This is a genomic window from Pseudomonas tremae (assembly GCF_001401155.1).
Lineage (GTDB): Bacteria > Pseudomonadota > Gammaproteobacteria > Pseudomonadales > Pseudomonadaceae > Aquipseudomonas > Aquipseudomonas tremae.
In genome coordinates this window covers 1-55881 of record NZ_LJRO01000446.1, presented here as the reverse complement: position 1 = coordinate 55881, position 55881 = coordinate 1, and the positions used below count along the sequence as shown (strand labels likewise).

The 55881-nt window shown below is 58.1% G+C and carries 59 protein-coding genes; 22 read left to right on the top strand and 37 right to left on the bottom strand.

The features are described 5' to 3' along the window. The 5 genes from pheS to thrS all read right to left on the bottom strand — a co-directional run bounded on the left by pheS (position 1) and on the right by thrS (position 4235). The gene (gene pheS, locus ALO43_RS24075; RefSeq protein WP_054998183.1) at positions 1–1017 is read right to left on the bottom strand and encodes a phenylalanine--tRNA ligase subunit alpha; all 1017 of its coding nucleotides are present in this window, start codon (positions 1015–1017) and stop codon (positions 1–3) included. A 103-nt stretch (positions 1018–1120) separates the two neighbouring features. After that, positions 1121–1477 (bottom strand): 50S ribosomal protein L20, encoded by a 357-nt coding sequence (gene rplT / locus ALO43_RS24070; protein WP_002553161.1) that lies wholly within the window; start codon positions 1475–1477, stop codon positions 1121–1123. A gap of 29 nt (positions 1478–1506) precedes the next feature. Next, positions 1507–1701: a 50S ribosomal protein L35 gene (gene rpmI / locus ALO43_RS24065; protein ID WP_002553160.1), complete on the bottom strand. Its 195-nt coding sequence runs from the start codon at positions 1699–1701 to the stop codon at positions 1507–1509. 60 nt (positions 1702–1761) lie between these two features. Continuing rightward, positions 1762–2313, bottom strand: a complete 552-nt coding sequence (gene infC / locus ALO43_RS24060) for a translation initiation factor IF-3 (RefSeq protein WP_170855886.1) — start codon at positions 2311–2313, stop codon at positions 1762–1764. Continuing rightward, positions 2313–4235, bottom strand: a complete 1923-nt coding sequence (thrS, locus tag ALO43_RS24055) for a threonine--tRNA ligase (RefSeq protein WP_024690497.1) — start codon at positions 4233–4235, stop codon at positions 2313–2315. Before thrS ends, infC begins: the two co-directional genes overlap by 1 nt. A 366-nt stretch (positions 4236–4601) precedes the next feature. Here thrS and ALO43_RS24045 point away from each other — a divergent pair, with 366 nt between their 5' ends. Both ALO43_RS24045 and ALO43_RS24040 read left to right on the top strand, forming a co-directional pair. Further along, complete coding sequence (locus ALO43_RS24045; protein WP_005893458.1) at positions 4602–4907, top strand: hypothetical protein; 306 nt, start codon at positions 4602–4604, stop codon at positions 4905–4907. 295 nt (positions 4908–5202) lie between these two features. Beyond that, on the top strand, positions 5203–5415 hold the full coding sequence (locus ALO43_RS24040) for a cold-shock protein (RefSeq protein ID WP_002553156.1): 213 nt from the start codon (positions 5203–5205) through the stop codon (positions 5413–5415). A 65-nt stretch (positions 5416–5480) separates the two neighbouring features. Here the strand turns inward: ALO43_RS24040 and ALO43_RS24035 are convergent, their stop codons facing one another. Next, the gene (locus ALO43_RS24035) at positions 5481–5816 is read right to left on the bottom strand and encodes an I78 family peptidase inhibitor (RefSeq protein ID WP_005893460.1); all 336 of its coding nucleotides are present in this window, start codon (positions 5814–5816) and stop codon (positions 5481–5483) included. A gap of 309 nt (positions 5817–6125) precedes the next feature. Between ALO43_RS24035 and ALO43_RS29570 the strand changes: the two genes are divergently transcribed. Further along, a complete protein-coding gene (locus ALO43_RS29570; protein WP_005893462.1) occupies positions 6126–6320 on the top strand; it encodes a hypothetical protein in 195 nt (64 codons plus the stop codon). Between the two features lie 23 nt (positions 6321–6343). Here the strand turns inward: ALO43_RS29570 and ALO43_RS24030 are convergent, their stop codons facing one another. From ALO43_RS24030 to ALO43_RS23995, 8 genes are all read right to left on the bottom strand, one after another. Then, entirely contained in the window at positions 6344–7369 is a 1026-nt protein-coding gene (locus tag ALO43_RS24030; protein ID WP_005893465.1) for a nucleoside hydrolase, read from the bottom strand. A 23-nt stretch (positions 7370–7392) separates the two neighbouring features. Beyond that, on the bottom strand, positions 7393–7797 hold the full coding sequence (rbsD, locus tag ALO43_RS24025; protein ID WP_005893469.1) for a D-ribose pyranase: 405 nt from the start codon (positions 7795–7797) through the stop codon (positions 7393–7395). Then, complete coding sequence (rbsK, locus tag ALO43_RS24020) at positions 7794–8714, bottom strand: ribokinase (RefSeq protein WP_024690499.1); 921 nt, start codon at positions 8712–8714, stop codon at positions 7794–7796. The genes rbsD and rbsK overlap by 4 nt, the downstream gene beginning before the upstream one ends. A gap of 30 nt (positions 8715–8744) precedes the next feature. Beyond that, positions 8745–9761 (bottom strand): LacI family DNA-binding transcriptional regulator, encoded by a 1017-nt coding sequence (locus ALO43_RS24015; RefSeq protein ID WP_005893473.1) that lies wholly within the window; start codon positions 9759–9761, stop codon positions 8745–8747. A gap of 1 nt (position 9762) precedes the next feature. Next, positions 9763–10755, bottom strand: a complete 993-nt coding sequence (locus ALO43_RS24010; RefSeq protein ID WP_024669837.1) for an ABC transporter permease — start codon at positions 10753–10755, stop codon at positions 9763–9765. Continuing rightward, entirely contained in the window at positions 10752–12305 is a 1554-nt protein-coding gene (locus tag ALO43_RS24005; protein ID WP_053480134.1) for a sugar ABC transporter ATP-binding protein, read from the bottom strand. The genes ALO43_RS24010 and ALO43_RS24005 overlap by 4 nt, the downstream gene beginning before the upstream one ends. A 57-nt stretch (positions 12306–12362) precedes the next feature. Next, a complete protein-coding gene (locus tag ALO43_RS24000; protein WP_371906488.1) occupies positions 12363–13283 on the bottom strand; it encodes a sugar ABC transporter substrate-binding protein in 921 nt (306 codons plus the stop codon). Between the two features lie 242 nt (positions 13284–13525). After that, positions 13526–13750: a YgdI/YgdR family lipoprotein gene (locus tag ALO43_RS23995; RefSeq protein ID WP_005893482.1), complete on the bottom strand. Its 225-nt coding sequence runs from the start codon at positions 13748–13750 to the stop codon at positions 13526–13528. A gap of 189 nt (positions 13751–13939) precedes the next feature. Between ALO43_RS23995 and ALO43_RS23990 the strand changes: the two genes are divergently transcribed. The 3 genes from ALO43_RS23990 (at position 13940) to ALO43_RS23980 (ending at position 15315) form a co-directional block, all read left to right on the top strand. Continuing rightward, entirely contained in the window at positions 13940–14140 is a 201-nt protein-coding gene (locus tag ALO43_RS23990) for a DUF1654 domain-containing protein (protein ID WP_005893485.1), read from the top strand. A 4-nt stretch (positions 14141–14144) separates the two neighbouring features. Further along, positions 14145–14846, top strand: a complete 702-nt coding sequence (locus tag ALO43_RS23985; protein WP_024690502.1) for an endonuclease — start codon at positions 14145–14147, stop codon at positions 14844–14846. 232 nt (positions 14847–15078) lie between these two features. Beyond that, positions 15079–15315: a DUF6555 family protein gene (locus ALO43_RS23980; RefSeq protein WP_005893490.1), complete on the top strand. Its 237-nt coding sequence runs from the start codon at positions 15079–15081 to the stop codon at positions 15313–15315. A 74-nt stretch (positions 15316–15389) separates the two neighbouring features. On the opposite strand, the gene map is transcribed toward ALO43_RS23980, so the two are convergent. The 4 genes from map to ALO43_RS23960 all read right to left on the bottom strand — a co-directional run bounded on the left by map (position 15390) and on the right by ALO43_RS23960 (position 17854). Continuing rightward, the gene (gene map, locus ALO43_RS23975; protein WP_024690504.1) at positions 15390–16181 is read right to left on the bottom strand and encodes a type I methionyl aminopeptidase; all 792 of its coding nucleotides are present in this window, start codon (positions 16179–16181) and stop codon (positions 15390–15392) included. Next, positions 16178–16435 carry a ParD-like family protein gene (locus ALO43_RS23970; RefSeq protein ID WP_005893494.1) on the bottom strand — a complete coding sequence of 86 codons (258 nt, stop codon included), beginning with the start codon at positions 16433–16435 and terminating at the stop codon, positions 16178–16180. The genes map and ALO43_RS23970 overlap by 4 nt, the downstream gene beginning before the upstream one ends. 87 nt (positions 16436–16522) lie before the next feature. Continuing rightward, entirely contained in the window at positions 16523–16720 is a 198-nt protein-coding gene (locus ALO43_RS23965) for a hypothetical protein (RefSeq protein ID WP_005893496.1), read from the bottom strand. 102 nt (positions 16721–16822) lie between these two features. Beyond that, complete coding sequence (locus ALO43_RS23960) at positions 16823–17854, bottom strand: Ldh family oxidoreductase (protein ID WP_024669834.1); 1032 nt, start codon at positions 17852–17854, stop codon at positions 16823–16825. A gap of 218 nt (positions 17855–18072) precedes the next feature. Here ALO43_RS23960 and ALO43_RS23955 point away from each other — a divergent pair, with 218 nt between their 5' ends. Both ALO43_RS23955 and ALO43_RS23950 read left to right on the top strand, forming a co-directional pair. Then, positions 18073–19113 carry a FecR family protein gene (locus ALO43_RS23955; RefSeq protein WP_024690506.1) on the top strand — a complete coding sequence of 347 codons (1041 nt, stop codon included), beginning with the start codon at positions 18073–18075 and terminating at the stop codon, positions 19111–19113. 209 nt (positions 19114–19322) lie between these two features. After that, positions 19323–19718 carry a hypothetical protein gene (locus ALO43_RS23950; RefSeq protein WP_005893502.1) on the top strand — a complete coding sequence of 132 codons (396 nt, stop codon included), beginning with the start codon at positions 19323–19325 and terminating at the stop codon, positions 19716–19718. Between the two features lie 37 nt (positions 19719–19755). Here the strand turns inward: ALO43_RS23950 and ALO43_RS23945 are convergent, their stop codons facing one another. Further along, on the bottom strand, positions 19756–19944 hold the full coding sequence (locus ALO43_RS23945; RefSeq protein ID WP_003366968.1) for a hypothetical protein: 189 nt from the start codon (positions 19942–19944) through the stop codon (positions 19756–19758). Between the two features lie 255 nt (positions 19945–20199). On the opposite strand from ALO43_RS23945, the gene ALO43_RS23940 reads away from it, so the two are divergent. After that, a complete protein-coding gene (locus tag ALO43_RS23940) occupies positions 20200–22008 on the top strand; it encodes a monovalent cation:proton antiporter-2 (CPA2) family protein (protein ID WP_024669832.1) in 1809 nt (602 codons plus the stop codon). A gap of 41 nt (positions 22009–22049) precedes the next feature. Here the strand turns inward: ALO43_RS23940 and ALO43_RS23935 are convergent, their stop codons facing one another. The 3 genes from ALO43_RS23935 to moaB form a co-directional block, all read right to left on the bottom strand. Continuing rightward, positions 22050–22976 (bottom strand): glycosyltransferase family 2 protein, encoded by a 927-nt coding sequence (locus ALO43_RS23935; protein ID WP_005893507.1) that lies wholly within the window; start codon positions 22974–22976, stop codon positions 22050–22052. An 88-nt stretch (positions 22977–23064) separates the two neighbouring features. Further along, complete coding sequence (locus ALO43_RS23930; protein WP_053932239.1) at positions 23065–24276, bottom strand: molybdopterin molybdotransferase MoeA; 1212 nt, start codon at positions 24274–24276, stop codon at positions 23065–23067. 6 nt (positions 24277–24282) lie between these two features. Continuing rightward, positions 24283–24822, bottom strand: a complete 540-nt coding sequence (moaB, locus tag ALO43_RS23925) for a molybdenum cofactor biosynthesis protein B (protein ID WP_005893511.1) — start codon at positions 24820–24822, stop codon at positions 24283–24285. A gap of 75 nt (positions 24823–24897) precedes the next feature. Here moaB and mobA point away from each other — a divergent pair, with 75 nt between their 5' ends. Both mobA and ALO43_RS23915 read left to right on the top strand, forming a co-directional pair. Next, a complete protein-coding gene (gene mobA / locus ALO43_RS23920; RefSeq protein ID WP_024690508.1) occupies positions 24898–25497 on the top strand; it encodes a molybdenum cofactor guanylyltransferase MobA in 600 nt (199 codons plus the stop codon). 101 nt (positions 25498–25598) lie between these two features. Beyond that, positions 25599–25820, top strand: coding sequence for a YgdI/YgdR family lipoprotein (locus ALO43_RS23915; RefSeq protein ID WP_005893516.1), 222 nt, complete (start codon positions 25599–25601; stop codon positions 25818–25820). Between the two features lie 77 nt (positions 25821–25897). Here the strand turns inward: ALO43_RS23915 and ALO43_RS23910 are convergent, their stop codons facing one another. Then, the gene (locus ALO43_RS23910) at positions 25898–26788 is read right to left on the bottom strand and encodes a pseudouridine synthase (RefSeq protein ID WP_024690509.1); all 891 of its coding nucleotides are present in this window, start codon (positions 26786–26788) and stop codon (positions 25898–25900) included. Between the two features lie 182 nt (positions 26789–26970). Here ALO43_RS23910 and ALO43_RS23905 point away from each other — a divergent pair, with 182 nt between their 5' ends. Beyond that, the gene (locus tag ALO43_RS23905) at positions 26971–27825 is read left to right on the top strand and encodes a shikimate dehydrogenase (protein WP_054998182.1); all 855 of its coding nucleotides are present in this window, start codon (positions 26971–26973) and stop codon (positions 27823–27825) included. Positions 27826–27828: 3 nt separating this feature from the next. On the opposite strand, the gene ALO43_RS23900 is transcribed toward ALO43_RS23905, so the two are convergent. Together ALO43_RS23900 and quiC are read right to left on the bottom strand one after the other, a co-directional pair. Further along, entirely contained in the window at positions 27829–28500 is a 672-nt protein-coding gene (locus ALO43_RS23900; RefSeq protein ID WP_024690510.1) for a TetR/AcrR family transcriptional regulator, read from the bottom strand. Positions 28501–28603: 103 nt separating this feature from the next. Next, positions 28604–30511: a 3-dehydroshikimate dehydratase QuiC gene (gene quiC / locus ALO43_RS23895; protein WP_024690511.1), complete on the bottom strand. Its 1908-nt coding sequence runs from the start codon at positions 30509–30511 to the stop codon at positions 28604–28606. Positions 30512–31130: 619 nt separating this feature from the next. On the opposite strand from quiC, the gene ALO43_RS23890 reads away from it, so the two are divergent. Then, positions 31131–32459, top strand: a complete 1329-nt coding sequence (locus ALO43_RS23890; protein ID WP_024669828.1) for an MFS transporter — start codon at positions 31131–31133, stop codon at positions 32457–32459. A gap of 507 nt (positions 32460–32966) precedes the next feature. On the opposite strand, the gene ALO43_RS23885 is transcribed toward ALO43_RS23890, so the two are convergent. Next, complete coding sequence (locus tag ALO43_RS23885) at positions 32967–33854, bottom strand: DMT family transporter (RefSeq protein ID WP_054998181.1); 888 nt, start codon at positions 33852–33854, stop codon at positions 32967–32969. A gap of 249 nt (positions 33855–34103) precedes the next feature. Here ALO43_RS23885 and ALO43_RS23880 point away from each other — a divergent pair, with 249 nt between their 5' ends. After that, positions 34104–35360: an OprD family porin gene (locus ALO43_RS23880; RefSeq protein ID WP_054998180.1), complete on the top strand. Its 1257-nt coding sequence runs from the start codon at positions 34104–34106 to the stop codon at positions 35358–35360. Positions 35361–35415: 55 nt separating this feature from the next. Here ALO43_RS23880 and pcaC read toward each other — a convergent pair whose 3' ends face one another. The 8 genes from pcaC to ALO43_RS23840 all read right to left on the bottom strand — a co-directional run bounded on the left by pcaC (position 35416) and on the right by ALO43_RS23840 (position 42411). After that, the gene (gene pcaC / locus ALO43_RS23875; protein ID WP_024690513.1) at positions 35416–35817 is read right to left on the bottom strand and encodes a 4-carboxymuconolactone decarboxylase; all 402 of its coding nucleotides are present in this window, start codon (positions 35815–35817) and stop codon (positions 35416–35418) included. Beyond that, positions 35814–37175 (bottom strand): 3-carboxy-cis,cis-muconate cycloisomerase, encoded by a 1362-nt coding sequence (locus ALO43_RS23870; RefSeq protein ID WP_024690514.1) that lies wholly within the window; start codon positions 37173–37175, stop codon positions 35814–35816. The genes pcaC and ALO43_RS23870 overlap by 4 nt, the downstream gene beginning before the upstream one ends. 24 nt (positions 37176–37199) lie before the next feature. Next, positions 37200–38549, bottom strand: coding sequence for a 4-hydroxybenzoate transporter PcaK (locus tag ALO43_RS23865; RefSeq protein ID WP_054998179.1), 1350 nt, complete (start codon positions 38547–38549; stop codon positions 37200–37202). Between the two features lie 68 nt (positions 38550–38617). Then, positions 38618–39220, bottom strand: a complete 603-nt coding sequence (pcaG, locus tag ALO43_RS23860) for a protocatechuate 3,4-dioxygenase subunit alpha (protein ID WP_024669822.1) — start codon at positions 39218–39220, stop codon at positions 38618–38620. An 11-nt stretch (positions 39221–39231) separates the two neighbouring features. After that, positions 39232–39951 carry a protocatechuate 3,4-dioxygenase subunit beta gene (gene pcaH / locus ALO43_RS23855; protein WP_053932231.1) on the bottom strand — a complete coding sequence of 240 codons (720 nt, stop codon included), beginning with the start codon at positions 39949–39951 and terminating at the stop codon, positions 39232–39234. Positions 39952–40078: 127 nt separating this feature from the next. Beyond that, positions 40079–41008, bottom strand: a complete 930-nt coding sequence (gene pcaQ / locus ALO43_RS23850; protein ID WP_054998178.1) for a pca operon transcription factor PcaQ — start codon at positions 41006–41008, stop codon at positions 40079–40081. Positions 41009–41038: 30 nt separating this feature from the next. Beyond that, positions 41039–41281 (bottom strand): glutaredoxin family protein, encoded by a 243-nt coding sequence (locus tag ALO43_RS23845; RefSeq protein ID WP_005893544.1) that lies wholly within the window; start codon positions 41279–41281, stop codon positions 41039–41041. A 59-nt stretch (positions 41282–41340) separates the two neighbouring features. Beyond that, on the bottom strand, positions 41341–42411 hold the full coding sequence (locus tag ALO43_RS23840) for an acyltransferase family protein (protein ID WP_054998177.1): 1071 nt from the start codon (positions 42409–42411) through the stop codon (positions 41341–41343). 231 nt (positions 42412–42642) lie between these two features. On the opposite strand from ALO43_RS23840, the gene ALO43_RS23835 reads away from it, so the two are divergent. The 7 genes from ALO43_RS23835 to ALO43_RS23805 all read left to right on the top strand — a co-directional run bounded on the left by ALO43_RS23835 (position 42643) and on the right by ALO43_RS23805 (position 50460). Next, complete coding sequence (locus ALO43_RS23835) at positions 42643–42957, top strand: ElaB/YgaM/YqjD family protein (protein WP_005893547.1); 315 nt, start codon at positions 42643–42645, stop codon at positions 42955–42957. Positions 42958–42961: 4 nt separating this feature from the next. After that, positions 42962–43354 carry a phage holin family protein gene (locus ALO43_RS23830; RefSeq protein WP_005893548.1) on the top strand — a complete coding sequence of 131 codons (393 nt, stop codon included), beginning with the start codon at positions 42962–42964 and terminating at the stop codon, positions 43352–43354. After that, positions 43351–43707: a hypothetical protein gene (locus tag ALO43_RS23825; protein ID WP_002553116.1), complete on the top strand. Its 357-nt coding sequence runs from the start codon at positions 43351–43353 to the stop codon at positions 43705–43707. Before ALO43_RS23830 ends, ALO43_RS23825 begins: the two co-directional genes overlap by 4 nt. A 185-nt stretch (positions 43708–43892) precedes the next feature. Next, a complete protein-coding gene (locus ALO43_RS23820) occupies positions 43893–45218 on the top strand; it encodes a deoxyguanosinetriphosphate triphosphohydrolase (RefSeq protein ID WP_005893550.1) in 1326 nt (441 codons plus the stop codon). Between the two features lie 256 nt (positions 45219–45474). Further along, on the top strand, positions 45475–45867 hold the full coding sequence (locus ALO43_RS23815) for a response regulator (protein WP_005893552.1): 393 nt from the start codon (positions 45475–45477) through the stop codon (positions 45865–45867). A gap of 337 nt (positions 45868–46204) precedes the next feature. After that, the gene (locus ALO43_RS23810; protein WP_005893554.1) at positions 46205–46831 is read left to right on the top strand and encodes a response regulator transcription factor; all 627 of its coding nucleotides are present in this window, start codon (positions 46205–46207) and stop codon (positions 46829–46831) included. An 8-nt stretch (positions 46832–46839) separates the two neighbouring features. Beyond that, positions 46840–50460, top strand: a complete 3621-nt coding sequence (locus ALO43_RS23805) for a transporter substrate-binding domain-containing protein (RefSeq protein ID WP_054998176.1) — start codon at positions 46840–46842, stop codon at positions 50458–50460. An 80-nt stretch (positions 50461–50540) separates the two neighbouring features. On the opposite strand, the gene ALO43_RS23800 is transcribed toward ALO43_RS23805, so the two are convergent. Further along, a complete protein-coding gene (locus ALO43_RS23800) occupies positions 50541–50885 on the bottom strand; it encodes a YggL family protein (RefSeq protein ID WP_005732557.1) in 345 nt (114 codons plus the stop codon). A 322-nt stretch (positions 50886–51207) separates the two neighbouring features. On the opposite strand from ALO43_RS23800, the gene dacB reads away from it, so the two are divergent. Beyond that, a complete protein-coding gene (gene dacB, locus ALO43_RS23795) occupies positions 51208–52674 on the top strand; it encodes a D-alanyl-D-alanine carboxypeptidase/D-alanyl-D-alanine endopeptidase (RefSeq protein ID WP_005897518.1) in 1467 nt (488 codons plus the stop codon). Between the two features lie 85 nt (positions 52675–52759). Here the strand turns inward: dacB and ALO43_RS23790 are convergent, their stop codons facing one another. Both ALO43_RS23790 and ALO43_RS23785 read right to left on the bottom strand, forming a co-directional pair. Beyond that, the gene (locus ALO43_RS23790) at positions 52760–55150 is read right to left on the bottom strand and encodes a sensor domain-containing diguanylate cyclase (protein WP_054998175.1); all 2391 of its coding nucleotides are present in this window, start codon (positions 55148–55150) and stop codon (positions 52760–52762) included. Positions 55151–55361: 211 nt separating this feature from the next. After that, on the bottom strand, positions 55362–55881 hold a 520-nt coding region (locus tag ALO43_RS23785), incomplete at its 5' end, for a class I SAM-dependent methyltransferase (protein ID WP_174518521.1).

Sequence of the window (55881 nt, the reverse complement as noted above, 5' to 3'; positions counted from 1 at the left end):
TTAGCGAAATTGCGCGAGGAACCGCAGATCGTTGTCGAAGAACAGGCGCAAATCATTGACGCCGTAACGCAGCATGGCCAGACGCTCTACACCCATGCCGAACGCGAAACCCTGAAACTCTTCAGGGTCGATGCCGGACATGCGCAGGACGTTGGGGTGAACCATGCCGCAGCCCATGACTTCCAGCCAGCCGGTATGTTTGCAGACACGGCAGCCTTTGCCACTGCACATCACGCATTCCATATCCACTTCTGCCGAAGGCTCGGTGAACGGGAAATACGAAGGACGGAAGCGCACGGCCAGTTCTTTTTCGAAGAACACCCGCAGAAACTCTTCGATGGTGCCTTTCAGGTCAGCAAAATTGATGTCGCGATCAACCAGCAGACCTTCGATCTGGTGGAACATCGGCGAGTGGGTAATATCGGAGTCGCTGCGGTACACACGGCCAGGGCAGACAATGCGGATCGGCGGCTGCTGCGATTCCATGGTGCGGACCTGTACCGGCGAGGTATGGGTGCGCAACAGCATGTTCGCATTGAAATAGAAGGTGTCATGCATCGACCGGGCCGGGTGATGGCCAGGGATGTTGAGCGCCTCGAAGTTGTGGTAGTCGTCTTCGACTTCCGGGCCTTCGGCAATGCCGTAGCCAATGTGTGTGAAGAACTGCTCGATGCGTTCCAGAGTACGGGTGATCGGGTGCAGACCACCGGAGGTCTGACCACGGCCCGGCAGGGTCACGTCGATGCATTCGGCGGCGAGTCTGGCAGTAAGGTCTGCCTGCTCGAACGACGCCTTGCGCGCATTGAGGACCTCTGTGACACGCTCCTTGGCAACGTTGATCAGCGCGCCGACTTGCGGACGCTCTTCAGCGGGCAGGTTCCCCAAGGTCTTCATCACCTGAGTCAACTCGCCTTTCTTGCCGAGGTAGTGAACCCGGATTTGCTCCAGGGCATTGATATCTTCGGCGCCTTGCACAGCCTCAAGAGCTTGAGCGACCAGCGCGTCCAGGTTTTCCATGTACAGACTCCAGATACAAAATAGGGGAAGAGCTTTAGGCTCTTCCCCTATTTATGACGTTTAACACCAACCCCGGAGACCGGAACCAGTGATTGTCGGGGACTTAGGCCAAAGTGGCTTTAGCTTTCTCGACAATCGCAGCAAACGCCGCTTTTTCGTTCACTGCCAGATCAGCCAGAACCTTACGGTCGATCTCGATGGACGCTTTTTTCAGGCCGGCAATGAAACGGCTGTAGGACAGACCGTTAACACGAGCACCAGCATTGATACGAGCGATCCACAGAGCGCGGAACTGACGTTTTTTCTGACGACGGTCACGGTAGGCGTATTGGCCTGCCTTGATTACCGCTTGCTTGGCAACACGGAATACGCGTGAACGCGCGCCGTAGTAGCCTTTTGCAAGTTTCAGAATTTTTTTGTGACGCTTACGGGCAATGACGCCACGCTTTACACGAGCCATGAGTTACTTCCTCTATATCTTGATCAAAATTAACGAAGGCGCAGCATGCGCTCGACTTTTGCCACGTCAGACGGATGCAGCAAGCTGCTACCGCGCAGTTGACGCTTACGCTTTGTCGACATTTTGGTCAGGATGTGGCTCTTGAAAGCGTGTTTGTGCTTGATGCCGTTAGCAGTTTTCAAAAACCGCTTAGCTGCACCACTTTTAGTCTTCATCTTTGGCATGTTCGGATACTCCGCATTCAGTTGATAAATATAACCGCAAGGCCTGCCGTGCCCTGGTGGTTATTTCTTCTTTTTCGGGGCGATGACCATGATCAGCTGGCGTCCTTCCATCTTAGGATGCTGTTCGACGGAACCGTATTCGAGCAAGTCACCTTCAACCCGCTTCAACAGCTCCATACCCAGCTCCTGGTGGGCCATCTCACGACCGCGGAATCTTAACGATACCTTGGCCCTGTCCCCGTCACTCAGGAAACGTACCAGGTTGCGTAGTTTTACCTGGTAATCCCCTTCCTCCGTCCCTGGACGAAACTTGATTTCTTTAACCTGGATCTGCTTCTGGTTTTTCTTCGCTGCAGCAACCTGCTTCTTCTTCTCGAAGATCGATTTGCCGTAATCCATCACACGGCAGACCGGAGGAAGTGCGTCGGCAGAAATCTCTACCAGATCCAGCTTCGCCTCTTCGGCTATACGAAGCGCTTCATCAATCGAGACGATGCCAATCTGCTCGCCGTCAGCGCCAATTAAACGAACCTCGCGGGCCGAGATATTTTCATTGATCGGGGCCTTGGGTGCAGCTCGTTTATCTTGTCTCATTTCACGCTTAATAATAATTACTCCGTATCTTGGCGACCACGCCGGGAAACCGCTTGTGCGAGAAATTCAGCGAATTGGGCGATCGGCATCGAACCAAGGTCAGCGCCTTCACGTGTACGCACAGCGACAGTTTGCATTTCAACCTCCCGATCTCCAATCACGAGGAGATAAGGAACCTTGAGCAAAGTATGCTCACGGATTTTAAAGCCGATCTTTTCATTTCTCAAGTCGGACTTGGCACGAAACCCGCTTTCGGCCAGAGTTTTTTCCACTTCAAGGGCAAAATCGGCCTGTTTGTCAGTGATATTCATGATCACTGCCTGCGTCGGCGCCAGCCACGCCGGAAACGCGCCTTCATAATGCTCGATCAGAATACCGATGAAACGCTCGAAGGAACCGAGAATCGCACGGTGCAACATGACCGGATTCTTGCGACTGTTGTCTTCGGAAACGTATTCGGCGTTCAGGCGGATTGGCAGATTGAAGTCCAGCTGCAGCGTGCCGCACTGCCAAACCCGACCAAGGCAGTCCTTGAGTGAAAACTCGATTTTCGGACCGTAGAACGCGCCTTCACCAGGCTGCAGATCGTAAGGCAGGCCAGCGCTGTCAAGCGCAGAGGCCAAAGCCGACTCGGCACGATCCCACAATTCGTCGGAACCCACACGCTTTTCAGGACGGGTGGATAGCTTGAGTTCGATGTCCTTGAAGCCAAAATCGGCATAGACATCGAGCGTCAGCTTGATGAATGCGGCGGACTCGGCCTGCATCTGATCTTCGGTGCAGAAGATATGCGCGTCGTCCTGAGTGAACCCGCGCACACGCATGATGCCGTGCAGGGCACCCGACGGCTCGTTACGGTGACAGGCACCGAACTCGGCCAGGCGCATCGGCAGCTCGCGGTAGCTCTTCAGGCCCTGATTGAACACCTGCACGTGGCAAGGGCAGTTCATCGGCTTGATGGCGTAATCGCGGTTTTCGGACTCGGTAGTGAACATGTTGTCGGCGTAGTTGGCCCAGTGCCCTGATTTTTCCCAGAGCGAGCGATCGACCACTTGCGGAGTCTTGATCTCGAGGTAACCATTCTCACGCTGCACCTTACGCATGTACTGCTCAAGCACCTGATACAGGGTCCAGCCCTGCGGATGCCAGAAGACCATGCCCGGCGCTTCTTCCTGGGTATGGAACAGGCCAAGACGCTTGCCGATCTTGCGATGGTCGCGCTTTTCGGCTTCTTCAATGCGCAGGATGTAGGCAGCCAGTTGCTTCTTGTCTGCCCAGGCGGTGCCGTAGATACGCTGCAATTGCTCATTCTTGGCATCGCCGCGCCAGTAGGCACCGGACAGCTTGGTCAGCTTGAAGGATTTCAGGAAGCGCGTATTCGGCACGTGCGGACCGCGGCACATGTCGACGTATTCTTCGTGGTAATACAAGCCCATCGCCTGCTCGTTCGGCATGTCTTCGACCAGGCGCAGCTTGTAGTCTTCGTGACGGGCGGTAAATACCTCGATCACTTCGGCGCGCGGCGTGACTTTCTTGATGACGTCGTAATCTTTCTCGATCAGCTGCTGCATGCGCTGCTCGATCGCCGCCATGTCATCAGGCGTGAACGGGCGCTCATAGGCGATATCGTAATAAAAGCCGTCATCGATCACCGGGCCGATGACCATTTTTGCAGTCGGATACAACTGCTTGACCGCATGCCCGACCAGGTGGGCGCAAGAGTGACGGATGATTTCCAGTCCTTCCTGATCCTTGGGGGTGATGATCTGCAGGCTGGCATCGTTTTCGATCAGGTCGCAGGCATCGACGAGCTTACCGTCGACTTTACCGGCAACGGTGGCCTTGGCCAGCCCTGCGCCGATTGAAAGCGCGACATCGGCTACGGAAACCGCATGATCGAATGAACGTTGACTGCCGTCGGGAAGAGTAATAGTTGGCATGGCGCCTCCTCTCCTAGTGGTGACCCCTACCAAAGGTCACGTGGGTTGGGATGAGCCAGTACGTGATTCGGTGGTATGCCTGCCTCACAGTGGCAGGAGCCTTGCGGCCAACCTTGAACCGAACCAGATGACTGGAATGTACGAAAAAACCTGCGTGCCGCACTGGAAAACCATCAGCCTGAAGACCGCTGACTAAGGAGCACTTGAAAATAACAGGACGCGCATCCTAACACAGCCGGAGAGCTGCCGATGCACATCAGCGTAAATCAGGCGTAAATAACAGGTGACCTGAACTGGTGGGGCTGACAGACGTCAGAAGTCATCTAAACCTATGCACGTTTTTGTCCAGCAAAAAAGGAGAACACCATGAAGCTTTCATATCTGACATCCCTCCTCGCCCTGAGCGCGGCCTTTGGCTCAGTGAGCGCCCACGCAGAAATGGACGGTGCAACACGCAACACTTTCACCACAGAGTGTGTGGCGTCTGCCAAGCAACAGAAGCTGGATGACAAGACCGCCAAAGCCCACTGCGAATGCGCAGCGAAGCAGATCGACAGCCATTTTACCGACAAGGAGATCGCCTCGCTCAGTGATACAAAAGCTGCAGTACCTGCCGCGCTGACTGCAAAACTGCAGAAACTGGTCACCGAAAACTGCACCGGAACAAAATAATCGCTTTTTTTGGCCGGGGCGAAATCGACACTTCCAGTGCTTGCGACCCTGAACCCCGGCTTGGCTTAAAGCCTTTTAAATCAGGCCTTTGACGCACCAGGAATACGCAAGCCAGGGGCTCGGAGAGGGCTCCATCAGGCCCCATTCAGAGTATGAAGAGCTTAATGTGAGTGACCTTTGACTAAAGTGCTCGACAGAGTAGCTGTTTTTTTGCTCATTTCGACTATGATAGGGCCGTGTGCCCAGTTGGCCTGAGCAGCACGCTTATTGAAAATTATGTTTCTGGAGATACACCATGTCTAATCGCCAAACCGGCACCGTAAAATGGTTCAACGATGAAAAAGGCTTCGGCTTTATCACTCCACAGGGTGGCGGTGACGACCTGTTCGTACACTTCAAAGCGATCGAAAGCGACGGTTTCAAAAGCCTGAAAGAAGGTCAGACCGTTTCTTTTGTTGCTGCTAAGGGCCAGAAAGGCATGCAAGCAGAACAAGTCCGCGTTGACTGATTCACCCTACGCAAAAAAACCCCGTCACTGACGGGGTTTTTTATGCGCGCCAGTAAAGCATCGCCTCAGCCGCAATTAATGCGTGTCACCTTTCCCGCAGCATCGGTATTGACGTTCACCCGTTCGGATCGGTATTCCAGCGTGACCATGTCGTCAGGCCCGAGAATGCGTGCATCCTGCGACCCGGTACGAGCGCGCACTTGCGACAGAAGGTCGATAGAAGCCTGCTTGCCGATGGCGAACTGCCCAGACTCTGCGTCACAGCGGCCCGGTATAGCGGTGCTGGCTGGCGCTGGCGCCTTGGCGGACGCTTCGGCACTCGGCGCGGATGTCGTACTGCTGCACCCTGCCAGCACTGACGCCAATACGACAAAACACAATGTTGCGAATTTCCGGGGCATACACCCTCCTCTGCCAATAAACATTTCCAGACCTGGTCCGACCGCATTCAAACGCGTTGGTTGCACACCGTATCCCGCAGGCCATCAGTAAGCGGTTGATCTGGCAAGGTCATGAGTCTGCCTTGGCATCACGCCAGGTGCGCGATCAAATCGTCACAAAACGTTTACCCGGCCCGTTATTGATCAGGACTATGAGCGTTATATGTAAGTAGGAGTGTCAAAACGCGTCTGGAATGGTTTACTGCCAGTGACGCAAGCGCCGGGAAGCGCACAGCGTCATGCGGGACCTTTCACTGGAGATAAGACACCATGACAGCCATATCCATAGACGCGGACATAAAAGCCAAGTGGCCTCAAGGCCAATGCTCGCACAGCCCGGGAAACCCGGAAGAGTTGATGATCATTGCAGTCGATCTGCTGATCAAGGAACTGGGCACCGAGGGTGCCCGCGCCTTTGTCACTCAGGTATTGAGCCGGTACGGGGCAGCGAAACTGCCTGCCTGATACCGATCATCAAGACGGCATGATCACTTCAATCGCGCCAGACGCTCGGTCAGCAGATCGAAGAAGCCCTGAGCGTCGCCATTTTCGACCCAGAACACATTCTGCGGCTGCTTGAGGGTGCCGTACCAGTCAGCGACGGTCTGACCGAAGCCGATGCCTTCGCGCGTATCTATCGCGACATTGATTTGCCGACCGGTAAACAGCTCAGGCTTGAGCAACCAGGCAATGACACTGGCGTCGTGAACCGGGCCACCGGGCAACCCATAGTGTTCCATGTCCAGCTTCACGTATTCATTGAGAATCCCGTCCACCAGCTTGCCGGCGTTGTTGTTCAACGCGGCGATCTGCTTGAGTCGTTGTTCGCTGGTGAGGATCTTGTGGGTCACGTCCAGCGGCACGTAAGTCAGCTTCACGCCACTGACCAGAACGATCTGCGCGGCATGCGGGTCAGCGAACAGATTGAATTCGGCAGCCGGGGTAATATTACCCCCATTGAAATGCGCACCGCCCATGACCACCACTTCCTTGATGCCCTGAGTAATCTCGGGAGCCTGCACCAATGCCAGCGCAAGGTTGGTCTGCGGACCGAGCATGGCGATGGTGATGCTGTGTGGCTTGGCCTTGCTCAGCGTGCGGATCAGGTAGTCGACCGCATTGCCTTCGGCCAGGCCCTTGGCGGGCTCATGGATAGGCACGCCTGGCAGACCTTCCTGGCCGTGGATATTCTCGGCATAGATCGGCGTGCGCACCAATGGCTTGGGCGCTCCGGCATACACAGGCACTTCCTCACGCCCGGCCCACTCGCGCGCCAGCCTGGCATTGCGTGATGTCTTGTCCAGCCGCACGTTGCCGGCCACGGTCGTGATGGCCATCACGTTCAGCTCTTGCGGAGAAGCCAGCGCCAGTAGCAGCGCGACGACATCGTCCGCGCCCGGGTCGGTATCGATGATCAGGTCACGCTTTTCTGCTGCCTGCACAGCAGCGGTACTCAGGATGGACAACAGCAATGCTCCCCGAATTAACTGCCTGGAAAACTGTATCAACTTCATATGAAACTCCCTTTCTTGAATAGTTAAAACACCACTCCGGACACCAGCGCCAGATTACTGTACGGCTGACACTCTCCAGTGCGAATGATCGCCTTGGCTGTGCGGCTCAAGGCTTTCAGGTCTTCATGACTGATCCAGCGTTGCTGACCCAGTTGATCATCTAGGTTGAGGCTTTCGATGATCTGCAGGGCAGGCGGCTTGATCTCGGCCATTTCACTGGCCAGAACATGGCTTTCGACCTGCATTTCGCTCAGCACGACATCCAGCACACTGACGAAATCCGGCACACCACGGGTGAGCGCCAGGTCAATCAGCTCGACACCCGGCGGCACCGGCATTCCGGCGTCTACAATCATCAGGATGTCGCCATGCCCCAGTGAAGCGATCACACGGGACAAGGCAATATTGAGTAGCGGTGTTTTTTTCATAACGACATGAATTCCTTTACTTCCCCTAACGTCGGGATGGACGGCTGTGCACCCGCTCGGGTGACAGAGATGGCAGCCGCCGCCTGGCCAAACAGAATGGCCTGCGACTCACTCTGCCCGGCTGCCAGCGCGGCTGCGAAACCGCCGACAAAGGTATCACCTGCGGCGGTGGTGTCCACGGCCTGCACGCGACGTGCGTCAATATGCTGCACACCGTCGGCGCTAGCGAACAACGTTCCACGCTCGCCAAGGGTAATGATGACGTTGCGCGCACCGGCCGCCAGCATCGTCGCGGCAGCTTTTTCGGCAGCTGCGGGCGAATCGACCGTCACGCCGGTAAGGGTCTGCGCTTCGCTTTCGTTGGGGATCAGATAATCGATCAGCCCGTACCAGTTCTCGGGCAGCGGCTCACTGGCGGGCGCTGGATTGAGAATCACGGTCTTGCCCAGTGCGTGAGCACGGGTCAGGGTATGGAAAACGGTTTCGGTCGGCACTTCCAGCTGGCAGATAACAATCTCGGAACCTGCCAGAAGTGCGTCGAAACGCTCGATCAGCGCAGGCGTCAGGCGGCCGTTGCCGCCTGCCACGATCACAATTGCATTCTGACTGTTGGCGTCGACTACGATTGAAGCGATCCCGGTAGAGACGCCTTCCACGACCGTAACGGCCTGGCAGTCAATGCTCTCGGCCAGCAACGCGGCACGCAGGTGCTCTCCATAGGCGTCGGCTCCCACGCAACCGATCATTGCCACACCGGCACCCAGGCGCGCAGCCGCAACGGCCTGATTGGCCCCTTTGCCGCCGGGCACAGTATCGAACGTTTCCCCGCTGAGTGTTTCGCCGGGGCGCGGCAGGCGTTGGGCGCGGATCACCAGATCCATGTTCAGACTGCCCACTATCACTATTTTTGCTTGCATGGCTTATTTACTCATTACTGGGCGTGCGCATCATTCATGGGACGGCGCGCTTGGCGGCGCCGTGGACTCACGCACTACAAGACAAGGCTTTACAAGTCGTTTCTCGACAGCTGCGCCGGGCGGAGCGGCGATTCTGCATAACAGCATCTCGGCTGCGGTTTCACCCAACTGCATGATCGACTGCCCCACGGTGGTCAGCGCCGGATAGACGTAACGACTCATCTGAATATCATCGAAACCGATTACCGACAGGTCCTGAGGCACACGAATCGAACGCTCGGCGGCAGCACGCAGCACACCGATGGCGATGACGTCGTTGCCGGCAAAGATGGCTGTCGGCGCATGTCCGGTCAAAAGCCGGACCGCCGCTTCGTGGCCGGCCGAACTGGTGAACTCGCTGTGTACTGCCCAACCCTCACAGACTTCCAGAGAGGCCTGCTGCATGGCCCGCCGATAACCTGCCAGGCGCATTCCAGCGACCATGCTTTCGCCAGGGCCGCCGATGCAGGCAATATGCCGATGCCCAAGGTCCAGCAAATGCCGGGTCGCCAGATAAGCGCCCTGCTCGTGATCGATGCGCACCATGTCGGCATCGATGCCTTCAAGTTCGCGGTCGACGATCACCAGTGGAGTCCGTACATCGGTCAGGCCAGAAGTAATACTGGCATCACCTGCCACTGACGAGACAATCAGACCGTCCACTCGCTTTTCCAGGAGCACGCGCAAGTAACTGCGTTGTTTTTCCGGGTTGTCATCGGAGTTGCAGAGGATCACGCAAAAGCCGTTGCGCTCGCAATAATCCTCTATACCCCTGGCCAGCTCGGCAAAATACGGATTCATTCCGTTAGGAATCAGCAGGCCGATGGTGGACGTGGTCTTGGCCTTCAACGACCGCGCAACCGCACTGGGAACGTAGCCCAGTTGCGCGATGGCGGCCTCGACCTTGAGCCGGACTGGCTCGCTCACCGGCCGGGTCTTGTTCACCACGTGAGAAACCGTGGTGTACGAGATCCCTGCCAGCGCCGCTACATCCTTGATGGTGGCCATATCATCCCTGGCGCCGTGCCCGGTGGCTGCGGTAGGTGTCCAGCACCACAGCGATCACGATGACCGCTCCGGTGATGATGCGCTTGGTCGGTTCGGTCGCCCCGATCTGCGCCAGGCCTGCAGCCAGCACCGAGATGATCAGCACGCCGAAGAACGTGCTGATGATCGAACCACGACCGCCCATCAAACTGGTGCCACCGATCACCACGGCAGCGATGACTTGCAGTTCAAGGCCGACGCCGGCATTCGGGTCTGCTGCTTCCAGTCGCGATATCTGAAACAGCGCCGCCACACCGGCCAGCATGCCCATCAGCGAAAACACCAGAATCTTGTAGGGTTTGGGATTGATGCCTGCCAGACGCACCGCTTCTTCATTGGTGCCGATACCGATCAGGTAGCGACCAAAAACCGTGCGGGTCAGCACTGCCTGAGCAATGAAGATGACCAACAGCGCAATGATGAACGACGGGGCGATACCGAAAGCAATCGGATCGGACAACCATGCGAATGAATCGCCGATATAGGCCGTGCGTGAATTGGTCATCTGGTAAGCCGCACCGCGGGCCATTTCCAGCACGCCAAGGGACACGATGAACGAAGGAATACGCCACGCCACGGTGATAGAACCAGTGATCGTGCCAGCCAGGGTCGCGCAGGCAATGCCCAGCAGTGCAGCCGGAAACACGCTCCAGCCCCACCCCAGGATAGCCACACTGACCGCCGATGCAGCCAGCGCCAGTACCGAGCCGACCGACAGGTCGATGCCACCGATGATCAAGATCAGTGTCATGCCGACAGACAGCACCATCAGGTCAGGGATCTGATTGGCCAGCATGCTGAACGTCTGATACGACAGGAAGTGATCGCTGAGAATGGAAAACAGCACAATCATGACCAGCAGTGCGCCAGCCAGACCTATATAGGTTCCAAGGCCGAAATAATTGCCGCCGCGGCGGGCCGGCACTGTCAGCGTCGGGGAAGGCGTATTTTTCATGAGTCGTTCCTGGGCGCTGCATCATTGAGCAGCGCATCACGTTTCTGATAACCGGCAAAGGCAGCGGCAAGCAATTGGTCCTGGGTCCAGCTATCACGTTCGAACGTGTCGATCATGCGGCCGGCCGACAATACGCCGATACGGTCGCAGATCAGCATCAGTTCGCGCAGATCGCTGGACACCACTACCAGCGCCCTGCCCTGACGGGTCAATTCAGCGAGTAGTGCGTAAATATCGAACTTGGCGCCGATATCGATGCCGCGGGTCGGTTCATCGAACAGCATTACCGGGCAATCACGCTCCAGCCAGCGACCGATCACGACCTTCTGCTGATTACCACCCGACAGCTCGGACACCAGTTGGGTCGGGCTTGAACTGCGAATGCGCATGGCCGCGACTTGTCGCTGTGCCAGCTTCAGCTCTTCATCAGCATTCACCAGGCCTGCACGAGAGATGGAGTGCATGTTGCCCAAGGCGATGTTGGCGCTGATGGATTGCGACATCAGCAGGCCTTCGCTCTTGCGGTCCTCGGTGATCAGGGCAATGCCGTGCTCGACGGCATCAGATGGCGAGCGAATGGCGACCTTTTGCAACGGCTGGCCGACTTCGATTGCACCGCTGTCGGCAACGTCAGCGCCATAGATCAGACGCAGCAGTTCGGTTCGCCCGGCACCGATCAGCCCGGAAATACCGAAAATCTCACCGCGTCGCACGTCGAACGATACATCTTCGACTTTGCCGACACGGCTGAGCCCCTTGACCGACAGCGCCACTTCGCCAATCTGCCGAGCCCCCATGTCGATGTGTTCGCCCAGCTCGCGGCCAACCATCAAAGTGACCAGTTGTTCACTGTTGTAGCGAGCGATGGGCTCGACGCACACCAGTTTTCCGTCACGCAGCACTGCAATGCGCTGGGAAACCCTGGCGAGCTCTTCGAGGCGGTGGGAGATATAGATAATCGAGACACCGCGAGCCTGCAGACGCGTGATCTGCTCAAAGAGCATCTCTACCTCACGCGAGGTGAGCATGGCAGTGGGTTCGTCAAGGATCAGAACGTGGCAGTCGCCGATCAGGTTGCGGGCAATTTCAACCATCTGCTGATGGCCGATACCCAGCTCACCCACCAGCGTATCGGGATCAATTGCGTCCAGCCCTACCTGGGCCATTGCCTTGATCGCGTTTTCGCGCAGGCGCTTGCGGTCGATCCAGCCAGCGCGGCGCGGCAGATTATCAAGAAACAGGTTTTCGGCAACGGTCAGGGTCGGCAGCAGGTTCAACTCCTGCATGACCATCCGCACACCAAGTTTTTCTGCCTGGGTGCGATTCGTCGGTGCGTAAGGCTGCCCTTGATACTCCATGTGCCCGGTGGTCGGCGCAACCAGCCCACCGATGATTTTCGACAAGGTGCTTTTACCGGCACCGTTTTCCCCGGTCAGGGCCAACACTTCACCCCGCATGAGCGTCAGGTCGACGTCACCGAGTACGGGTTGCGCGTAGGTTTTACCGATGCCACTGACCGAAAGAACAGCTGTCTGAGCAGACGCTGACATACATTTCTCCCGGCGCCCGCCTGTTCAGGGACGGACGCCTTTTTTACGCGGCGTGGATCAAGGTTGGGTAACGAGTTCTACAGGCGTTTCTATAACGCCTTTCTCGTTGGTGTCGACCTTCTCGCCCTTGACCAGTTTGAGCGCAGCTTCGATGCCGAAGACAGCCTGCTTGGCGGCAAACTGATCAGCCGTGGCCAGAATACGACCATCCTTGAGCATCGGCTTGATTGCATTGATGTTGTCGTAGCCCACAACCATGACCTTGCCAGCCTTGCCTGCCGCACGCACGGCAGAGACCGCACCCAACGCCATGCTGTCGTTGCCGGCCAGCAAAGCCTTCAGGTTCGGGTATTCGTTAAGCATCGCAGAGGCGACCGCGTTGCCCTTGTCGATTTCCCAGTTGCCGGACTGCGTGGACACTACTTTCATTTGCGCCTTATCCATGGCGTCCTTGAACCCGGCGGTACGCTGCTGGGCGTTGGTGGTGGTCGACACGCCTTCGATGATGCCCACCTCATCGCCCGCGGTCAGTTTTTTAGCCAGGTAATCGCCTACCAGCTCAGCACCCTTGCGGTTGTCAGGCCCTACGAACGGGATTTGCAGCTGCTTGCTTTTGAGCACGTCAGGGTCGAGCTGGTTGTCGATGTTGACGACTTTGATACCGGTATCCGTGGCTTTCTTGAGCACTGGGACCAGTGCCTTGGAGTCGGCAGGCGCGATCACCAGTGCATCAACCCTGGAAACAATCATCTGTTCGACGATGCGGATCTGGGCAGAAGTATCGGACTCGTCCTTGATCCCGTTGGAGACCAGATCGAATTCGTTGGCGTGTTCTTTCTGGTAGGCCTTTGCGCCGTCTTCCATGGTCAGGAAAAATTCGTTAGCCAGTGATTTCATCACCAGCGCGACCTTGGGTTTTTCCGGGGTCTGGGCAAATGCAGCAGAGAGGGGCATTACCGCCGTAACGGCAGCAAACATGGCGACAGCGAGAAGGCGTCCAGCGAATGGCAGCTTCATGAGTTCATCTCCGATCTTGTGATTATTTTTCGGGCGAACGACGCAGGGCCGACGCCAGGCATCGACACGCAAACGTTTGCGAGGAGCGAACTATGAAAAAAGCCGCAGACTTTGTCAATCCACTGGAAATGAAATCTGTCTGACTGATCGCGCCTCGTGCCGAACGAGAGCGATCAGCCTTACTGTATGCCTGACAGGCTCAATCAGTTTTCTGGCCTGACCGTAGCGACGTCGTCAGCCTTTATACGGATTGTCTTGCCGGAAATGTCCTCGAACTCATAAAAACCGTCCCGCGTCTTGGTTTTGGGCATGTCTTTGGTCACATACTGCGTACCGTTCTGCAGTGTGACGACAGAGGGTGTGGAGCACCCTGCCAACACCAAGGCTGCCGCAGCCAGCAGCGGGAATGTGAGTGACTTGATATTCATGCGTAATTCCTCATGTTTTATGAAATGTTCTCAAGACGAGCAGTGTGCCACTTCAGGCACTTTATCTTACATAGGAGTTGCGAAAGATCCGACACTGAAATACTGTATGCCCGTACAGCAACTTCAGGGACTTTTTCCGTGGCAAGACAAACCGCAGCGACCCCCTCCACTCCCGGCCCCTACGAGCGCATGGGTATACGGGTACAGAAGATCATCAACTCGCCGACTGCGCAAAAATCCAGGGCCGCCCTGCTTTTTCGTCAGCCTGACGAGTCGGAAGACGACTGGGCGCAGATCCTTGAAGAAATAGCCGAAAACGATAATGTCACCCTCGCCTGGCGCGATGATGGTGGCGTACAGATATTCTGGACATTGCCGAAGGAAGATTGACGGCATGACGTTTAGATTCTCTACCCTGTTTTGCACCACCCTGCTCATCAGTGCTTCATTCACAGCCCAGGCCGACGCCCCGCGCACCTTCAGCGAAGCAAAAAAAGTCGCCTGGGGCCTGTACGCTCCGCAATCGACCGAGTTTTATTGTGGTTGCAAATACTCGGGCAAGCGGGTTGACCTCGCCGGCTGTGGCTATGTTCCGCGCAAGAGCGCCAAGCGCGCCAGCCGAATTGAATGGGAGCATATCGTGCCTGCCTGGCAGATCGGCCACCTTCGTCAATGCTGGCAAAACGGCGGACGCAAGAATTGCACAAAAAATGACGCTGTCTACAAACGTGCCGAAGCCGATCTGCACAACCTGGTGCCCAGCATTGGCGAAGTAAACGGCGACCGTAGCAACTTCAGTTTTGGCTGGGTTCCCGAGAAAAAGGGTCAGTATGGCTCATGCCTGACCCAAGTGGATTTCAAGGCCAAAAAGGTCATGCCCAGGCCGTCGATACGCGGCATGATCGCTCGCACCTATTTCTACATGAGCAAGCAATATAACCTGCGCTTGTCTCGTCAGGATCGACAGCTGTATGAGGCCTGGGACAAGACCTATCCTCCTCAGGTATGGGAGCGTCAACGCAACCAGCAAGTTGCCTGTGTCATGGGACGCGGTAACGACTTTGTCGGGCCGGTTGATTTGAAGTCATGTAAATAGGCGAAATGCTGGCTAACCACGCCCATAAAGATGATCCCGAGCGCCAAGACAATTCATTTGAATAGGCGCTCGGGCCACTCATCGGACAACTGTTAACTTGAACATTGAGCTCGACGCTTTTCGTCCTAAGCTACAAGAGCGTGGTGTTCGGCTGAAAGAGTTTTCTCATTCTGGCTATGCCATCGACAGTTCCATCCAATATGGCGCAACACCTACCTTCAGGCAGCGAACGATGATTCATCAAATGGAATTTGAAATCCATTACCAGTTTAATGGAGAGCCACGATCCTTCCTGCATCAGACAAGGCAACTCTGTCAAAATGACGCACTGCATTGTGCGACGCTGCATGCGGGCGTCGGGACGGTCAGTGGCAATATATCTGCAGGCCCGTTGCGCATTGCCACCTTGCAAGCCGAAAGCCTCGGCATCACGCAAGTGCGCTGGAAGAGGTCGACGCTGGAGTATTGATCACTTCTGCCATCCAAAAATAATGGCCTTAAAAGGCCATTATTCATGCGTGCAACTTGACGCCTCCAAGCAGGCTAGATGGCAGGGTAATCGCCCGTCCCGTCAGGCCAGGGTGTCAGCAATTCAAAACCGTTAGAGGTCACTGCGACCATGTGCTCCCACTGCGCAGACAGCGAAAGATCGCTGGTGAGAACGGTCCAGCCGTCCGCCAGCGTTTTGGTGCCTGCCTTGCCGGCATTGATCATTGGCTCGATGGTGAACACCATGCCCTCTTTCAGTCTCAAACCTTTGCCCTGAGTGCCGTAATGCAGAATCTGCGGCTCTTCGTGGTACTTGCGGCCAATGCCATGCCCGCAATATTCGCGAACCACGCTGAAGCCTTCACGGTGTGCGACGCTCTGGATGGCATAACCGATGTCCCCCAGCGTTGCACCTGGACGAACCGCGTGAATACCCGCGCGGGTCGCCTCATAGGTCGTTTCGACGAGACGCTTTGCCAGAGGGCTGACCTCACCCACCAGATACATGCGGCTGGTATCGCCGTACCAGCCGTCCTTGATGACTGCGACGTCGATATTGACGATGTCGCCATCCTTCAGAATATCCTTGGCCGAGGGTATGCCGTGACAGACCACAGCATTGGGTGAGATGCAGGTGGTTTTGGTGAAGCCGTGATAGCCAACATTCGCAGGGATCACTTTCAGCTCTTTGACGATGTACCCGTTGCAGATGTCATCGAGCGCTTCAGTGCTGACACCCGCCTTGACGTAAGGCGTGATCATCGCAAGTACATCAGCCGCCAGCCTTCCGGCTATACGCAACTGCACGAGGTCCTGTTCGGTCTTGATGCCGATAGCATTGCTCATGAGGCTGCCTTGGAACGGCGCGAGTCGGAGAGCTCTGAAACATTGAAGGCAGAAGTCGTCAATACAGTGTCACCTGTGTTTTCGATGCGAATCAGCATCTGGCAGATTTCGCTGTAATCGAGTGCGGGATGCAGTTCAGCGAGCATGCCGATACGCATCCAGTGCTCCGCCTGCGCATTGATGGAGCGGCTGAGCGCGACACTGGCAGAGCGCAGATTGGCGTGCATGTGTTCAGAAATTTTTACCAGACCCATGTTTCACCTCACATTGAATATATGAATCATATACGCTTCATATACTCATGATCAACACGGGACTTGCCGCGACCGAAAACTGACAACCTATTCCATTGTACCAATCTGCCGATAATCGGACCCGGAACGGGCAGCTGCGATGGCGATCGAAACCTCGGGCTCGTAGGCATTGAACTGGCGCAACGCAGCTGCCAGCCTCAGGAAATCTTCTCGCTGCATTTCGTTCATTGCAGAGAGCGTGCGATGGGGTTGGGCAACCTGGCTTTGTACTGAGTCAAGGGACATGACAGACCTCATTCGTTCTTTACTGTTCATGCATACAGTATTTAGATAAGCGCCCTTGCACAAGACTCATCGCGACGAATGGTCAGCGAATATGTAACTCGCTCACTTGCCTGCCAGCCCTTGCAACCGTTCGAGATCAGCCTGGCTAGCAGGAATTCCCTGGGCCATGGAGCGTGCCCGCTCAAGGTAACGTCGATCACCCGGTAGACGCTCTTGCCCTGCCCCATGAAGCTGTCGCACCAACTCTTCGCTGCGCTCGGCAAAGTGCTGACCGCTGCCTTTGTCGGGGTCAATGACGATAAGCAGCTGGCCTGTCCAGGGTGTTTGCGCACCGGGATGCGCCGACCAGTCGAATTCGAACGAGAAGTTGCCACCCGTAAGCCCTGCCGCCAGCAGCTCGACCATCATCGACAGCGCAGACCCCTTGTGCCCGCCAAAAGGTAAAAGCGCACCGCCATCGAGAATGGCGCGAGGGTCGCGGGTGGCTAATCCGGCGTGATCGACCCCCATCCCTTCGGGCAGCAATCGCCCCTCACGAGCGGCTATCTGCACATCGCCGTGGGCAATGGCGCTGGTTGCCAGGTCAAAGACGATCGGATTGCCACCGGCACGCGGCGCCGCGAAGGCAATAGGGTTGGTGCCGAACAAGGGTTGACGCGCAGCGTGAGGCACGACACAGGTCATGCTGTTGACCATGCTCAAGGCAACCAGATTTTGCTCGGCAAAATGCTCGACATCCGGCCACAACGCCGCGAAATGGTGAGAGTTGCGAATTGCCAGGATTGCAATTCCGGCATTGCGCGCCTTATCGATCAGCAGCGATCTGGCCGCCGCCAGCGCCGGCTGGGCAAAGCCATTGCCGGCGTCGACCCTCACGAAAGCGGTCGCCACATCCTCGACAACCGGTACGGCCTTGCCGTCCACCCAGCCGCTGGCCAGCGAAGACAGGTAGCCGGGGATTCGAAAGATGCCGTGGCTGTGCGAGCCATCGCGCTGGGCACTTGCGCAGTTTTCAGCAAGCACTTGCGCCACCTGCGCCGATGTTCCGTGCGCCAGAAAGATGCGACGCAACAGGTCCGTCAGTTGCAAAAACGAGACAGTTGAAGCGGGCTCGTCGGTTGTCATCGCTTGCATCTGTAGCTCCCGGCAAAGGCATTGAGGTGAGGTTCATATGACCGGAGAGTAGCGCTGACGATGCAGCACGGCCACTCCAATGCCCCAGCAGACAGTGCATGAGAGCCGCTTGCATTCACACGGAAATACATCGTGTGTAGATGAGTAATGGCCAGTGAATGTTCTCTCTCCATGAAATCCGAGGGTAGAATGCGCCAACGGTAACGGCCGGAGCGCCCATGAGCGACCCTCTCTTCAGCAAGGCAGAACACGATGCGATCACCGATGCGGCGGCGCATTGGTGCATGCGGCTGCACGCTGATGACTGCACGGACGCAGAACGAAAAGCCTTTGATCAGTGGCTGGTAGCGCATCCTTTGCATGCGGTCGAGTATCGGGCGATGAACGAGGTCTGGGACATTACCGGACAGATCGAGCCGCTCAACCCTGCGCCGATTGCCTCGATCGGGTCGGCGCAGGCTGGCCAGCCGGTTTCACGCTCCAGGCAACACCGCAAGCAACGCTGGACGCAGCGTGCAGCTGCGGCGGCAGTCATTGCACTGGCTGTGCCGGTTGCCAGTTACGTAGGCTGGTATCAGGGATGGTTGCCGGACAGCTATGAATCCTACAACGCCAGTGCCGCCACGCGCTTGGTGGTCCTCGCTGACGGCAGCCGCGCAGAGCTGAATCTGGGCACCGAACTCACCTATGCCAATTACCGCAATCGACGCGCCGTGACGCTGAAGAGTGGCGAGGCGTTTTTCGAAGTAAGCCACGACACCACACACCCGTTTGTGGTCGATGCCGGTCAAGGCAGCATCGAGGTCACAGGAACACGCTTCAATGTATGGATGTATCAGGATCAAGTACGCGTCACGCTGGTCGAGGGCTCGGTTCAGGTCAACAGCGACCGCACGCACCCGGCTTCCAGCCATCATCTCGATCCTGGCATGCAGGCAAGCTACAAGGCGGGAGACGATACGCCTCTGATCAGCCAGACGCCTGCACAGGATGCGGGCCTGGCATGGCGCAATGGCAAGCTTATATTCAACGACCTGCCCCTCAGTCAGGCGCTGCCTCTGATCAACCGTTATCTGCAAACGCCTATTCTGCTGGCAGACAGCGCCACAGGGGCCATGCGTCTGGGCGGCAGCTACAACACCGACGACCTGTCGAACTTGCTAAGTTCTTTGCCCAAAGTGCTGCCGGTCTATGTGACCCGCAACCAAAACGGCAATCCGGTGCTCAACCGCCGTGTGTTCGACGCCCCGAAGGGCTGATCTCAGGCAGAGCCTCCCAACGTTCTCTGAACAACCGGATGAATCGCCTGCGTGGCCCGCCAGTCTTCATCTAACCTGACCCCACCAAACGACGCAGCATGTAGGCGGACGTCTGCGCAGAAACTTTTTCATCCGAAAACTGAGGTTTTGCCGTGCTCGTTCGTCTTAGTAACTGAGATTGTTTAAAAGGCCTGAAAAGGAGTTTGTGGATGTTCAATCGCCAAGGAATCACTACTCGCACCCTGCTGCGGCAAACAGCGCTGGCTGCGCAGTCACAGTCACAGTCACCTGCCCTGGAGGCCGAACGGCCCGGCAATGAGCACATCCGGACCTTGCTGAAAAGCTTCGGCCTGCGCACCAGCCTGATCAGGCTCAAGGTGCTGGATGCGCTTCTGGTGTCGAGCGAAGAAGGTCAGCCGCTGGGGGTACGGGGTGTACACAGCCAGTTATTGAGACTTGATGTACCGCTCTCGTTTCTAAGTGTGCGCGAGGTGCTGAAGCGCTTGTGCGACGAAGGCGTGATCAACCTCAATGATGACAAGACCTACAGCCTGCATCCTCGCGCCAGGGAATGGCTGGGCGAAGCGAAGGATTCCGGGCGATAAACGGGGCTGCCCTGCCCCTGATCGCTTGCCACAGAACCTAACGCTTTACCTTGCGACGCATGATCCCATTGAGGATCACGACCAGTACCGCCACGCTGATTGCGATGTACTGAAAGGTCTTTTCGGTGATAGCACCGGTGTTCTGCAGATGCGACAAGCCAAGCATGATCGCCAGAACGCCAAGGGCGATCAGAATCGAGTAAATCAAACGCTGTTTGTTGGTCATAACAGTTTCCTTGAAGCTCATGAACGGGCAGTTGGCGCCGCTTGTTTGCGCGCATAGCTTACGCCGATGCACGACGAATCGCATCGCCCGCCGTCCCTGCCTCCTCTCTTGCACCCGATCCTGCGCCTTCCTGTCCTTCTTTCATCAACGGCATTGATTACTGTCATGCTGCGATGAGCATTGCCGTGTAAAACTCACATGGTTTAATACCGCCCTGTTTCAACACTGTGTCCAATCATTACCAAGGAGTTTTACATGCCGCATGAAGGCAGCCTGCTACAGGCCGCAGTGGTGTTTCTGCTCGCGGCGGTGCTGACCGTGCCGCTTGCCAAGCGCCTGAAGCTGGGCGCGGTCATCGGCTATCTGTTCGCGGGCGTGATCATCGGCCCGTCGGTGCTGGGGCTGATCGGCGACACCGAGAGCGTCAGTCACATCTCCGAACTCGGCGTGGTGTTGCTGTTGTTCATCATTGGCCTGGAGCTTTCGCCCAAGCGTTTGTGGGTCATGCGCAAATCAGTGTTCGGCGTCGGTATGGCGCAGGTGCTGCTGACCGGTCTGGTAATCGGCGGAGTCGCCCTGTATGGCTTCGGCCAGCCGCTGAATACAGCGATTGTGCTGGGCCTGGGCCTCGCCCTGTCGTCCACCGCATTCGGTCTGCAAAGCCTGGCCGAGCGCAAGCAACTGAACAGCCCGCACGGTCGCATGGCGTTTGCCATTCTGCTGTTTCAGGACATTGCCGCGATCCCGCTGATCGCGATGGTGCCGTTTCTGGCCGGGGCCGATCATGCAATGGACACTGGCGAAAGCATCAATCATGGCCTGCGCGTGCTGGGCAGCATCGCCATTGTGGTGATCGGTGGGCGTTACCTGCTGCGCCCGGTGTTTCGCATTGTCGCCAAGACCAGGATTCAGGAGGTCTCTACTGCCACTGCCTTGCTGGTGGTGATGGGCACGGCATGGCTGATGGAGCTGGTGGGTGTTTCCATGGCCCTGGGTGCATTTCTCGCAGGCCTGTTGCTGGCCGATTCCGAATACCGGCACGAGCTGGAAGCGCAGATCGAACCGTTCAAGGGCCTACTGCTGGGCCTGTTCTTCATCAGCGTCGGCATGGGAGCCAACATCGGCTTGTTGCTCAGTTCGCCTTTGGCAGTGCTGGGCCTGACGCTGTTGCTGATCGGCATCAAACTGCCAATGCTGTTCCTGATCGGTCGCACTGCAGGCGGCCTCGGCAGTCGCAGTGCGCTGCAATTGGGTCTGGTACTCGCCGCCGGGGGTGAGTTTGCCTTTGTGGTGTTCAAGATTGGCAGCGCGCAAGGACTGTTCGAGGCACAACTGTACGACATGCTGGTACTGACCATCACCTTGTCGATGGCAGTCACGCCACTGCTGTTCATTGCCCTGGCACGCTGGATCAAACCGAAAGCCAGGGTGGTGGACGTACCGGACGAATATCGCGACATCCAGACCGATAAACCCAGGGTCGTGATTGCCGGCATGGGCCGCATGGGACAGATTGTTGCGCGAATTCTGCGCGCGCAGAAAATCCCCTTCATTGCGCTGGACACCGCTGTGGAGTCGATCGAGTTTTCGCGTAGTTTCGGCAACGTGCCGGTGTTCTATGGCGACCCGCTGCGCCCGGAAATACTCCGCGCCGCCAAGGTCGGTGAAGCCGAGTACTTTGTCATCGCCACTGACGATCCGGATACCAACATCAAGACCGCCGAATTGATCCGCAAGCTCTATCCACACATGAAAATCATCGCCCGGGCACGCAACCGCCAGCACGTTCATCGGCTGATGGACATTGGCGCGCATGCTGTGCGCGAGACGTTCTATTCAAGCCTGGAAATGAGCCGTCAGACCTTGATGGGATTGGGCCTGACCGAGGCACAGGCTGATGCGCGCATCAGTCGCTTCAAGCGTCACGATGAACAGGTGCTGGCAGCCCAGCACGAGGTGTATGACGACGACGCCAAGGTGCTGCAGACCGCTCGCGAAGCCAGGGCCGACCTGGCGCAATTGTTCGAAGCTGATCGTCTGGACGAGGAAGCCGCGAAAGGCTGATGCACTGGCACCGGGCGTTCAGCGTCCGGCGCCGGGGTGGTTCAGGCGTAAGGACTGTCCCAATAGCGCTTGTACATGCCGAGCTTTTTCTTCAGGCCTCGGGGCAGCCGCCGTTCCTGCTTACTCAGCTTGTAAGCCAGCAGCTTCAGCGCATTGCGCACAAACGACATGGGCCACCAGAGAATGCGCCGGGGGCCGAGGAATTTCAGTTCGGACTTCACGTACCGCATGCCCTCGCCGCCGATGCCTCCGAACGTCTCGTAGATCCACGCCTCACGGGACTGAAACACGCCGATGTCGAAGTACCGACAGAACTCCTCGCGCAGGCTGTAATTGTGGGAGTGCCTACATACGGCAGAACCTTCGTAGGCAGCTTTCCAGCCATCGATCAGCATCCTGGCAGTGACGTACATGTCTTCGGAAAGGATCACGTGCCGAGGGAAGCCCCCGATCGCCCGTAACGCTTCGCCCCGATAGGCTGCAAACGAATTGGACATGAATGGTGTCTTGATGCCCAGTGTGCGGGCATCGGCCAAGGTTTTGATCTGCGAAGTCGGCGGGTAGTTGAACAGCCTTGCATGCTGTGCGAGCAGGTTGGCGTTCTTGTGCGGCAATTGCCGGCCGCAGACCGCACCGACTTTCGGGTCAGCGAATGGCAGGAGGATATTGGCAATGGCATTGATGTCTTCGACGTAGGCGTCCTGGGTCATGTAGACATAGACGTCATAGTCGGGATGCAGATCGACCATCATCTGCCGGGTGCCGCCGTGATTGAAGTCCTTGCTATCGATGCGCAGCACGTTGGCACATCGCGATTGCGCCAGCTCCAGCGTACCGTCCGAAGAGCTGGAGTCGACGATCAGCGTGTCGAAGGTTGCAGTCTGCGTGGCCAGCGAATCCAGAAGCCGCTCCAGATCCTTGCGTCCATTGTAGGTCGGGATGACACAAGCCACTCTCAGTGACGCCATAACAATACTCCAGGGCGAAGTCCGGTTGCCCAATCTGTCAGCGTTGTTGAGAGTAGCTCATGCGCACCAGGCCCACCATTCGACGCACTCAGCCCAGCACTTCGCTCAATGGAATGAAATTGACCCAGTCGCCCTCGGCCACTGTCGCGCCTTCGCGCACCTCGATCAGGCCATCAGCCCACGCAGCGCTGCGCAGTACCCCGGAACTCTGGTTTCGGTAAGCCACGGCCTTGCCCTGCTCGAGACGACCACGCAGGTACTCGCGGCGATTGCCGGGGCGCGTCCAGATGAACCCGGCCGGCACAGGAAACTTCAGCGGTGCAACGTCCATCACACCCTGTCGACGCAGCAGGTAAGCGCGCGCCAGCAAGGCGAACGTCACCAGTGTGGACGCAGGATTGCCAGGCAGGCCAATCACCGGCACGCCACGGAAATGACCGAAAGTCAGAGGTTTTCCAGGTTTGATCGCCAGTTTCCAGAGCGTCAGTTCGCCCTCTTCACGCAACGCATGACCCAGGAAGTCCGCTTCGCCCACCGACACACCGCCCGTGGAGAGAATCAGATCGACATCGTGCAGATTCGCCAGCGCAGTGCGGGTTTTCGGCAGATCGTCCGGCAGGATGCCTGCATCGACGACCTCGCATTCCAGGCGCGCCAGCCAGCTGCACAGCAACACCCTGTTACTGTTGTAGATCTGCCCTGGCCCCAGCGGCTGACCAGGCTCGATCAGCTCGTCGCCGGTGGACAGCACCGCCACCCGCACGCGACGAATCACGTCCAGTTCGGCCAGCCCCAGCGAGGCTGCCAACCCCAGCTCTATAGGCCCCAGCCGCGTACCCGCCGCCAGCACGGTATCGCCGACCAGGGTTTCCTGACCTTGCGGACGGATATTCTGCCCGGCCTTGAGAGGCTCGCTGAAGCGCACTCGCTGATCGGCAAGCACCTCGGCGTTTTCCTGCATTTCGACGCAGTCAGCGCCCTCAGGCATCGGTGCGCCGGTGAAGATTCTTGCGCACGTGCCGGGGGCCAATGGCTCGGGGGCCTGACCGGCAAAAATGCGCTGGCTGACCACCAAAGGTTCTCCGCTCCAGTCCGCCTCACGCAGGGCATAGCCATCCATCGCACTGTTAGGCCACGGCGGCAGATCCAGCGTCGAGACCAGGTCCACCGCCAGCACCCGGCCCTCGGCATTGGCCAGCGACACGCGCTGACGTTCGGTTATCGGTGTGGCATCGGCCATCGCCAGCAATCGGGCGATGGCATCTTCAACCGGCAACAGGGCTTTTGGCTCGTTGATCATCGGCACTCAACCACGGGTTGCGCAGGGTTCGGCCTGCTTGAGGTGTGGCACGAAATTGCACGGCCTGAAGCGCGAGTCCAGTTGTTCGGCCAGAATGCCGTCCCAGCCAGTGCGCACAGCATTGGTCGAACCCGGCAGGCAGCAGACCAGCGTGCCGTTGGACAGCCCGGCCAAGGCGCGAGACTGAATGGTCGAAGTGCCGATATCAGGCACTGAAATCTGCCGGAACAGCTCGCCAAAACCATCAACCTGCTTGTCCAGCAAGCAGCCCACGGCTTCGGGCGTGCTGTCTCGGCCGGTGAAACCGGTGCCGCCGGTAATCAGCACGACTTGCACTTGGTCATCGGCAATCCAGGTCGCTACCTGGGCGCGGATCTTGTACAGATCATCCTTGAGCAGCACGCGTTCGATCAGGCCATGACCGGCTTCGGTCAGACGATCGACAAACATCTGACCCGATGTATCGGTTTCACGGGTACGGGTATCGCTGACAGTCAGCACGGCGATGTTCAGGGGTACGAAAGGTGTGTCAGCCTTGGCTTTCATGGCCTCATCCAGTTGTTAAGGAAACAGGCCGGTGTTATATCACAGCACTCCTTTTGACTTCCCGCCGAGTGTCTGATGAATGTCCGTGCCGCACTGCCTACCTGCTCTATCCTGCTACTCGCCGGAGGACGCGGGCAGCGTATGGGCGGACGCGACAAGGGCCTGATCGAATGGCAGGGCAAGGCAATGATCGAGCACTTGCAGTGCCTGACCCGACCATTGACTGACGACTTGATCATCTCCTGCAACCGCAACATAGAGCGTTATGCGCAGTACGCCGATCAGGTCGTCGAGGATGACGACACCGACTTCAATGGCCCTCTCGCCGGGATTCGCGCTGCCCTGCCGCTTGCTCGCCACCAGTGGCTGCTGGTATTGCCCTGTGACGTACCTCGGATCGACGGGCCATTGCTGCAGGCGCTACGCGAAAAATCGCTCGAGCACCCGCAACGACCCGTAATGGTGCGTGAAGGTCAGCACTGGCAGCCGCTTTTATGTATCATCCCCATCGCTTGTGCCGCCACGCTGGAAGCCGCATGGCAAACCGGCGAACGCAGCCCACGGAGGGCAATGGAGTCACTGCAACCGGTTGCGGTGCAACTGGAAGCCGATGACCCGCGTCTGGCAAACCTGAACACTCCCTGTCTATTGGCAGGGATCAATGAACACCGCTGAAAGTGAGTGGTTATTGAGCTCTCGCACGGTGTATACGGAACTTGCGGACGGCATATACGTCTGAGAGTTCAGTAATCAAGAATCCATCTGGAGACACAGTAATGAAACAACGGACCCTCCCCGCTGCCTTCCTGCTTGCATTGAGCATCGCCTCCCTCGCCGGTTGCGCATCGCCCACTGTGATCACTCTGAACGATGGTCGTGAGATCCAGTCAGTCGATACTCCGAAGTACGATGACTCGGGCTTTTACGAGTTCAAACAGCTTGATGGCAAAGAAACCCGCATCAACAAGGATCAGGTACGTACCATCAAGGATCTGTAATCCGGATGTAGCGTGACTGATTCGAAAAAACCCGCCTAGTGCGGGTTTTTTTGGCCTGCAATTTCAGCCTGTACGGCTTACCAGTCCAGTTTCAACAGGCTTTCGAACTGAAGCTGTTCGCCATTGAGCGGGTCGACGAAGCGCAGGCGTTTGGCGAGCAGTTTCAGCGGGTGCCGATAGTCGTCCTGCGGGTCCTTTATCACGTCGGGATAGAAGGGATCATTACAGATCCCCGCGCCTAATGCTGCCATGTGCACGCGCAGTTGGTGCTTCTTGCCGGTCACCGGGTGCAGCCCGTAACGCCACAGTTGCTCCTGCCGCTCCAGCACTTCGATGTGCGTCTGCGTATTGCTGGCACCTGGCCCTTCCTGCATGCGAAAGAACGGCTCGCCTTCGACCAGACGGCTCTCGTGCAGACGCGGGAACTCCAAATCAGGCAGCGCCGGGGCAATTGCTTCGTAAAATTTGTCGATACGTCGCGTAGGAAACAACGTCTGATAAGCCGCGCGGGTCTGCCGATTGGCTGAAAACAGCACCAGCCCCGCCGTGTGCCGGTCAATGCGGTGCAGCGGCACCAGATCGGGATTGCCGAGGCGATGGATCAGACGACGCAGCAACGTCTGTTCGACATATTCGCCAGCCGGTGTTACAGGCAGAAAGTGTGGCTTGTCGGCAACTACCAAATGGTCGTCGGCATAGAGGATGGTTTCGAGCACCGGGATCGGCGTCTCATTGGGCACTTCGCGAAAATAGTGAATTTTCAGCCCTTCCCGATACGCCAGGTCTGCTTTGATCGTCTTGCCATCGGCGTCCAGAACCCGTCCGCGTGCCATTCGGTCCAGCCACTGTTCGCGGCTAATGGCGGTAAATTTCGCACACAGGCAATCCAGCACCGTGGCCCATGACCCTGGCGGCAGGTAGAGAGTGCTGGCTTGTTGCTGAGTGGCGCTGAAGGCGGAATCGGACATGCTGGGGCTCTGGCTCTTGAGTCTGAAGCGGCTGGACAAGGATTATCGCTGATTGGTGCGATCACCGCACAACATCGCTGTGTGGCGTTCGCTGGTCGACTGCGACACTATTAACCGTCTGGTACATTCTGTTCAACAACTGCCAGGATCGGGCAGCGCCACAAAAACAAGAGACGTATTTTATGACCCACGCTGAAAACACCTCCGTACTGGCCGGCCTGATCGGCACTGGCATTCAAGCATCGCGAACGCCCGCCATGCATGAGCACGAAGGCGATGCACAAGGCATGCGCTATCTGTATCGCCTGATCGATATCGACACGTTGCAGCTGGATATCAGCGCCCTGCCCCAGCTCGTCGACAGCGCTCAGCACTGTGGCTTTACCGGCCTGAATATCACTTTCCCCTGCAAGCAGGCGGTCATCCCTCTGCTGGACGAACTGTCCGACGAAGCGCGTGGCATCGGTGCAGTGAACACTGTGGTTTTCAAGGACGGCAAGCGTGTCGGCCACAACACCGATTGCCTGGGTTTTGCTGAAGGTTTCCAGCGCGGTCTGGAACACGCTGCACGCCAGCGGGTCGTGCAAATGGGTGCAGGTGGCGCGGGCGCTGCGGTGGCTCATGCACTGCTGACAGCGGGGGTCGAGCGCTTGACGGTCTTTGAAGTAGACCCGCAACGTGCGCAAGGGCTGGTAGACAACCTGAACGGTCATTTCGGGGCAGGACGTGCCCAGGTAGGCATCGACTTGCCTGCCGCAATGGCCGAGGCGGATGGGTTGGTGAATACCACGCCGGTCGGCATGGCCAAACTGCCCGGCACGCCATTGCCGGTGGAACTGCTGCGTGCCGAGCTATGGGTCGCGGAAATCATCTACTTCCCGCTTGAGACCGAGCTGCTCAGGCAGGCTCGAGCGCTGGGCTGTCGAACGCTGGATGGCAGTACGATGGCGGTGTTTCAGGCGGTCAAGGCCTTCGAGCTGTTCAGTGGCCAGTCAGCCGATGCCAGCCGCATGATGGCGCACTTCCATACACTGTAGGCCTCAGCGCTTTAGGTAACGCATTACAGCGTCGCAAATCATTGCCTTGTGACGCTGTTTGACCTCCTCGCTCCACAGCTCGATCTGGAAAATCTCGCTGAACGTGTGGCGGTTGGATATCCGGTAAAAGCAGAACGAACTGATCATCAAGTGCAGGTCTACCGGGTTAACCCCCTCGCGAAACAGACCACTGGCTTCACCGCGCCGCAGGATGCCGTCCAGTGCCTTGATGATGTTCTGGCTTTTGGCCTGGATAGAATCGGACTGCTTGACGTTCTCGCCGTAATGGATGTTTTCGATGCACACGATGCGCACGAAATCGACGTTGTTGTCATGGTGATCGAAGGTGAACTCAACCACACGCTGAATCGCCTCGACAGGCTCGAGTTCAGCAAGATTAAGCTGGCTCTCGGTATTGCGAATTGCGCCGTAGAGTTTTTCCAGCACCTCGACATACAGCTGCTCCTTGCTGCCGAAATAGTAATAGATCATCCGTTTCGAGGTTTTGGTGCGCTCGGCGATGGCATCGACGCGCGCACCGGTCAGTCCGTGGGCAACGAACTCGGCGACAGCGGCCTTGAGGATGTCTTCACGGGTTTTTTCCGGGTTGTTCTTGCGCCCCTTCGGCAAAACGGCGGCAGGCCCGATGGCGACGGCGGAGTCGATTGTTTTCATTATTGGCTCATGAACACGAGTAATGCGCGAAGTATGAAGCCCGTCGGCAAGCGAAGGAAGCTGCGAGCGACACACGCCACTCACAGCCTGTCTGGCAGCGCTTTTACAAACGCGCCTGACGCGCCGCAACATTGCGGGCTTTGGCCATGGCAGCCAGACGCACCGGCACATTGGCCGCGCCATAGCCGACGTAACCATTCTTGCGCTGCAGTATCTCGAAGAAGAAGCGCCCGTCAAACGCATCCGTGTAGACGTGGAACAGCTCGCCACCCTGCGCATCCCGGTCATACAGCACGTTGTAGTACGCCAGCTCGCTGAGAAACTCTTCGTCAAAATCGAAGCGCGCCGCCAGGTCATCGTAGTAGTTGAGCGGAATATCCAGCAATGGTACGCCAGCTTCCTTGGCGCGACTGACCTCGGCAAAGATGTCTTCGCAAGAGAACGCGATGTGATGCACGCCGGAGCCACGATAGCTCGACAGCGCGTGGGAAATAGCCGTGTTGCGGTTCTCGGAAATATTCAGCGGCAGGCGCACGGTGCTGCAACGGCTGCGCAAGGCGCGGCTTTTGACCAGTCCATAAGGGTCGGGCAGTACCACTTCATCGTCAGCCTCGAAATCCAGAATACTTTTGTAGAACAGGACCCAACTGTCGAGGCTGTCGGCTGGCAGCGCCATGGCCATATGATCGATACGCTGCAAACCGCCCTTGGCAACCGCCTTCGGATCAACGACGAAATCGTTGTCGTAGATAGAATCGCCGGGCAGCGCCTTGTCGACCAAGTAGATCAGGCTGCCATCCGGCGCACGCACCGAAGGGATCTCCCGTTCGTTGGGGCCGACCAGCCCGCGATAGGGCTGCCCCTTGAAGGCACGCGCGCGCTCGAGCGACTGATGACCATCATCGACCCGCAAAGCAGTGGCACACAGCGACGGCCCGTGGGACTCGAAAAAACTGTGGGCAAAGGAATAAGGTTCGGCATTCAGGACAATTTTGATATCCCCCTGCCCCAGCAAACTGACCGCCTTGGAGCGGTGCTGACCCAGTTTGGCGAAACCCAACCGCTGCAACCAGCCCGAGAGACGAGCACCGTGGGTTTCATCCACCGCGAACTCGAGAAACTCGACACCGTTGTAGGTGCTGGCAGGCGGCGGATTGAACAGAACCTCGGGAACCGCCTCCGGCTCGTCGCGCGCCAGTAACTGACGGGTTTTTTCTTCCAGATACAGCAGCGAGCGCAAACCGTCTGCCGCATTGGCGCGGGTTGGTGCGGCGCGGAAGCCGTCATTGAACACTTCCAGAGACAGCGGGCCGGTGTAGCCGCTGCGCAGGATCGGCGCGAGGAACCCGGCAAGGTCAAATTCGCCCTGCCCCGGAAAACAACGAAAATGACGGCTCCACTCCAGCACATCCATCGCCAGAATCGGCGCATCGGCCATCTGCACGAAGAAAATCTTGTCCCACGGGATCTGCGCAATCGCGCTGGGGTCGCCCTTCAGCGACAAAGTGTGGAAGCTGTCGAGCAGCACGCCCAAGGCTGGATGATCGACCTGACGCACCAGGTTCCAGACCTGTTGCCAGGTATTCACATGCTTGCCCCAGGCCAGCGCTTCGTAGCCGATCCGCAAGTTGCGGGCACCGGCACGCTCGGCCAGCAGCCCAAGGTCATCCAGAAGAATGTTTTCGTCGCCCACCGAATCGGCAGACGCATTGCTGCAGACCAGCACCAGATCGGTACCCAGCTCCTGCATCAGGTCAAATTTGCGCTCGGCACGATCCACGTTGCGCTGCAAACGATCGCGGCGGCAGCCTTCAAAATCGCGAAACGGCTGGAACAGGGTGATGGCAATGCCCAGATCAGCGCATATCTGCCTGACGTTGCGTGGGCTGCCGTCGTAATACAACAGATCGTTTTCGAAAATCTCGACGCCGTCAAAGCCGGCTGCGGCGATGGCTTCGAGCTTTTCGGGCAGAGTACCGCTCAAGGATACGGTAGCAATTGAACGCTGCATGCTTTTCAGCTCCTGGGTGAACGCGACCTGATCGGGTCACGACTGGACTGCACCGCATCCCGGCCTTTCCCGGCCTTATTCAGAGGTGCGGATAAAGTATTTGCCTGTCAAAATCCTACAGCAACATAAAGTGTACGAACTGGTTAGTTTTACGTTCGATTATCGAACAGAAGCCGTTTTAGTCAATTGACGCTGTACCGCGCAATGCTCAACATCAGCGTCACATTGCAGGATAGCCCCACAGCCAGACGTTTTGATTTTTCGCTTCATCAGCAGCAACCCATAACAATTCAAACAACAGGAACCTTGCTCATGCGCTCCCTCTTCGCCTCGCTTGAAAGCCCGCTCGCCCATCCGGCCACACGTCATGCCCGACGAACGCCTCCGGTCAATAATCCGGTCGCGGTTCGCTCCGCCTGAAACATTCCAAAGCACTTGCGCGGCTCAACCTGTAAATTGTCGGCCCGACGAATCGTTTCGCTGAAAGCCTGAACTTCAACCGGCTTGGCGAAACCCGGTTCTACGACGTCACTTTTACCTGCACAACGCCTGCATCGAGTGGACTTCTCAGTCCGACTGTTGCCAGCAGCACAGTCCTGGAACGGATGGTTAGATCATCATGCTCAATACCCAGACCAACCCTGTCGCCCAGGCCGCCCGTGCCGGGATGGGTGAAAAGATTCGCGGCGCACTCGCCGTGGGCAAGACCCGCTGGGGCATGCTTGCCCTGGTGTTTTTTGCCACCACGCTGAACTACATCGACCGGGCAGCGCTCGGGGTCATGCAGCCCATCCTGGCCAAGGAAATGAGCTGGACGGCGATGGACTACGCCAACATCAATTTCTGGTTCCAGGTCGGCTATGCAGTCGGCTTCGTACTGCAAGGTCGCTTCATCGACAAAGTCGGCGTCAAGCGAGCTTTCTTCCTGGCAGTGCTGCTGTGGAGCCTGGCAACCGGCGCGCACGGTCTGGCGACTTCCGCAGTTGGCTTCATGGTCTGCCGTTTCATTCTGGGCCTGACCGAGGCCGCCAACTACCCGGCGTGCGTGAAGACCACGCGCCTGTGGTTCCCGGCCGGTGAGCGCGCCGTCGCGACCGGCATCTTCAACGCCGGCACCAACGTCGGCGCCATGCTGACTCCTGCCTTGCTGCCGCTGATTCTGACGGTATGGGGCTGGCAGGCAGCGTTCGTGGCGATGGGTTCGCTGGGGCTTGTCTGGGTGGTCATGTGGCGCCTGAAGTACTACAACCCTGAAGAGCATCCAACGGTCAGCAAAAGCGAACTGGATTACATCAATCAGGAAGTCGAGCCAGAGCCGGTCAAGGTGCCCTTCTCAGGCATCCTGAAGATGCGCGGCACCTGGGCGTTCGCTCTGGCGTACGCGATTACTGCGCCGGTATTCTGGTTCTACCTGTACTGGCTGCCGCCGTTTCTGAATCAGCAGTACAACCTGGGGATCAGCGTGACGCAGATGGGTATCCCGTTGATCCTGATCTGGCTGACCGCTGACTTCGGCAGTGTAGGTGGTGGCATTCTGTCGTCTTGGCTGATCGGGCGTGGCATGCGGGCAACCAAGGCACGGCTGGTGTCGATGCTGGTGTTCGCTATCACGATCTGCAGCGTTGTGTTCGCTGCCAACGCGAGCGGCCTGTGGGTAGCGGTGCTGGCGATTTCCCTGGCCGTCGGTGCGCATCAGGCATGGACTGCGAACATCTGGAGCCTGGTGATGGACTACACGCCCAAGCACATGATGAGCACGGTGTTCGGCTTCGGCGGCATGTGTGCGGCCATTGGCGGCATGTTCATGACTCAGATCGTCGGTGCCGTGCTGACGGCCACCAACAATAATTACAACGTGCTGTTCACGATGATCCCGGCGATGTATTTCATCGCGCTGCTCTGGCTGTACTTCATGGCACCCCGCAAGGTTCCGACGCTCAGCGAGTAATCGCCTGAACCATCAAAAAGCCCGGCTCACATGGCTATGGTCCCCACGCTCCGCGTGGGGATGCATTTCGTGACGCTCTGCGTCATACAGCGGTTGTGCGCTGTCAGTGGTATCTGTCTCTGGCTCAGCTCACCTTTTCGCCCCTCGGCGAGTTACTTTGATGGGGCCAAAGTAACCAAAGCCCCTCGCTCCTGTTTCCGGCCCGACTTCGTCGGGTCCCTTCGCCCTGACACTGATCCGGGGGTCGCCGCAACGGGCCATCCATGGCCCGGTGCGGCTAGCCTGGCGTCCTGCCAGGCTACCCCCGGATCAGCGCCAGGACTCAGCCGTCACTAACGTCGCACTCTGCGTCGTCAGTGCCAAAGTGATCGAAAAGCACGTATGGCGGCCTCCTGCAGGCGGAGCATGACATTGTGCTGCGCTCAAGACTTGTGATGCAGGGCGTTAGGAGCCATATGCCGACTGAACATTGGCATCGCCAACAATCGAAGGTTTCAGCGCCAGACGCTACCCGCCCTTACGCCGCTGTTGCCATGCCGCCGCCAGTCCGCTCAGACAGATAATGGCGATGCCGGCCTGCGCGGTCGGGGATGGCGTATGGTCGAAGACCAGATAACCCAGCAGCCCTGCAAAGACAATCTGGCAGTAACTGAACGGCGCAAGCATGGCCGGGGCGGCGAAGCGGAACGCCTGAGTCAGCAGCAAGTGGGCAGACATGCCGCATGCGCCCAGCGCCAGCAGAAACGGCAAGTGCTTGAGTGCTGGCACTTCCCAGAAGAATGGCACCAGCGCGCTCATAAATAGCGTATTGAACAGCCCCGCGAAAAAATTGCTGGTGGTCGGACTGTCGAACGGGCTCACCAGCCGCGTCAGGAGTTGATACAGCGCAAAACACAAGGCCGACGACAGCGGCAGCAGAATCGCCAGCGTGAACAGTTCACCGCCCGGATGAATAATGATCATCACCCCGACAAACCCCACGACCACCGCTATCCACTGCCCGCGCGTCACTCGTTCATGCAGCAGCGGCACTGACAATGCCGTCACCAGCAGCGGCGCGAGGAAGTTGACCGCCGTCGCCTCTGCCTGGGGGATGAACATCAGACTGCTGGTAAACAAAAGGCTGGTGCCCAACAGCGCAAGCGCCCGCAAAGCTTGCATCCCGGGCCGTTTGGTGCGCAGAACACGGACCCCTGCCGACGGCATGAAGATGCAGGCCATGAGCAACGTGTGGACCAGATATCGCGCCCAGACCACAAGAATGATCGGGTAAAAACCGGACAGGTATTTGGACAGCGTGTCGTGACTGGCAAACAGAAAAGTCGCCAAAAGAATGAAGCCGATGCCTTTCAGAGGTCGATTGACGCCGGACAACGGCGTACTGGCAATGCTCATTGCACTTCCTTGTTCAAAGTGTGTAGCAACCTGCCCTGACGCGGGAGGCAACGTAATACGCTGCATGTATCATGCAAATCGGGGAGCATCGCACATACCGCTGCAACGTCTTGAACAAAATGTTCCAACTGGTTCATTACCGTTCGATTATCGCCCTGAACAGCACTTTTACAATTGCGGCCAACACCCGGGCCTTTCACTATCATGACCAGCTACAACGACTCGATAACTACAAAAAAGGTCTGTTCCATGCGCTCGAATCCCTCCTGCAAAATCGTTTGCGGCTTTTCTGCGGCCATCGCTGCGGCCCTCTCCCCCATGACCAGCCATGCTGCCGGGTTTGTCGAGGACGCCAAGGTCAATCTGAACCTACGCAACTTCTACATCAACCGCAACTTCGTGGACCCGGCCAATTCGCAGAACTACGCCGAGGAATGGACGCAGAATTTCATTTTCGACGCCCGTTCAGGTTTTACTCAGGGCACAGTCGGTTTTGGCGTAGACGCACTGGGGCTGTACTCGCTCAAACTCGATGGTGGCAAAGGCACGGGGGGCACCCAATTGTTGCCGATACACAGCGACGGGCGTCCGGCCGATGACTTTGGAAGGCTGGCGGTCGCAGGCAAGGCGCGCTTCTCGAAAACCGAACTCAAGGTCGGAGAGTGGATGCCCGTGCTGCCCATCCTGCGCTCCGACGACGGTCGGTCGCTGCCACAAACCTTTCAGGGCAGTCAGATAACCTCCAAGGAGATCGACAACCTCACACTGTACGGCGGGCAGTTTCGTGGCAACAGCCCACGCAATGACGCCAGCATGGAAGACATGTCCATGAACGGTCGCACAGGCTTTACCTCTGACCGTTTCAACTTCGCTGGCGGCGAATACGTATTCAACGAAAAGCGTACCCAGATCGGAGTGTGGTACGCCGAACTTGAAGACATCTACCATCAGCAATACGTCAACCTGTTGCACAGTCAGCCTCTGGGCAGCTGGACGCTGGGCGCCAACCTCGGCTACTTCCAGGGCAAAGACGATGGTCGGTCACTGGCTGGCGATCTGGATAACAAGACCTGGTCCGCCCTGCTCTCTGCGAAACACGGCGGCAACACATTCTACGTTGGCCTGCAGAAAGTCAGTGGCGACAGCGCGTGGATGCGTGTCAATGGCACCAGCGGCGGCACGCTGGCCAACGACAGTTACAATTCAAGCTTCGATAACGCCCGGGAAAAATCCTGGCAACTGCGTCACGACTATGACTTTGCGGCGCTCGGCACGCCCGGTTTGACCCTGATGAACCGCTACATCAGCGGCGAGAACGTCCATACAGGTGCCATCACCGATGGCGAAGAATGGGCGCGGGAGACCGAGCTGGCTTATGTGTTGCAGAGCGGCACGTTCAAGAACCTGACGCTGAAATGGCGCAACTCGACCATGCGCCGTGACTACAACACCAATCAGTTCGACGAGAACCGCGTCATTGTCAGTTACCCACTGTCGTTACTCTGATCGGAAAAATACTGCCGCAGTGCGCGATGCTGCGGCGGCGTTTTTCCCAAGGCCACTATGAGCCTTCGCAAAACGATTCCACACCCATCTCGTCCCAGACCGCCTCGGCCAGGTGAAACGTCGCGTTGGCTGCCGGAATGCCGCAATAGATAGCGCTCTGCATCAGCACTTCCTTGATCTCTTCACGGGTCACACCGTTGTTTTTTGCAGCTTTCAGGTGCAGGCGCAATTCACCCTCACGGTTCATGCCGATCAGCATGGCGATGGTGATCAGGCTGCGCGTGTGCCGGGGCAAGCCCGGGCGCGTCCAGATATCTCCCCACGCATGGCGGGTGATCATTTCCTGAAACTCTTCGTTGAACGGCGTCAGTTTGCTGAGGCTGTTATCAACGTGCGCGTCACCCAGCACCGCGCGGCGCACCTGCATGCCAGCTTCGTAACGTTCGTCTTCGGTCATCGGGAAATCCTTGTGTGTTCGGCCACGGCACGTTCGACCCACTGTCGGGCCTGGCCAAGGTAGTGGGCCGGATCAAGCAGGCGATCCAGCTCGTCGGAAGAAAGGTGCTCGCTGACCTGGGGGTTTTCGCCGAGCACCTGACGCAGGTGCGCGCCCTGCTCTACCGCACGACGACAGCACTGTTCGATCAGATGATGGGCAGCGTCACGGCCTATGCGCTGCGCCAGCGCAATGCTTGCCGCTTCGGCCAGCACCAGGCCCCGGGTAGACTCCAGGTTGATGCGCATGCGCTCGGCGTCGACCTGCAGGCCGGGTATCACCTGCAACGCCTGTTGCAACGAGCCCGACACCAGGCAGCAGAGCTCAGGAAGGGTTTCCCATTCGGCATGCCACAAACCCAGGCTGCGCTCGTGTTCTTGCGGCATGGCGGCCAGCATCGTCGCAACCAGCCCCGGCGCGCGTGTCGCTGCGCCGATCATCACTGCGGCGCCGACCGGGTTGCGCTTGTGCGGCATGGTCGATGAGCCGCCTTTACCCGGTGCCGAAGGTTCGAAGACTTCGCCCACTTCAGTCTGCATCAACAGGCTGACGTCACGCCCCAGCTTGCCAAGGCTGCCGGCGATCATCCCCAGCAGGCAGGCAAACTCCGCCAGACGATCGCGCTGGGTGTGCCAGGGTTGCTCGGGCAGTTCCAGTTGCAGCTCGCTCGCCAGCGCCTGCGCAACCGGAAGCGCCTGATCACCCAGCGCGGCAAGGCTGCCGGAAGCACCACCGAATTGCAGGCACAACAGGCGCGGTCTGATCTCGTTCAGGCGCTGCCGATGGCGGGTGACGGCGCCCAGCCAGCCGGCAATTTTCATCCCCAGCGTGACAGGTGTGGCTTGCTGTAACCAGGTACGTCCGGCCAGCGGCGTGCTTGCATAGCGCTGCGCCTGCTCGGCCAACACCTCGGCCAGCTGGGTCAGATCGCGTTCGAGCAAAATGATCGCCTGACGCAGTTGCAGCACCAACCCGCTGTCCATGACGTCCTGACTGGTCGCCCCCATATGAACATAGCGCTCGGCTTGCGGGCTGTTTGCGGCAATCTGCCTGCCCAGCGCCTTGACCAGTGGAATCGCCGAGTTGCCGGCACTGCCGATGGCAATGGCCAGCTCATCGAAGTCGAACAGATCCGCATGACAGCTTTGCTCGATATCCGCCACCACGCTGGCCGGAATGAGGCCTGTACGTGCTTGCGCGCGGGCCAGGGCGGCCTCGAAATCGAGCATGCCCTGAACGCGACCTCGATCGCAGAAAACCTCGCGCATGTCAGCCTGAGTGAAATAGGCATCGAAAAGTTGGTTAGCCGGTCTGTTCACATCATCGCTCCGGATTGAAAGGTTTCAGGTGTCGTCGGAATGACTGACCCAGCCCTTGATCAGGATTGCTATGGCGGCCAAGGCCGCAGGAACTACAAGCACCGTGAGCACCTGCTCGAAACTCCAGCCCAGCCCCAACAAGGTGGCGCCGGCCCAGGCACCGAGAATCGCACCGAAGCGACCGATCCCGAGCATCCACGACACGCCGGTGGCACGCCCCTGAGTAGGGTAAAAGCGCGCCGCCAGCGATGGCATGGCCGACTGCGCGCCATTGATGCACATGCCCGCCACCAGAACCAGCGTGGCCAGCACCGCGACATTACCCAGACTTTGACCGACCAGGTACGCAAACACTCCTGCCAGCGCGTAGGCGACGCCAATGACCTTGTGCGGGTTGTAACGGTCCATCGCCCAGCCGACACCCACCGCACTCAAGACGCCGCCAAACTGGAACAACGCGCCGATGAACGCCGACTGTTCCATGCTCGCGCCGCTGTCACGCATCAGGGTCGGCAGCCAGCTGGTCAGCAGATAAACGATCACCAGGCCCATGAAATAGGTCAGCCACAGCAGCAGTGTGCCTGCGCTATAGCTGCCCGAAAAGATCACTTTCAGGACATTGCGGCTGCTGACGGTTTTTTGCTCGGGAACACTGAACGCGGTGATACCGGTCAGTGCCTTTGGTGCGATAGGTGCAAGCACCTTGCGAATCCGTTCGGCACCACGATTCCGGACCACCAGAAAACGCGCCGACTCCGGTAGCCAGACCATCAGCACTACCGACAGTATCAGCGGCAGGATGCCGCCCAGCATCAGCAGGCTGTGCCAGCCCATGCGGGGGATCAAACTGGCCGATACGAAACCGCCGCAGGCCATGCCCAAATTAAAGCCGCAGAACATACTGGTGACCAGCAGCGATTTGAGCCGCTCCGGGGTGTACTCGGACAGCAGCGTGGTGGCGTTGGGCATCGCTGCGCCAAGCCCCAGCCCGGTCAGCAGGCGCAAAATCAACAGTTGATCGATGTTGCTGCTATACGCCGACGCCAGACTGAAAATGCCGAACAGAAACACCGCAACCACCAGCACCACTTTGCGCCCGAACCGGTCAGCCAGCGGGCCGGAACCCAACGCACCGAAGACCATGCCGATCAGCGCGGCGCTCATCACCGGGCCGAGGCTGGCCCGGTCGATCCCCCAATCCTGGCTGAGTGCTGGAGCGATGAAGCCCATCGCAGCGGTATCCAGACCATCGAGAAACACGATCAGAAAGCACAGGACGACCACTCGCCACTGATAACCCGACAGCGGTTGCGCATTAATGAAAGCCTGTACATCAAGGGTGCCTGTCACAGGCCCGCTGGCAGAAAGCGTCATGGAAGTGTCCTTTTATTTTTATAAGGTCGCCTGCCGATGCAGGCGCCGTGAAACACACGCATATCGCTTCAGAAATCGAAAAACACCGTCTCGCCCTCGCCTTGCACGCGAATATCAAAGCGATAAGCGGTCTGGCCGTCATGGGTGCAGCGCCGCGCGATCAATGTTTCGCGACGGGGCGGCTGCTCGATCAGGTTCAGCACCGGGTCCTGCGCATTGGCCTGCGCCTCATCGTCGAAATACACCCGCGTCTGCAGATGAATATTGATGCCGCGAGCGAACAGCGAGACGTTGATATGGGCAGCCATCGGCACGCCCGCCGCATTGCACGCAGAACCCGGCTTGATAGTCTTCAGAAGCCATTGGCCGTCGTCGGTGGTCGCAGTGCGGCCAAAGCCATTGAAAGGCCGGTCCGGATGGAATTCGTTGTGATACAGCCCCTCATGGTCGGCCTGCCAGAACTCGAGGTACGCATCACGGATCAGATGACCATTGCCGTCGAAGACATTGCCCAGCAGCACGATGTGTTCGCCTGGCGCGTCGGGCCTGGCCATTTCGTTCCAGATTTCCAGCTCGCGGGTCGGGTTGCCGGCCACTTGCGGGGCCAGACCGATATGGACGTAAGGCCCTGCGGTTTGCGAGGGGGTTTCCTGCAGCAGTTGAACGGGCATGTCGGGCCTCCTCAGCAGTTTTCGAAGTGAGTCTTGCGCTGGCCGCGCAGAACGATATCAAAGCGGTACGCCAGACAATCCATCGGGTTGCCCATCGCCAGATCAAGTCGGGCAATCAGGCTTTGCACCGCCTCAGGGTTGGCAATGGCCTTGACGATCGGGCAGATCGGAATCAACGGATCGCCTTCGAAATACAACTGAGTGATCAGCCGTGTGGCAATCGACGGCCCACTGATCGAAACATGAACATGCGCCGGCCGCCAGTCATTGGGACCGTTGCGCCACGGATACGGACCAGGCTTGACGGTGCGAAAGCTGTAGTTGCCTTCGCTGTCGGTCAGTGCACGTCCCACACCACCGAAATTGGGGTCTATGGGCGCCAGATAGGCGTCACGTTTATGGCGATAGCGACCGCCAGCATTCGCCTGCCAGATCTCCACCAACGTGTGGGGGACCGGCTTGCCGTACTGATCGCAGACACGGCCGGCAATCAGAATACGCTCGCCTATGGGCAGGCCACCATTGTCGAAATTGAGCAGCAGGTCGTTGTCGTGCCGGCCGAACTGCAAATGCGAGAAATCCGGCCCGGAGGTCTCGGAAATGGATTGTGGAATGCTGACCAGCGCCTGACGCGGCGATCGCAGGATCGACGTCTTGTAATCCGGAGTCAGGGCTTTAGGGTGCCAGTTTCGGTCACGTATGACGAAGCGGCTATTGTCCGCAGCAGACATGGCGTTCTCCTTGTTTTTCTTATAGGCGCGCAAGCGTGGGTCGCTCGCGCTGCAGGCTGTCAGGAAGTGTCACCTGATCCATGCTTATAGAGAACTGAAATAAAGCCCATCATCCATAACCAAATGGTTATGCATACTGCCCCGCTCGATAAGTCTCGCCAACGGCGCGCAGTTCATCCACGCACCACTGCGCTGCGCGGGTCAGGGGCAGCGCCGGATTACTGCACAACCCCACGGAACCGCCCGGCTCGCGGATGCCCATGTCCAGCTCCACCAAGGTGCCGCCTTTCAACTCCAGCGACACCGCATCGAGCGGCGCGATCCAGATCGCATTACTGCACTGTACATAGCGACGGCTCAGGGTTAGCGACAGGGTTTCCAGGCGTTGACGCGGCATACGGATGCCGCACTGCACGAACAGGCTGTCGGCAAATTTGCGAATGGTGGTGCCTGCCGACGGCAGTACCAGCGGGAACTGTTCCAGACTTTCAGGCTTGAGAGACGCAGCCAACAGCGGATGGTCGTTGCGTACCACCAGCGTCATCGATTCGTTATACAAATGCTCGAATGTCAGCCCTTGAATCTGCGGGCTGTCGGTCATGCGCCCAACCACAAGGTCCAGCTCTCCGACCCTCAATTGCGACAGCAGATAGGCGCTCGGGCCGGTCATCACGCTGATGATCAATGCCGGATGGCGTTCATGCAGGCGATTGACCACTTCCGGCACCAACAGACTTTCGGCAGTGGACAATACGCCCAGCCGCACGGTCACCGTTTCGTGCTCGCCGGAACGCAGGCTGCTGACGCCGTCACGCATAGCCTGAACGCTTGGGCCGGCAAAGCGCATGAACGCAACACCTGCCTCGGTCAGCGCAGCACCGCTTTTGCTGCGTACAAACAGCGAGGTCGCAAGAAGGGTTTCCAGCTCCTTGAGGCTCTTGGACAATGCCGGCTGACTGATCGCCAGCGCATCGGATGCGCGCGCCAGACTGCCCTGGCGAGCAACTTCGAGAAAACAGACCAGGTGGCGAAACTTGATACGGGTATCGATATTCAATGCGCGTCGGGCCTGAAAATAATGAAGAGTCTAACGGCTGAGAAACGAAACAACCTGCGGCGCCTCGAAAGGCCATTCCAGCTCTTCGCCCGTGTCAGTGCGGCGCAGTATGGGGACGCGTAGTTCATAACGTTCGAACAGCCGCTCATCCTCGCCGATGTCTATCAGTTCAACCATCAAGCCATGTTCTATGGCAAGCGGTTGCAACACCGCCTCGGCAGCCTCGCAAAACGGGCATCCCAAGGTACTGAACAGCTGACATTCGGGTGGCATGTAATGGATCCTCGACGATTACGTGTTAACCGAAGTCTGATTCTAGGCCCACCTCTGCATCACGTCGACACCCGAAAATGCGTCTTGCTGAACGCATTGGCGCGGTCCAGCACAGGCTTCTCGAAACAGCGATAGCCGACCCAGCCGTAACACACCGCCGCGACCATCATCAATGCAGCAAAAAACAGGTTGTCCAGGCCACTTTGCGGCCAGGCCCCCACTTGGCTCCAGACCCTGCCGATGACCCCGAGCACCAGCAGATGGGAAAGGTAAATGGTGTAAGACATGTCACCTACGGCCACCAGAACACGCGGCACAACCAGCTGCCTGCGACGCTCCAGTAACGCCAGAGTCAGTACCAGCACGCCAAACGTGGCGCCGACCACAAGCATGCGCAGCAGGCCCTGACTGTCATAAAGCCGGTAGACACCTATCAGCGGCACAGACACCAGCAGCGCACCACCGAGCAAGGCACACACCACGACCGTCGGGACCCTTGCGCTGTGGCGACCATAGAAGAACAGCGCCAGCGCCGCCCCCAGAATGAATTCGAGGGCGTACGGATGGAGGATGATTTTGAGGGCAGGTGAATAGTCCTGCCAGTCCGCCAGAGCGTTGAACACCACGATGATCGATGCCCAGACGCCCAGCAGAAGCGGCAGACTGCGCTCGCGAAACAGCAGAAAACCGGAAAACACCACGTAGAACCACAACTCGAAGACCAGTGACCAGGCCACCATCACCAACAGCACCTTGTCATTGGGCAACAACAGGAAGGACATGAGCAGATTCGAAGAACCATGCCCGCTGTTGACCATCCCGGGCTGCACCAGAAACACCGCCAGAGTGATGAAAAAGTACAGCCAATAAGTGGGATAGATACGCGAAACCCGATTGAACAGAAAACGCCGGGCTTCCACGCCACTCTGGAAGCGGGCACGACTGACAATGACCATCACAAATCCACTGATCACGAAAAACAGATCGACGCCCAGCTGAAAAAAATCGAGCAGCGGCAGAAGAAGAATATCGCCCCCGGAATACTTGCTCTCGACCGACATCATGTGAAACAACACCACACCAAGGACTGCAATGCCCCTGAGCCCCTGCAGGGAATACAGCCGCTCCATGCCTCTCTCCATTCAGCTCGTTGCGCTCTTGCGTCGCGTGTGGAGCATAGCCAAAGGCCAGAAATACGGAACCCCTTTCTTACAGTCATCGAGGTTTTTCCTGACACGTGCTTTTGGAGTAAGGTGCAGCAGCAGTGCACGGCCTGATCGGGCACGACACGACAATCGAAGTGAACCTTCAGGAATCACCTGTACTCGAAACATCCATACGCCACCCAAACGGAGAAAATCATGGCTCGCGAAACCGCACAGAATGCTCAGGAAATCCTGAGAGCCGACTTCCAGGTACTGGTTGCCGATACTGAAAAACTGCTGGCGCATACAGCGTCCCTGGCAGGTGAGCAGGCTGATGAACTGCGTGCGCAGATCCGCGAGAGCCTGTTGCGCGCCAAGGAAACGCTGAAGAGCACCGAAGATTCGCTGCGCGAGCGTGGTGAAGCCGCTGTGATCGCGACCGAAGATTACGTTCAGACCAACCCTTGGCAGTCAGTCGGTATCGCCGCAGGTGTCGGCTTTCTGATCGGTCTGCTGGCTACAAGGCGCTAACATCATGACTCTGGGAACGGAATCTGCAACGCCGGAGGGGACTCCGGGTTCTTCACCGCGGCGCCTCGGCGCTGCATTCCTTGGCTTGTTGCACACTCACGTCGAGCTGTTCGGCATCGAGTTGCAGGAGCAGAAAGCACGCACTGTCAGCCTGTTACTGTTTGCAGGCCTGGCATTGGTGTTCGGTCTGCTGCTGCTGACCGGGCTTTCGGCACTGCTGCTGATCGTGTTGTGGGACAGCTATCGACTGGCCGGTATCGTCGGCCTGTGTACGTTCTACTTCCTGGCCGCGGTCTTCTGTGGCTTGCGCCTGAAAGCAGCGATCTTCGACGAGTCTTCGCCATTCCACGCGACCCTCGAAGAGCTGGCCAACGACCGTGAGCGATTGATGCCATGAGTGAACCCAAGTCGCACCAGAGCAATACCCGTCGTGAACTGCGCAAGGCATTGATCCGCTTGCGCATGGAAATGCATCGTCAGGAAATACGCCACGAATCGACGCAATTGCTCCAGCCATTGCAACGTTTTCGGGGCATTCGCCACGACTGGAAAAGCGCGCTGGGCTTTCGCCACGCGCCGCTCTGGGGCGTGGGCTCGGTTGCCCTGCTGGGCTTTCTGAGCGGCAAGCGAGCCAAGACCGGTCGCACCAGCCTGCTCGGTCGCCTTCTGAAACTGGGTATCACCCTGACGCCGCTGATCAAGGTGGCTATGCAGAGCCGTGCCATTCAGAATCGCAACCGCAGGCTCTGACCGCGCACGCTCTTGCGTGACCCTGGCATGAATGATTCAGGCTTTAACACAAATGCCTGCTCCGCAGTTTCGGGGCGGGCATTTTCTTTTTGACGAGGCCTGTTTCCGGTTGTTACTGTTCGGGGCCTTGCGGCAGGCCTGTTGAACCGGGAAGCTAGGCGATAACTACTGACGGAGTGACCGCCTTGGATTGGCAAACCCTGCTTAACCGCGAACGACTCGGCAAGACCCTGCACAGCCCCGAAGAACTCGGACGCAGCCCATTCCACAAGGACCACGACCGGATCATCTTTTCCGGAGCGTTCCGCCGTCTGGGTCGCAAGACACAGGTCCACCCGGTGTCCAGCAACGATCATATCCACACTCGTCTGACCCACTCGCTGGAAGTCAGTTGCGTCGGCAGGTCGCTGGGCATGCGCGTCGGCGAAACCCTGCGCTCCGCCCTGCCCGACTGGTGCGACCCGAGCGACCTGGGCATGGTCGTACAATCTGCCTGCCTGGCCCACGATATCGGCAATCCCCCGTTCGGCCACTCGGGCGAAGATGCCATTCGCAACTGGTTCAATCAGGCCGCCGGACGAGGCTGGCTCGACGCGATGAGCGAAACCGAGCGCAACGACTTCCTCAATTTCGAAGGCAACGCGCAGGGTTTCCGAGTGCTGACGCAACTGGAATACCATCAGTTCGACGGAGGCACTCGCCTGACCTACGCCACCCTGGGCACTTACCTCAAGTACCCGTGGACGGCGCGTCATGCCGATTCGCTGGGCTACAAGAAGCACAAGTTCGGCTGCTACCAGAGCGAATTGCCGATTCTCGAGCAGATAGCCGGCAAGCTCGGCCTGCCCCAACTTGAGGAGCAGCGCTGGGCGCGTCACCCGCTGGTTTACCTGATGGAAGCCGCCGATGACATCTGCTACGCCCTGATCGACCTGGAAGACGGGCTTGAGATGGACCTGCTGGACTATTCGGAAGTCGAGTCTCTACTGCTTGGGCTGGTCGGCGATGACTTGCCTGAAACCTATCGGCAGTTGGGCCCGGGCGATTCGCGGCGACGCAAGCTGGCGATACTGCGTGGCAAAGCCATAGAACACTTGACCAACGCGGCCGCCAGGGCCTTCGTCGAGCAGCAGGATGCGCTGCTTGCCGGCACCCTGCCAGGCGACCTGGTCGAACACATGCACGGCCCGGCCAAGCTTTGCGTGCTGAACGCAAAGGACATGGCGCGCAAGAAGATCTTCCAGGACAAGCGCAAGACCTTGCACGAAATCGGCGCCTACACCACGCTGGAGATCCTGCTCAACGCGTTTTGCGGCGCTGCGGTCGAGCAGTTCGGTGGCCGGACGCCGTCCTTCAAACACCGGCGTATCCTCGACCTGCTGGGCAACAGTGCGCCTGACCCCAAGGCATCGCTGCATGCCTCCTTCCTGCGCATGATCGACTTCATCGCCGGCATGACCGACAGTTACGCCAGTGAGATGGCTCGCGAAATGACCGGGCGCTCCGGCTGAGTAACCCACAAATGGCCCGAAAAATGCCTGAAAAGCTTCAGGTGTTCGGCGGGCCTGCATACCTCGCCCTTTAAAACTCAGACAAGCCCTACAAGCTTGTCAGACGAGTCCTATCGCAGGTTTTCTTGCATCCCTCAATAATTCCAGCCACTTCAACTGCCGCATCGGCACTTCATACGTCCGCCTGCGACACTTGCCGGTGTGCATGCCGTGTGCCGATGCCCCAATGCCTAGCCAGGGCCATTCCGGAAAACTCATGTCCAAACACAGCCTGCGCATCCTGTTGGTGGAGGATCATCCCTTCCAATTGATCGCCACTCAGGTACTGCTCAACAATCAGGGCTATTTCCTGCTTACCCCCGCACTGACTGCGGCAGAAGCCATGAATGCGATGCAGCGCAGCCCAGAGCCGTACGGGCTTTTACTCTGTGATCAATGCCTGCCGGACACGCCAGGCATCGACCTGATCAGCGAAGCATCACGGCTGGGGTTGCTGCGCCACGCCATTCTTCTCAGCGGCCTGCCCGATATCCAACTTGAAAAACTCCGGCAGCTCGCTGTCGAGCGTGATCTGCCGCTGCTTGGCTGCCTGAGCAAGCCCCTACACGGACCTGACCTGAGCCGTCTGCTGCAAAACCTTCCTGCCTGACTATCGACAAGCTGTCGCACAACAACTCACCGCACATCACCGACAGATGATCGTGATGATCGTGAATTCACGTTTACAACTGTAGGAAATCATCGATAAACATGCCTGATGATTCCAGAAAGTAATAAACAACCTGTACAACATAATTCGAACCACACAGAAAAACGCGTTAACGTTTAAACACACTTGTGTTCTGCGTAGGCTTTTACGTACTCCGATACGTGAATTATCGTAGGACTTTTCCTATATATGTCTGTTGAGCAAGTCTCTTTATGTGCCTGCCCGAACATCTGAGCTAAGGTGCGCGCTTTATTCGCCGCTTGTTATGGAATGGAATATGAACTCAGTTTTTATCATCGACGACCACCCGGTTATCCGGATGGCGGTAAGAATGCTGCTGGAGAACGAGAATTACGAAGTGGTGGGCGAAACCGATAACGGTGTCGACGCCATGCAAATGGTTCGCGAATGCATGCCCGACCTGATCATCCTCGACATCAGCATCCCCAAGCTCGACGGGCTTGAGGTGCTGGCACGCTTCAACACCATGGGGCTGCCGTCCAAGATTCTGGTGCTGACCTCGCAGACACCCAATCTGTTTGCGATTCGCTGCATGCAATCGGGGGCTTCCGGTTATGTATGCAAACAGGAAGATCTAAGCGAATTGCTCAGTTCGGTGAAAGCAGTATTATCCGGCTACAATTACTTTCCCAGCCAGGCGTTGGCGTGTGCAGTTCGTGAAGATGGACACACCAGCGAGCTGGAGCTGTTCAAGTTGGTCAATGATCGTGAATTGATGGTGCTGCAATTGTTTGCACAAGGGCGCTCCAACAAGGAAATAGCCAAGGGCATGTTTCTCAGTAACAAGACCGTGAGCACCTACAAGACAAGGCTCATGCAAAAACTCAAAACCAGAACCTTGGTAGAACTTATCGAGATGGCAAAACGCAACTCGCTAGTGTGAGAGACCGGATGCCCAAGCGCTTCAGACAATTATTACTACTGGCCACAGGCCTCTGCACAGGCTGGGGTGTCGAGGCCGGTCCTGCCGCGGCCGATCACTACACCCTGCTCGGTCGCTCGAGCCCTGCGCACATGGACGTCAAGCTGGACAGCAGCCAATGGCAGTGGGTACGCGGTCAGCGCGAGCTGATTCTAGGCACTTCCAGCCCTGACTACCCACCCTTCGACGTGACTATTTCAGGCAACGATTACGAAGGCATAACGGCTGATTACGCTGGCATCATCTCGGGGGCGCTGGACCTCCCGATCAGGGTCCAGCGTTTCGCGAGCCGTGACGCAGCGATCAGGGCGCTTGTCGCAGGCCAGGTCGATCTGCTGGGCACCGCCAACGGCTTCGAAGCCGTCGAGCGCAACATCAGGCTGTCCCAACCCTACTCGGTGGACCAGCCCGTGCTGGTCACACGCGTCGGAGAAACGCGCCCCTTGAACGACGGCCTGAAAGGCATGCGCCTGAGCATGGTCTATCACTACTTGCCGACAGCGGAGGTCGAAGCGACTTATCCAGGCGCGATTCTCAAGCATTACCCGTCGTTTCAGAACGCCATCAATGCCGTGGCCTTCAACCAGGCCGATGTATTTCTGGGCGACACCATTTCTACCCAGTACATCATCAACAAGGGCTACCTGAACAACGTCCAGATGTCGAACTTCGGCAAGCACGAGGCCAATGGCTTCAGCTTCGCCGTACGCCAGGAAAACACCCAACTGCTGGGTATCATCAACCAGGCATTGAAGGCGATTCCGGTCGAGGAGCGCATCAACATATCCCGACGCTGGAACACAGGCAGCGATCTGCTGCTGACCGACCAGAAGCTGCAACTCACACAGCGCGAGGAACGCTGGATCGCTCAGCATCCAACCGTACGTGTGGTGGTCAACGAAGCCTACGCCCCCCTGACGTTTTTCGATGCCAAAGGCAATTTTCGCGGCATCACTGCTGACCTGCTGGAGCTGGTTCGCCTGCGCACCGGGCTCAAGTTCGACGTCAAGCGCTCGCCGAGCCTGACGGATATGCAAAATCAGGTCACAGAGGGCAAAGCCGACATGATCGGCGCACTGGATTCCAGTGACGAGCGAGAAGACCGCCTGAGCTTCAGCCGACCTTATGTCGACAATTCTTTCGTACTGGTCACCCGCAAGGATCAGGGGTCACCCAGCCATCTCGAACAAATGGACGGCAAACGCCTGGCCATCACCCAGGGCAGCCCGATGCTGGGCTGGCTGCGCAACAACTACCCGAACGTCGTGCCACTGGAAATCGACAACCCGTTCCAGGCACTGGACATGCTGGCGCTGGGCAGAACCGAAGGCGCGGTCATTTCGCTGCTGAGTGCAAACTACTTTCTGTCTTCAGGCATCTTTGAAGAGCGTTTGCAGATGACTGCCACCCTCGGCGAGGACCCGGCGCTGATTTCCATGGCCACCTCGCGCAATGCCATTGAGCTGAGTTCGATTCTCGACAAGGCACTGGCGAGCATAGCTCCTCAGGATCTGGCGGCAATCAACAATCGATGGCGCGCCTACACCCCATCGAGTGCGACCTGGCACGATTACGAGCGCCTGATCTACCAGATCCTGATCGGGGCGAGCCTTCTGCTGCTGGGCCTGCTGGCCTGGAATGCGTGGATGCAAAGGCAGATCCGCCAGCGCGAAGCCGCCGAGCGGGCGCTGGGCGATCAGTTCGAATTCATGAGAGCGCTGGTGGACGGCACCCCGCACCCGATCTACGTGCGCGATCGAGAAGGCCTTCTGCGTATCTGCAACGACAGCTACCTTCAAACGTTCTCTGCCAGACGTGAAGATGTCATCGGCAAGAGCACCGCCGCAGGCGTGCCGGGCAATGCCTTCGAAGCCAGTGAATACGCAGCGGACTATGAGCAGGTCATGGCCAGCGGTACGGCCCTGATCCTTGACCGCCCTTTGCGGATCGGTGAGCGGCAACTGATCATTTATCACTGGATATTGCCCTTCCGCGACTCGCTGGGCGAAGTGCAAGGCATCATCGGTGGCTGGATCGACATCAGTGAACGTCGCCAGTTGATTGAGGAGCTGCAGGCCGCCAAGGAGCAGGCGGACGCGGCCAGTCGGGCCAAAAGTACCTTTCTGGCCACCATGAGCCATGAAATACGCACTCCAATGAATGCCGTGATCGGCATGCTCGAGCTGGCACTCAAACGTGCCGACCATGGCGAACTGGACCGCTCTGCCATCGAGGTTGCCTACAGCTCGGCCAACGACCTGCTGGACCTGATAGGCGATATCCTTGATATCGCCCGCATCGAATCCGGCCGTCTGGCTCTCAACCCGGAGCGGGCAAACCTGCGCCAGCTGGTCGAGTCGGTGGTCAGGGTCTTCGACGGCCTGGCCCGACAGAAAGACCTCAGCCTGGTGCTGGCGCTGGACAGCCGAATCAACACCGACGTGCTGATCGATCCTCTGCGCTTCAAGCAGATATTGTCCAATCTGGTCAGCAACGCCATCAAGTTCACTCAGGACGGGCAGGTAAAGATCAGCCTTCAGGCTGGCGATACAGCGGACCCCCAACAGCTGCACCTGCATGTAATGGTTCAGGACAGCGGCATCGGCATCAGCAGCGAAGACCAGCAGCGCCTCTTCGAGCCTTTTGCTCAGGTGGACAATACCGGGCAGATGGCCAGGACCGGCGCCGGCCTGGGACTGGTGATCTGCCGCAGCCTGTGCGTGATGATGGGCGGCAACCTGCAGCTCGACAGCGCGCCGGGCCAAGGCACCCGGGTGAGCATGGAGCTGCTGCTGACGACACTTGAACCGCTGACCCATCAGCCCGTGGCGCCGCAGCCCTCGAGTTCGGCCAGCCAGCCCCTCAGGATCCTGGTGGTGGACGACCATCCCGCCAACCGGATGCTGCTGTGTCAGCAACTGGGCTTTCTCGGCCATCATTGCGAAGTGGCTGAAAATGGTGCGCAGGGGCTTGCACAATGGAAGGCTGACAACTTCGATCTGGTGGTTGCTGACTGCAACATGCCGATCATGAGCGGCTATGACATGGCGTCCGCCATCCGCACCCTGGAAGGCTCGTCAGCCCGGCCCCGTTGCCCGCTGTGGGGCTTTACGGCCAATGCCCAGCAAGACGAGATAGACCGTTGCCTGGCTGCGGGCATGGACGACTGCCTGTTCAAACCCATCAGCCTGTCGACGCTCAGCGAGCGACTAGGCACGATATCTCCTCTGGGGCGCACAGCCGCGCTGCCTTTCAGCCTCGACAGCGTCAGCAACCTGACCGGCAACCGCCCGCAGATGGTCGAACGCCTGATCGCCCAATTGCTGCAGAGCAACCACGAGGACCGGTTGTCACTTGCCAGGTTGGTACTGGAAGACAATCGCGGGAAGACCGTCGAACTGGCGCACAGGATCAAGGGCGCAGCCCGCATCATCAGCGCCTCGCGGGTGGTTGAAGCGTGTGACGAACTAGAGAAGGCCTGCGAAGCCGACGTGACAGATGAGCAGTTTCATCTCTGCCAGAAGGCCGTCGAGTTGGCGATGATCGAACTTGAGGATGCACTGATTCTGCGGCAGGCCAAACCTGACTGAGAAACACCGGGAGACAATGTAGCGGAGGGGGCATTGCGGGGAACAGCAGGGGAAGCAGGCTATGCCTGCTTCCCCTCACATCAGGCGGCCGGGTTGATTTCTTTTTCCGGGTACCAGACGTCGATCAGCGGGCTGACAGTGACTTCTGTCAGTTCGCTGCGGCCTTTGAGCCAGGCTTCGACAGCAACACGCTGCTCTTCGCTGACCGAGCCACGCTTGCTCAGGCAAACCAGACCGAAGTCGTCGCCGCCCACATAACCAAGACCGTTGGCTTCCATTGCTTCTTTCAGGAAAGCATCAAGGAAAGCATCGATTGCCTTGTCATCCAGCTCTTGCTTGAAGTCCAGGTTCAGTTCAAAACCCAATTCCTGGAACTCGTCCACACACAGTTTTTTGCGCAGACGGCGGGAGCGGTTAGTGGCCATGGGACAATCCTCATCAATAAATATCGGGCGGCACTTTACCAGCTTGGCGTTTTAAAAGCCCGACAATTGCTGTTTGCAATCCGAACATGGCATGTCGGCGACTGCTGAACGAGGTCGATAAAAAATCGCGATTCCGCGCCCTACCTCTGTCACAACCCGGTTCCGCTTGGGGCATAATGCCGCTCGTTCGCGGCGCAGCTTCATGTATTACAAAAAACCGCAGCGAATTCACTACTATAGTTATCGAGTTATCGAACAGTTACCGGGGGAATTCATCCATGCCCTCTTTTTTATCTCCCTCTTTGCAGTAGGGTTTTAGTCAATGATTAAGTCGTTACGTCCATTGTTGCTCGCCTCGCTTTTTTTGCCACTGGCCCTGCCCTCCTACGCTGCCGTCGTCAACACCACGCTGCCCCCCAAGGTTCAACAGGCTTTAAAAGCCAGCAAACTCGGCGATGATGCGCTCTCGCTGGTTATGCTGCCGCTCAACGGCCCAGGTACACCGACAGTCTTCAATGCCGATGTGTCGGTAAACCCGGCTTCCACCATGAAGTTGATCACCACCTATGCGGCGCTGGAAATACTCGGCCCTACGCACCAGTGGAAAACCGAATTCTTTACCGATGGCACCCTAAGCAACGGCGTGTTGCGCGGCAATCTGTACCTCAAGGGCGGCGGTGATCCAAAGCTCAACATGGAAAAACTCTGGTTGCTGATGCGTGACCTGCGGGCCAACGGGGTGCAGCAGGTGACCGGTGACCTGATCCTCGACCGCAGCCATTTCGTGCAGCCGCAATTGCCGGTGTTCAACGATGACGGCAACGACACCAACAAGCCGTTTCTGGTCAAACCCGACGCGCTGATGGTCAACCTCAAGGCCCTGCGCTTCGTGACCCGAAACGATGATGGCAAGATTCTGGTCTCCGTCGAACCGCCCATTGCCACAATCCACATCGACAATCAGGTAAAGGCCAGCGCTTCGAAGCAGTGCAGCGGAGACGTTCGCTACAACCCGGTGACCCAGGCTGACGGCAGCGTGAACGTGACCGTGACAGGTCAACTGGGTAATGGCTGCAACTCCCAGACCTATCTCTCGCTGCTGGATCACCCGGCTTACGCGGCTGGCGCAGTGCGGGCTATCTGGCAGGAGCTGGGCGGCACCATTCTGGGCAAGGATCGGGTTGGCGTAGTACCTGCCAACACCAAACTGCTGGCCAAGGCTTTTTCGCCGGACCTGGCGGAAGTTATCCGCGACATCAACAAATTCAGCAACAACACCATGGCCCAGCAGCTGTTCCTCAGCCTGGGAGAAGAGTTTCGTAACGACGCGGACGGCGACGACGGCAAGGCCGCACAACGCGTAATTCGTCAGTGGCTGGCGAAAAAGGGTATCACCGCTCCGCATCTGGTGATGGAAAACGGCTCGGGGCTTTCCCGCGCGGAGCGAGTCAGCGCACGTGAAATGGCGATTATTCTGCAAGCTGCCTGGCGCAGCCCGTATGCCGCCGAGTTCATGAGCTCGATGCCGCTGGCCGGGCTTGACGGCACTATGCGCAAACGTCTCAAACGCACCCCTCTGCTGGGCGAGGCGCATATCAAGACCGGCACCCTGAACACCGTGCGAGCCATCGCCGGTTTCAGCCGCGACAGCAATGGCAATACCTGGGCGGTCGTGGCTATCCTCAACGATCCGCGTCCGTTCGGCGCGTCTTCGATACTGGATGAAGTATTGATCGACCTGTATCGCCAGCCGAAGCTTGCCAGCACGACGGTCTCGATCCAGCAATAAATAACGTCCCTGCCTGCGTCATGAAGGCCCGCTTTCGCAGCGGGCCTTGCTGTTTCACATCAGCGCGCTGTGTGGATGCACCGGATCACGGCTGCTCGGGTTCGACGTGGTCCCGACCAGCCTGTTTGGCGGCATAGACGCCCGAATCGGCACGCAGCAACATCGCGTCGATCCCCTCACCTGCACGCAAGCTGGCAATCCCGAAACTGGCCGTAACAACATGATCGACGCCTTCGATCACTTGATTACGCAACTCTTCACGCAGGCTCAGGGCCAGTTGGTAAGCCTGTGCGCCTCGGGTGCCGGGGCACACCACCATGAATTCCTCGCCGCCCAGGCGACAGAACACGTCATCGCTGCGCAGGCGGTGACTGATCTTTTCCGAGATAGCCTTGAGTACCTGATCCCCTGCGGCATGCCCGAAGCGGTCATTGATGCGCTTGAAATGGTCGATGTCGAGCATGATGATCGACAAATGACCGCCGTGCCGATCGACCCTTTTCAGCTCAGCCTGCATCCGGTCCTGAAAATAACGCCGGTTGTAGGCGCCAGTCAGTACGTCGGTGACCGACAGCTCGCGCAGCTCCTGTTCGACTCGCTTGAGGTCGGTGATGTCTGACACAAATCCGTGCCACAACACACTGCCGTCGGCCAGCCGCTCGGGTGTAGACGCCGCGCGCAGCCAGCGCTGGCCCTTGCTGGGCAGCTCGACGCGATACTCTTCGCTCCACGCCGTCAGGTGCCTTGCACTGGCAAGGATCGAACTTTTGACCCGCACCAGATCCGTTGGATGAATGCGCCGCAGGACCGCATCGGAATCCTCCAGCAGCTGTGCTTCGTCGACTTCGAACAATTCGCTCATGCCTGCGCTGGCATACCTGAAGTGAGCACTGCCATCGACGCCCAGATGGTACTGGTAAATACCGCCAGGCACTTGAGACCCCAGCTTCTTCAGCAGCTCCCCCTGCTCGGCCAGGGCTTCGTTGACGCGTTTGTGCTCCGTGACGTCGAGGCACACGGCCAGATAGCCCGTCCATAGCCCCTGATCGTCACGCACGGCCGTGACCAGCATGTCCACGACCAGAGTGCTGCCATCACTGCGCTGCAGGGTCCATTCCTGCGACGGGTGGCTGCCCTCTTGCACGGCATCGAGAAACATCAGTTGGGAGGCGCTGACCGGCCGGCCCAGTTCCCTGCTCAGGCTGCCCGCCCGCAACTCCAGCTCAGCGGACTGATAAAGGTCCATCAGACGAAATTTGCCGAGCACGTCCTCTTGCGCGTAACCCAGCATCTTCTGCGCGCCAACGTTGAAAGTGTTGATCAGGCCATCCAGATCGGTGGCGATGATGGCCACTTCGGTCGCAGCGTCGAGCACGTTGCGCAACTGACCGTGGGCGGCCCGCAACTGCAGTTCGCGCTGGCGTAGCTCGCGAGTGCGCTGAGCGACGCGCTGCAAAGCCCGCTGACGCTGACTGATCAGGCTGTACAGCAAGGCGCTGAGCATCAGACTCAGGAGCCCACCCAGCCACATCACCCGACCCGGCATCACGATCTGATTACTCTGGCTGAAAATCTGCGTCGGCCGTACCTCGACCAGGTAATCCCTGTCGCCCAGGCTCAGCAAGCTGCTGGCGTAAAGCTGATTGTTTATTGCGGCAACCGGCGATTGGTAGACCTGCTCGGGCTTTGCCGGTGAGCTCAGGTCCTGCATGGTCACCGAAAGGTTGTCCTGCTCCACAGTGCCCACATTCATCAACTGCGCCAGACTGATGATTGCGGTGACATAACCTTTCAGCTCGGAAGACGGCGAGGACACCGAAAAAACCGGTGCCACGAGCAAAATACCGTAGATATCGGACGGGTCGAGGGCCAGCAGACGGATGCGCGGCGTTGCGACAATATGCTTGAGCAGGCGTGCACGCTCGATAGCACTATGGCGTACCGGCTCGGACGCAATATCCAGACCCAGGGGCGGCGGCACCTTACCAAGGGTCTGGATGAACCGCACAGGGAAATACTCGTCCCGTACATCGGCTATCTTCAGCGCGCCGTTCTCGTCGAGTTCGCGTATGGCGTAGTCGGTCAAACCCTCCTTGCGTGCCTGTGCTTCAAAAGCAGCCCGCTCGGTCCGGCTGACTTTGGGGTTCCAGGCATACGCCTGGGTTCCAAGCAGCAAAGGTGCAACGAAGCCATCAAACTCTGACGGTTCGACCTGCCGAGAGAAAATGAAGAAGCGACTGAGGGTATCGAGCCGCGTGACCTGTCGGTCGAGGCGCTCCTGAAGACGACTGAAGCGTTCGGCCGCCAGCATGTCGAAACGCTGACGCAACTGCCGCTGATACAACGCATTATCAGCCACCGCCAACATGACGGTGAGCGCCCCACCGACCAGAAAAGCCAGAACAGCCACAAGCCAGGGCGACAGCTGGCCACTGATGAAACTCAATACTCTGAGCCTGAAACGTTTCACTGTCATCGGCAGAAACTCATGACGCCAACGAACTGAAGCGTCAAGCTGGCTATGACTTCAGTTATAGCCATTCGCCGATAATTTTCATAGGGCCAGTGATTATTTCAGTTGGGTGTCAATGCTGGCCCGCAACTCGCCTGTTTTCCCGAGTGCAATCCCTCTCAGGGCGATGAGCAGGCCTGTATGAATGCTACAGACCAGCTCATTGCGCTTGATCTCAGGCGTGCGCCATTATTTTCCAGGCGCGATGAATCTTGCCGTTACGGGCAAAGTCAGGGTCGATGGTCTGTGCGGTGATGTCCTCGACCGAGTAACGCTGGGCGAGATTTTCATCAAGCACGAACTTGCGAAAGTTATTGGAGAAATACAACACGCCACCGGGTGCCAGGCGTGCCATTGCCAAGTCGATCAGCTCGACCTGATCGCGCTGCACATCAAAGATCCCTTCCATGCGCTTGGAGTTCGAGAACGTCGGGGGGTCAATGAAGATCAGGTCGTACTCGTCTCGATTGGCCTGTAGCCAGGCCATCACATCACCCTGCTCCAGACGGTTCTTGTCGGAAAACCCGTTGAGCGACAGATTGCGACGAGCCCAGTCAAGGTAGGTACGCGACAGGTCGACACTGGTGGTGCTGCGCGCGCCGCCCTTGGCAGCATGGACGCTTGCCGTCGCGGTGTAGGCAAACAGGTTGAGGAAGCGCTTGCCGGAAGCCTCACGCTGGATGCGCATGCGCATC

What these genes read in the sequence shown, in the direction of transcription:
- pheS (WP_054998183.1), bottom strand. Translation starts at nt 1,017, where the DNA reads ATGGAAAACCTGGACGCGCTGGTCGCTCAAGCTCTTGAGGCTGTGCAA.
- rplT (WP_002553161.1), bottom strand. Translation starts at nt 1,477, where the DNA reads ATGGCTCGTGTAAAGCGTGGCGTCATTGCCCGTAAGCGTCACAAAAAA.
- rpmI (WP_002553160.1), bottom strand. Translation starts at nt 1,701, where the DNA reads ATGCCAAAGATGAAGACTAAAAGTGGTGCAGCTAAGCGGTTTTTGAAA.
- thrS (WP_024690497.1), bottom strand. Translation starts at nt 4,235, where the DNA reads ATGCCAACTATTACTCTTCCCGACGGCAGTCAACGTTCATTCGATCAT.
- ALO43_RS24045 (WP_005893458.1), top strand. Translation starts at nt 4,602, where the DNA reads ATGAAGCTTTCATATCTGACATCCCTCCTCGCCCTGAGCGCGGCCTTT.
- ALO43_RS24040 (WP_002553156.1), top strand. Translation starts at nt 5,203, where the DNA reads ATGTCTAATCGCCAAACCGGCACCGTAAAATGGTTCAACGATGAAAAA.
- ALO43_RS24035 (WP_005893460.1), bottom strand. Translation starts at nt 5,816, where the DNA reads ATGCCCCGGAAATTCGCAACATTGTGTTTTGTCGTATTGGCGTCAGTG.
- ALO43_RS29570 (WP_005893462.1), top strand. Translation starts at nt 6,126, where the DNA reads ATGACAGCCATATCCATAGACGCGGACATAAAAGCCAAGTGGCCTCAA.
- ALO43_RS24030 (WP_005893465.1), bottom strand. Translation starts at nt 7,369, where the DNA reads ATGAAGTTGATACAGTTTTCCAGGCAGTTAATTCGGGGAGCATTGCTG.
- rbsD (WP_005893469.1), bottom strand. Translation starts at nt 7,797, where the DNA reads ATGAAAAAAACACCGCTACTCAATATTGCCTTGTCCCGTGTGATCGCT.
- rbsK (WP_024690499.1), bottom strand. Translation starts at nt 8,714, where the DNA reads ATGCAAGCAAAAATAGTGATAGTGGGCAGTCTGAACATGGATCTGGTG.
- ALO43_RS24015 (WP_005893473.1), bottom strand. Translation starts at nt 9,761, where the DNA reads ATGGCCACCATCAAGGATGTAGCGGCGCTGGCAGGGATCTCGTACACC.
- ALO43_RS24010 (WP_024669837.1), bottom strand. Translation starts at nt 10,755, where the DNA reads ATGAAAAATACGCCTTCCCCGACGCTGACAGTGCCGGCCCGCCGCGGC.
- ALO43_RS24005 (WP_053480134.1), bottom strand. Translation starts at nt 12,305, where the DNA reads ATGTCAGCGTCTGCTCAGACAGCTGTTCTTTCGGTCAGTGGCATCGGT.
- ALO43_RS24000 (WP_371906488.1), bottom strand. Translation starts at nt 13,283, where the DNA reads ATGTTTGCTGCCGTTACGGCGGTAATGCCCCTCTCTGCTGCATTTGCC.
- ALO43_RS23995 (WP_005893482.1), bottom strand. Translation starts at nt 13,750, where the DNA reads ATGAATATCAAGTCACTCACATTCCCGCTGCTGGCTGCGGCAGCCTTG.
- ALO43_RS23990 (WP_005893485.1), top strand. Translation starts at nt 13,940, where the DNA reads ATGGGTATACGGGTACAGAAGATCATCAACTCGCCGACTGCGCAAAAA.
- ALO43_RS23985 (WP_024690502.1), top strand. Translation starts at nt 14,145, where the DNA reads ATGACGTTTAGATTCTCTACCCTGTTTTGCACCACCCTGCTCATCAGT.
- ALO43_RS23980 (WP_005893490.1), top strand. Translation starts at nt 15,079, where the DNA reads ATGATTCATCAAATGGAATTTGAAATCCATTACCAGTTTAATGGAGAG.
- map (WP_024690504.1), bottom strand. Translation starts at nt 16,181, where the DNA reads ATGAGCAATGCTATCGGCATCAAGACCGAACAGGACCTCGTGCAGTTG.
- ALO43_RS23970 (WP_005893494.1), bottom strand. Translation starts at nt 16,435, where the DNA reads ATGGGTCTGGTAAAAATTTCTGAACACATGCACGCCAATCTGCGCTCT.
- ALO43_RS23965 (WP_005893496.1), bottom strand. Translation starts at nt 16,720, where the DNA reads ATGTCCCTTGACTCAGTACAAAGCCAGGTTGCCCAACCCCATCGCACG.
- ALO43_RS23960 (WP_024669834.1), bottom strand. Translation starts at nt 17,854, where the DNA reads ATGCAAGCGATGACAACCGACGAGCCCGCTTCAACTGTCTCGTTTTTG.
- ALO43_RS23955 (WP_024690506.1), top strand. Translation starts at nt 18,073, where the DNA reads ATGAGCGACCCTCTCTTCAGCAAGGCAGAACACGATGCGATCACCGAT.
- ALO43_RS23950 (WP_005893502.1), top strand. Translation starts at nt 19,323, where the DNA reads ATGTTCAATCGCCAAGGAATCACTACTCGCACCCTGCTGCGGCAAACA.
- ALO43_RS23945 (WP_003366968.1), bottom strand. Translation starts at nt 19,944, where the DNA reads ATGACCAACAAACAGCGTTTGATTTACTCGATTCTGATCGCCCTTGGC.
- ALO43_RS23940 (WP_024669832.1), top strand. Translation starts at nt 20,200, where the DNA reads ATGCCGCATGAAGGCAGCCTGCTACAGGCCGCAGTGGTGTTTCTGCTC.
- ALO43_RS23935 (WP_005893507.1), bottom strand. Translation starts at nt 22,976, where the DNA reads ATGGCGTCACTGAGAGTGGCTTGTGTCATCCCGACCTACAATGGACGC.
- ALO43_RS23930 (WP_053932239.1), bottom strand. Translation starts at nt 24,276, where the DNA reads ATGATCAACGAGCCAAAAGCCCTGTTGCCGGTTGAAGATGCCATCGCC.
- moaB (WP_005893511.1), bottom strand. Translation starts at nt 24,822, where the DNA reads ATGAAAGCCAAGGCTGACACACCTTTCGTACCCCTGAACATCGCCGTG.
- mobA (WP_024690508.1), top strand. Translation starts at nt 24,898, where the DNA reads ATGAATGTCCGTGCCGCACTGCCTACCTGCTCTATCCTGCTACTCGCC.
- ALO43_RS23915 (WP_005893516.1), top strand. Translation starts at nt 25,599, where the DNA reads ATGAAACAACGGACCCTCCCCGCTGCCTTCCTGCTTGCATTGAGCATC.
- ALO43_RS23910 (WP_024690509.1), bottom strand. Translation starts at nt 26,788, where the DNA reads ATGTCCGATTCCGCCTTCAGCGCCACTCAGCAACAAGCCAGCACTCTC.
- ALO43_RS23905 (WP_054998182.1), top strand. Translation starts at nt 26,971, where the DNA reads ATGACCCACGCTGAAAACACCTCCGTACTGGCCGGCCTGATCGGCACT.
- ALO43_RS23900 (WP_024690510.1), bottom strand. Translation starts at nt 28,500, where the DNA reads ATGAAAACAATCGACTCCGCCGTCGCCATCGGGCCTGCCGCCGTTTTG.
- quiC (WP_024690511.1), bottom strand. Translation starts at nt 30,511, where the DNA reads ATGCAGCGTTCAATTGCTACCGTATCCTTGAGCGGTACTCTGCCCGAA.
- ALO43_RS23890 (WP_024669828.1), top strand. Translation starts at nt 31,131, where the DNA reads ATGCTCAATACCCAGACCAACCCTGTCGCCCAGGCCGCCCGTGCCGGG.
- ALO43_RS23885 (WP_054998181.1), bottom strand. Translation starts at nt 33,854, where the DNA reads ATGAGCATTGCCAGTACGCCGTTGTCCGGCGTCAATCGACCTCTGAAA.
- ALO43_RS23880 (WP_054998180.1), top strand. Translation starts at nt 34,104, where the DNA reads ATGCGCTCGAATCCCTCCTGCAAAATCGTTTGCGGCTTTTCTGCGGCC.
- pcaC (WP_024690513.1), bottom strand. Translation starts at nt 35,817, where the DNA reads ATGACCGAAGACGAACGTTACGAAGCTGGCATGCAGGTGCGCCGCGCG.
- ALO43_RS23865 (WP_054998179.1), bottom strand. Translation starts at nt 38,549, where the DNA reads ATGACGCTTTCTGCCAGCGGGCCTGTGACAGGCACCCTTGATGTACAG.
- pcaG (WP_024669822.1), bottom strand. Translation starts at nt 39,220, where the DNA reads ATGCCCGTTCAACTGCTGCAGGAAACCCCCTCGCAAACCGCAGGGCCT.
- pcaH (WP_053932231.1), bottom strand. Translation starts at nt 39,951, where the DNA reads ATGTCTGCTGCGGACAATAGCCGCTTCGTCATACGTGACCGAAACTGG.
- ALO43_RS23845 (WP_005893544.1), bottom strand. Translation starts at nt 41,281, where the DNA reads ATGCCACCCGAATGTCAGCTGTTCAGTACCTTGGGATGCCCGTTTTGC.
- ALO43_RS23840 (WP_054998177.1), bottom strand. Translation starts at nt 42,411, where the DNA reads ATGGAGCGGCTGTATTCCCTGCAGGGGCTCAGGGGCATTGCAGTCCTT.
- ALO43_RS23835 (WP_005893547.1), top strand. Translation starts at nt 42,643, where the DNA reads ATGGCTCGCGAAACCGCACAGAATGCTCAGGAAATCCTGAGAGCCGAC.
- ALO43_RS23830 (WP_005893548.1), top strand. Translation starts at nt 42,962, where the DNA reads ATGACTCTGGGAACGGAATCTGCAACGCCGGAGGGGACTCCGGGTTCT.
- ALO43_RS23825 (WP_002553116.1), top strand. Translation starts at nt 43,351, where the DNA reads ATGAGTGAACCCAAGTCGCACCAGAGCAATACCCGTCGTGAACTGCGC.
- ALO43_RS23815 (WP_005893552.1), top strand. Translation starts at nt 45,475, where the DNA reads ATGTCCAAACACAGCCTGCGCATCCTGTTGGTGGAGGATCATCCCTTC.
- ALO43_RS23810 (WP_005893554.1), top strand. Translation starts at nt 46,205, where the DNA reads ATGAACTCAGTTTTTATCATCGACGACCACCCGGTTATCCGGATGGCG.
- ALO43_RS23805 (WP_054998176.1), top strand. Translation starts at nt 46,840, where the DNA reads ATGCCCAAGCGCTTCAGACAATTATTACTACTGGCCACAGGCCTCTGC.
- ALO43_RS23800 (WP_005732557.1), bottom strand. Translation starts at nt 50,885, where the DNA reads ATGGCCACTAACCGCTCCCGCCGTCTGCGCAAAAAACTGTGTGTGGAC.
- dacB (WP_005897518.1), top strand. Translation starts at nt 51,208, where the DNA reads ATGATTAAGTCGTTACGTCCATTGTTGCTCGCCTCGCTTTTTTTGCCA.
- ALO43_RS23790 (WP_054998175.1), bottom strand. Translation starts at nt 55,150, where the DNA reads ATGACAGTGAAACGTTTCAGGCTCAGAGTATTGAGTTTCATCAGTGGC.